The following is a 55296-nucleotide window of genomic DNA, read 5'->3' on the forward strand; positions in this document are numbered from 1 at the left end:
TGGACGCGATCGCCGGCCGTCCGGCGCAACCCGTTCTGCGGACTGACGAAACAGGCGCTAAGGCAAAGCTCGTGGCCTGAGGGCTACGGCCGAGCTCCCTAGGCCGTTATGGCAAAGCTGTGAAAAAGCTTGGCTATTCGCCGCCATACCGGCGGCGAAAATAACACCTCAGCTAGACCACAAACGCCGGAACCGACTTGGGGGGAAGCTGTTTTAGCGGCGTCACGCGACAGCTCTGCAAGCGCGACGCTGGTCAAGTAGTACGGATTATCCCGAAGATGTTCAGTTCCAAGCCCGTTCCGGGTCGGCCGTCGCAGCCTGCCAGCGACGACCGGACCTCCGACGACGGCCTGGTCCGTGCGTTCGCCGAGCCGCGCTCGTTTGCGCCCATGGAGACCCGCCAAGGCGGGATGGGCGAAATCGAGGCGCGCTGGCCTGCCGCGTGGGAGGACCTGGAGGCGGACGCATTCATTGAAGTCCACACCCCCCGGCACGAGCCCGAAGTCATGGGCGATCCGCGCCGGGCCCTGATCGTTATCCCGGCGCTGAACGAGGCCAAGGTCATCGCCCGGGTGATCGACCAGATCCTCGCCGACGAGGGTCTGGTCGATCCGCTCGTCCTGGTGGCCGACGGGGGTTCCACCGACGGGACTCGCGATATCGTCCGGCGCATCGCCGAGCGGGATCCTCGGGTGCGCCTGATGCCGAACCCCGGCAAGCTGCAGAGCGCAGGGGTCAACCTGGCGGCCCGGCTGCTGGGCGGCGACCGGCCCTGGCTGGTGCGCGTCGACGCCCACGCCGACTATCCCGCCAACTACGCCTCGACGCTGATCGAGGAAGCCCGCCGCACCCACGCCCACTCGGTGGTCGTGTCCATGGATACCCGCGGCGAGAACTGGTTCCAGCGCGCCGTGGCGGCCGCGCAGAACTCGGTGCTGGGCACCGGCGGCTCGGCGCACCGGCTGGCGACGCAGGGCCAGTGGGTCGACCATGGCCACCATGCGCTGTTCCACGCCGAAAGCTTCGAGAAGGTCGGCGGCTACGACGAGAGCTTCAGCCACAACGAGGACGCCGAGCTCGACTACCGCCTGAACCAGGCCGGCGGCCGCATCTGGCTCACCGACAAGGTGCGCATCGGCTACTACCCACGCTCGACGCCGAAGGCGCTGTGGAAGCAGTACTTCAGCTACGGCAAGGGCCGCGCCCGCACGGTGCTGAAGCACTTCACGCCGCTGAAGATCCGCCAGGCCGTGCCGCTGGCGATCGCCCCGGCCGTCGCTTCCCTGGCGCTGACGCCGTTCTTCTGGGCGTTCGCCCTTCCCGCGCTGCTGTGGGCGTTCGCCGCGCTTTCGCTCGGCGTCGTGGTGGGCGTGAAGCAGCGCGATGCGGCGGCCCTGGTCTCCGGGCCGGCGGCCATGATCATGCACCTGGCGTGGTCGGCCGGTTTCTGGGCGCAGCTCTTCACCTGGCGCGCCTCGCCGGGCGCCGGCGGCGGGATGATGTCGCCGCAGGCCGCGTCATGACGGCCGAGCGGCCGACGGTCTCCATCGTCACCGCCAACTACAACGGCGCGCGGCACCTGGCCGCCGCCGTTCGTTCCGTCCTGGCCCAGACGCTGAGGTCCTGGGAGCTGATCGTCGTCGACGACTGCTCGACCGACGACAGCCTGGCGGTGATCGAAGCCGCCGCCGGCGGCGACCCGCGCGTGCGGGTGATCGTGCAGGCCCGCAACGGGGGTCCGGCTGCGGCCCGCAACCGGGCGCTGGCGGAAGCCCGCGGCCGCTGGATCGCGGTGTTCGACTCCGACGACCTGATGGCCCCGGAGCGGCTGGCCAAGCTCGTGCGCCGTGGAGAGGCCGATCGCGCCGACGTGGTCGTCGACAACCTGTGCGTTTTCACCGACGGCTCGGACGAGCCCTGGAAGCCTTTCCTCGCCGGCCGCGACTACGGCCAGCCCCGCTGGATCTCGCTGGCCGACTACATCGGATCGGCGAAGATGTACTCGAGCCGGCCCGGCCTGGGCTACCTTAAGCCACTGTTCTTCGGCGAGGTCATGCAGGGCGTCCGCTACCGCGAGGACCTGAAGATCGGCGAGGACTACGAGCTGGTCCTGCGCCTGCTGGCCCGCGGCTGTCGGATGCGGCTGGAGCCGGAGCCCCTCTACCGCTACCGCAAGCATTCAGGCTCGATCTCGCATCGGATGCGGCGCGAGCACATCGAGCAGATGCTCGCCGCGGACGCCGCCCTGGAGGCGGAAATCGCCGCCCACGGGCCGGAGGTGCGGCGCGCCCAGGCGGCGCGGCGCAAGTCGCTGGAGAGCGCCATCGCCTATGACCGGGTGATCGAGCGGCTGAAGGCCAAGGACCTCGCCGGCGGCGTGGCCGCCAGCCTGGCCAAGCCGGACATCTGGCCGCTGCTCACCATGCCTGTGGCCGCGCGGGTGAAGCGGTTGGGCGAGCGCCTGAAGCCGCACCCCACCGCTGCCGCGGCCTAGGCCGCTACGGGCTTCGAGGCTTCCGCACCTTCCTTGTCGGCTTGCGCGTGGGCGAAGGCCTTCGCGTCTGCCAGCAACTGGCGCCGCGCGATCAGCCAGATCACGCAGAGGTAGGCGAGGCCGCCCAGGGCGACCATGGTGGCGAACTCAAGCCAGACCGGGGCCTGGGCGAGCAGGGTGCGCGCGCCGACCACCACCGCGGCCATCGCCGCGGAGCCGATCGCGGCGGGCCAGAACGCCAGCACGAGGCGCCGCCGGGACATCTTCAGGTCCCGGCCCAGCACGTGGATGTAGGTGCAGGCGACCGCGCCCATGGCCAGCGCCACCGCGGCCGAGACGATGTCGAGGCCGAAGCGGACGGTGGCGGCGACCGAAGAGATCACCACCACGCCCAGCAGGATCGACAGCCGCAGGCGCAGGCCGGACTTGCCGTGCCCCATGAGCGTGGTCGCCATGATCGAGCACATGCAGAAGAAGAAGCCGGCGGCGGCCAGGTGCTGCAGCGGGGTGATGGCGCCGTGCCACTTGTCGCCCAGCACCAGCGGCACGGCGAGGTCGGCGGTGAGGGCCAGGCCGCAGAACAGCGGCGCGAGCGCGGCCGATCCGATGCGCAGGGCCGCGACGGCGAGATCCTGCACCGCACGCGCCCCGGCGTCATGCGTGGCGCGGGCGATGGCCGTGAAGATGTAGAGGTAGAAGGGCCCGGAGATCAGCTGGTCCGGCACGCGGACGATCTGGTAGCCCATGGCGTAGTAGCCGACGAGGGTCGCCCCGAGGACCCCGCCGATGATCAGGCTGTCCAGGTTGCGGGAGACGAAGTCGGCGAGGATCGCACCGATGGTGTGCAGGCCGAAGGCGAGCAGGCCCTTGGCCTCCTCGAACTTGTAGTGCCAGGCGACCACCGTGCCGCCGGCCTGGCTCACCCAGACGAGCTTGCAGGCCCACAGCACCAGCTGCTGGGCCACCAGGCTCCAGGCCCCCCAGCCGGAGAGTGCGGCGGCCAGTGCGGCGATCGCGCTGGCGAAGGTGGAGATCAGGTCACCGGCCGCGAACACCGAGAACCGCCCGCCGCGGATGATCCTGCCGTTGGCGACGGTGGTCAGGCTGTTCATCAGCAGGATGGGCGACAACGCCACGATCAACCAAGGCAGGCGCGGCTGGTTGAGGATCGCCCCCATCGGCCAGGCGGCGGCGATGCAGAAGAGCATCAGGGCGAAGCCGATCGCGCCGGAGAGCCAGAAGACCGTCGCTTCCTGCTCCCTGGTCACGTCGCGCTGGCGTCCCAGGGCGTACCCCATGCCGCCGTCGGAGAGGACATTCGCCAGCAGGATGAAGGGCATGGCCAGGGCGACCATGCCGTACTCCGAGGGCCCGATGAGACGGGCCAGCAGCGGCAGCATGGCGAACTGAACCATCAGCCGGATGGCGCTCGCGCCGGTCAGCGCCAGCGCCCCCAGGGAGGTGCGGTGCAGCAGCGCCCTCCGCCCGGGTCCGGCTTGTTCGGCTGCGGTCACCGCTTGGCCTTGCGATCCCTGGGCTGCGCGGCGGTGTCGGCCCGCAGCAGGCGCATGGCGCCCGGCTCCGGCGCCCAGCGCGGGTTGGCCCAGCCCGGCGCCACGTCCTCCACAGGCCAGACCTGCACGACCCTCGGCGAGGTGTTGCGGTAGGCGGTGCGCACGATCTTCTTGGAATCCACCCGGCCGAACGCAGCGCCCAGCGAGGCGAAGCACAGGGCGGTGGAGAAGTAGAAGGGCGCGATGCCGATGGTCTCGATGGGCATGCGGCAGAGCTGGTAGAGCAGGAGGCTGATCCAGCAGACCAGCGCGAGGTTCGGCCGCTCCACGAAACGCTTCACCAGCGCCAGGATGCCGATGATCAGCACGATCGAGAGCAGGACCAGGCCCACGAGGCCGAGGGTCACCAGGATCTCGACGGCGGTGTTGTGGAAGGTGAAGCCGCCGCGGCTCTCGATGCCGAAGTAGCGCCACAGGCCCTCGGCGTCCACGTTCCCCTGCAGCCAGAAGGCGTAGTACCCGCGACCCAGCATGGGCTTCTCGTCGATGAGGTCGGCGGCGCGGTACCAGAGATAGGTGCGGCCGGTGAGCGTCGGGTCCTTGTCGAAGACGTTGGCGCCGATCTCGATCATGGTCTGGGCGACCCAGCGGTAGGAGAGCCCCACCGCCACCAGCACGGAGGCCAGCACGCCGGTCAGGAAGGCGCGAAGCGCCTTGCCCGCCGCCACCAGGATCAGCAGGCCGACCATGGCGCACACGCCGATGCCGAGGCCCAGGAGGGCCCCCGCCGAACGGGCGGCGGTGACGGCGTAGACCTCCAGCAGGAAGGCGGCGACGCCGAACACGGCCCACATCCAGGCGCGGCTGCGGATCGCCAAGGCGACAACCGCCATGGATACGATGGCCCCGGTGGATGCGATGTCGGCCAGCAGGTTCTTGCTCTCCGTGAGGCCGGAGAAGGCCTGGCCGCCGGCGCCGACGCCCACGCCCACATAGCCGCCGCCGAAGACCGAGATACCGGTGTAGGCGAAGAAGGCGAGCCCCAGCCCGCGGATCACCGCCTCCTGGTTGCGCGCCGACGAGATGAGCAGCCCGGCGATCACGGTGAGGCCGAGCTCGGCGGCGTACTTGAAGGTCTCCCGCGGCGCCTCGGACCAGACGACCGACATCATGGCCAGCAGCGGCACGGAGAACAGGAAGGCGCGCTTCAGCATGACGATCGTCAGCCGCTCGCGCCGGACGAAGAGGTAGAGGGGGACGAGGCCCGCGATGACCGCGGCTCCCATCGTGCCGATGTTCGCCATGAACAGCATCGGCAGGAAGAGCCCGAGGGCGAACAGGCCGTCGGGGTCGACCTTCAGGCCGAAGATGTTCCAGACCTGGCCGGGGACCTGGCCCTCGATCTCGTCGCGGACGACCTTCGCCGTGCGGGCGCGGCGCTGCTCGCGCCAGCTCATCGGGTGCGGCGAGGGGATGTCCCCGCCGCGGACGCGGCGACGCCGAAGGTGCGGGGCGGCGGTGTCCCAGGTGGTCATGAGCCGAACCGGTAGGCGCGGATGTAGTCGATCTGCATGCGCGCGGGGAAGGGAGTGGTGTGATCGGGCGCGCCGGCCCAGTCACCGCCGGTGGCGATGTTGGCCAGCATGTACATGGGTTTGTGCATGTCGGCAGGCGTCGGCATGCGCTTCACCTCGCGGCCGTCCACGAACCAGATCACCTGGTCGCGGCTCCAGCTCACCGCGAAGGTGTGGAATTCGTCCGGCGTGACGCGCACCTCGGTCCCCTCGGCCTTGACGGCGTTGGAGTGCAGGGTGACGTAGACCTTCGACGGGTCGCCAACGCTCTCCATGACGTCGATCTCGGGCGGCCAGGAGAGGTCGGCCGGCAGCAGCCAGAAGGCCGGCCACACACCCTTGCCGCGCGGCAGCTTGGCCCGCATCTCGAAGTAGCCGTAGGTCTGACGGAAGGACGGCTGGGTGGTGATCATGCCGGAGATGTACTTGTAGCCGTCGAGCCGCTCGTGCAGCTCGGGCGGGGCGGGCTGCAAGGCGATCTCCAGCAGGCCTTGGCGCAGGCCGAAGGGGTTGAGCCCCAGCGGCCGGTCGTCGTCCGCGCGTCCGCGCCGGCGCCCGCGCATGTCGGGGTCCACGTAGAGCTGCAGCTCCTTGTTGGACTTCAGGGTCCGGACGTTGAAATCCTGGTCGTCGACGGGGCCCTCGCGCAGGGTTGTGCGCCAGATTCCGTTCCCGTTGCGGAACATCCGGAAGCTGTCGAAGTCGTCGGAGAAGGTGACCGTGATCGGCCGCCCGTCCGGGGTCTGCTTCAAGGGGCCGGTCGCCGCCGCGGCCTGGGACGGGCCGGGCGAGCAGGCGGCCAGCGCCAGCGTGACGCCCATGAGGGCCACGCCGGCGCGCCGCGAAGCGGAACTGAAGGTACGCATCACACCCACCTCAGGGTCAGGCGGCGGCGATGTAGTAGTTCTTGAAGTAGCCGTAGTAGTCGCTGGAGTCGCCGTACCCGTAGCGGGCCTGGCCCTTCACGTTGACCTTGGTCAGCAGGGCGCCGGCCACGTTGGCCCCGGACTCCTGGAGCATGTCGATCGCCGACTGCGCGGCGCGCAGCGGGGTCTTGTTCCACTGCACGAGGTAGAGCACGCGGTCGGCCTTGGCGGCCAGGATCCGGGCGTCGGCGACCCCGAGGATCGGCGGGGCGTCGAGGATCACGTAGTCGAAGCGCTCGGCCAGGGTCCGCAGGACCTCGTCGGTGTCCGGGTTGGAGAAGAGGTCGTAGGGCACGCTCTTGCCGGCGGCCGGCAGGATGAACATGCCGCTCTTCTCGTCGAACACCAGGGCCTCCTCGAGCGGGACCTTGTCCTGCACGACTTCCACCAGGCCGACGTCACGCGGGCCGAGCAGCTTGGAAGCGCCGCGCTGGCGCAGGTCGCAGTCCACCAGGACCACGCTGGAGCCCGAGAGCGCCAGGGTGCGGGCCAGGCAGAAGGAGGTCAGGCTCTTGCCTTCACGCGGCACCGCCGAGGTGAGCGCGATGATCTTGTTGTCCACGCCCGAGCCCGAGATCATCAGGAAGGCGCGCAGGTTGCGGAACGCCTCGGCGAAGCCGGAGAACGGGTGGCTGACCAGGTACTCGGCCGGGGCCGCCTCCGGACCGCGCAGGCCCTTCGGCTTGACCGAGCGGAAGTCGGGCAGCACGCCGGCGAACGGCACGCCCAGCTCGCGCTCGACGTCCAGGCGCGAGCGCAGGTGCTTGTCCCAGAACTCCGCGATCAGCATGGCCGCGCCGGCGGCGATCATGGCGGCCAGGAAGGCCAGGGCCGCGCCCAGCGTCATGTTCGGCGACGACGGGCCGGTGGGCACCGTGCCGGGCGAGTTGATCGTGGCGTCGGCCTGCTGGAGGCTGCCTTCGGCGGCGACTTCCTTGGCGCGGCCCAGATAGGCCTCGTAGATCGCCTTGGCGGCGTCGGCGCGCTGCTGCAGGCCCACCAGGCCGACCATGGCCTGGTTGTTCTGGGCGATGCCGCCCTGGGCGTTGCCGCGGCTGCCGAGCAGCGAGGACTCGCGGCCCGAGGCGGCCTGGGCTTCGGCGCGCAGGCTCGACAGGATGCGGTTGATCTCGATCTGGATCTGGGCGCGGATGTCGTTCAGCTGCGCCTGGGTGCGCTTCACTTCCGGATATTCGTCGGTGAAGTCGGTCTTCAGCTGGGCGAGCTTCACGGAGAGCTCGGCCTCGCGCTTACGCATCTCGCGCACCGTGTCGGAGCCGAGGGCTGCGCCCACGTCGGCGCCGGCGTTGCCGTTGCGCAGCTGCGCCTGCGCGGCGGCCAAGCGGGCGTACTTCTCGGCGCGTTCGGCGCGGGCGATGGCCAGCTGCTGGTTGAGGGTGGAGACTTCCTGCTCGGCCATGGTGGCGCCTTCGGCGCTCATCAGGCCGTGGGCGTTCTTGTAGGTCTGCACGCGGGCCTCGGCGACCTCGGCGTCACGGCGCATCTTCTCCAGGGAGAGGCCGAGCTCGCGGTTGGCGCGCATGACGCGGGCCAGCTTCTCGTCGAGCTGCCGCTTCAGGTACATGTCGAGGTAGGTGTTGGTGAGCAGGGCGGCCTTGCGGGGGTTCTCGGAGCTCACGCCCACCTGCACGACGTAGGTCAGGCCGGCGCGGCGCACCCAGGTGCGGCTCTGCAGCTGGTTGGCCACGTAGGTGACCAGGCGCGGGCTCGGGTTGTTGAACGGCTTGGCGGCCGGGGTCAGGCCGAACATGCCGGGTTTCATCCGGGCGTTGAACTCCGGGTCGTTCCAGAGCTGCAGCTTGCGCACCACCGCTTCCGCCACGGCGTGCGAGCGCAGGATCTCCACCTGGGTGTCGACCGCGCTGGTGTCCGGCGGCAGGCCGCCCTGGCGATCCGTCGGCGTAGCCAGGTTCTGGCCCTTCGGGTCGATCACCACCGACCCCACCGAGGTGTAGGTCGGCGTCTGCAGGGCGAAGGCGCCCAGCACCAGCAGGAACACCGCGGCGGCGACGCCGAGGCCCAGCTTGGCGCGCTGCAGCAGGATGCCGAACAGCTGACGCAGGTGCATCTTTTCTGGCTCGATCGGCCGGAAGGGCTGGCTCGGATGCGCCGGCAGTTCGTGCGTGATCGGGATCAGATTGTTCATGGGCGACCTGCGTCAAGACTGGGGGCAGGGCTGGGCGCCGGTCGGCCGAAACGGCCTCCGATCAAGTATCGCGCGTTGGACGCAAGGTCCGTGTGCATCGCGCGCTCCCAGAACAGGCCGGCTACGGCCCTACCCAAACTTCGGAAAATCTAGCGTTGCCAATAACCCCGACGCGTCCGGAGGGTTCCGGCGAAAGGTGACGCTTCCCGCGAGGTTTTCGAGAAGCGTCGCCTTTGTGATCACCAGGGGCGCAGCAGCATGCCCAGCAGACCGAAGCCGCCCTGGAAGTTGCTGAAGAAGGACTTGGCGCCGGAGGTGTCGACCACGACGATGTCGCTGCCATAGACCACCGGGTCCTCGGCCTTGCCGGAGCGGATGGCGGTCAGGTCGTAGAAGGCATGCTCCCGCTTGCCGCCGACCTGGCGGAAGATGGCGACCTTCTTGACGTTGGCGAGCTTGGGGTCCGGCCCGCGGGCGAGGGAGACCGCCTGCAGGAGCGTCGTCGGCCCGGTGAGGGGATAGACCCCCGGCTGCAGGACGGCGCCGTCGACGGTCACCCGCTGGCTCTGCGCCTCTTTCACGGTGACGATGACCTGCGGGTCCTTCATGTACTTCTTCTTCAGCGCCGTCACGAGGTCGGCGGAGAGCTCGTCGGGGGTGCGGCCGCCGGCCTGCACGGAACCGACCAAGGGCAGGAGGATCTTGCCGCCGGAATCCACCTGGACCGTGCGCTTCAGCTCCTCGATGCCGAAGACGTTGATCTCCAGCTGGTCCTGGGCCCCGATCCGGTATTCGGCGGATTCGGGCCGCAGCACGCCGGCTGAGTCGGGCGGGGGGAGGCTGGGGGCGGCGAGCGCAGGAGCGCCCGCGAGCGCGATGAACGCCGCCGCAGCGAGCGAGGGCAGATGCCTACGCATGGGTGTGTATCTCCAAGAATCGCGACCAAACGATTGCGGCAGGGCGGACTGCCGCGCGTCTTGAACCCCCAGGGAGGCGGCGTGTTCCCTACGGCAGCGCTTTAGTAGAGCTCGAGCTCCCGCAGGCCGGCGAGCCGAGCGACCACGCCGGCGTGCAGCGAGCCGCGCACCAGCCAGCGGCTGCGGCGGGTGGGAGACAGCGCCGAGGCCGCCGCGCCAGCCACGCAGGCGCCGGTCTTGGCCCCGGCAACGCCGATCTGCGCGAGGCGGGCTGCGCCCCGGCAGCGGCTCTCCAGCCGCGCGCCGTGGGTCTGGCCCGTGCGGAAGCTGCGCTTGAGCAGCCAACGCAAGGAGGCGCGGCCGGCGGGCACGGGCTCGTAGGCCAGGGCGTCGGGCGCGAAGCCGATCGCGCCGCCGGCGTCCGTGAGGCGGTAGAAGAAGTCGTCGTCCTCCCCCCCCTGGCGGCCGCGGGCGAGGTCGAAGCGCAGGCCCAGCGGCTCGATGGTGGAGCGCCGGATCAACACGTTCCCGGCATAGCCCTTGAGGATCTTGCCGTTCACCTCGACGGGGGCCGTGGAATGGAAGTCGCCGGCGGCGATCCACTCGGGCGCGTCGTCGCCGTAGACCGCCTTCACCGGCCCGAGCACCGCGTCCCAGCTGCCGCGATCGGCCTCCGCCAGCAGGGCGGCGAGCCAGCCCGGCGTGGCAGTCTCGTCATCGTCGATGAAGGCCAGGAAACGGCCTTGGGCCGCCTCGAGGCAGGCGTTGCGGGCCAGCGAGATGTTGCGCGCGGGCGCATGCACGTAGGCAAGGTCGAGGCCGTGGGCCTGCGCGACCGCGCGCACCGTCGCTTCGGCGGAGGGCTGCTCGTCGTTGTCGGCGACGATCACGCGCAGGCGCACACCCGCCGGCAGCTGCTGGCGGCCCAGCGAGGCCAGGGTCTCGGCCACGGCAGGCCTGCGGAAGGTGCAGACGCCGACGTCGACGTTAACCGTATCGGTCATGGGATGGGACGCCCGGGAAGAACCTTCACCGTGGCGGGAAATGGCTGGGCGGCGCGCCGGTTCCCCTCAGCGGGCGGATCCCGCTTCCGAGATCGTCAAGACACCGCCTGAAACCCGGAGGGAACGAGGCGCGACACGCCTGGACCCCGACCGTTCGCCGATCATCACCGACCGGATCGTGCCGCCGGTCCGCTCGATACGCCGGACAATCCCGACTCGAGCGCCGCGCGCATCCTGCACAGGCATCCCCGGCCAGAGGCCCGCCAGCCGCGCCCGGTCGGCCGCGCTCTGGTCGGCTGCCGCCCGCAGTCTCACGGAGAGCGCGCGGCGGTCGGCGTCGGCGGACTGGGCGTAGGCGGGGTCGGCGAGCAGGAGGCCGAGCATCGCTGAGGCGAGGGCGGTGGGCCGGCAGGGCACGGACGGACTGCTCCGATCCAGCCCCTTGGGCCGACAACCCACAAACCCCGGCTACCGGTTCCCGCAGGACTCAGGCGCCGAAGATCCACCCCGGCGGCAGGCTTCCCAGCTGGACGTTCTGCAGCATCATGCGGGCGGTCACTCCGGCGTCCCCGGAGACGTCTATCACCACGTCCGCGCCGCTCTGGTAGGCGCTGTAGCGCGTCCCCGGCAGCAGGAAGACGCGATCGCCTTCGCCGGCATTGAAGTCGCGGACCCAGTCCATGCCGGCCCCGTCGAAGGTGTGGAAGGTGTCTGCGCCCGCGCCGCCGGTGAGGGTGTCGTCCCCGCGGTCGCCGGAGATCCAGTCGTTGCCGGCTTGGCCCATCACGACGTCGTTGGCCTGGCCGCCGCGCATCACGTCGCCGCCGAGGCCGCCCTCGAGCCAGTCGTTGCCGAGGTTGCCCAGCACCACGTCGTCGCCGTCGTCGCCGAACAGGCGGTCGTCGTCCTTGCCGCCGACGACCCAGTCCGGGCCGCCGCCGCCGGAGACGGTGTCTCGGCCCATGTTGCCGTGCACGTCGTCGAAGCCCTCGCCGCCGCCGATCACGTCGTCGCCTTCTTCGCCGCGCAGGAAGTCGTCGAAACTGGAGCCGTGGATGGTGTCGTTGCCGAGGCCGGCTAGGATGGTGGTGGCGCCGGGCCCGGCCTGCAGCTGGTCGTCGCCGGCGGTGGGGCCGCCCAGCTTCGGCGGGGCCTGCGAGGCGCCCGCGACGGTGTAGAGGTGCTGCCCGCCGGAGGGATCGGTGGTGATCAGCTGGCCCTGGCCGTTGACGCCCAGGAGGTCGCCCGCGAGCTGGCGGGCGGGTCCGTACCAGCCGGGGATGTCGCCGCCGTAGGCGTACTCGTCATAGCCCCGGCCCATGGTCGCGCCGCCCGGCGCGTCCCAGCTGGCCGCGAAGCCGCCGAACTGGGTGGCGACGAAACGCACGTCGCCGGTGGCGGGCCCGAGCTCCTGCCGGGTGAAGGTGAACTTCACGGGATCGAACACGATGGCCCAGGCGGCTTTGCCGGCGCCGTCGGGCATGTAGTAGCCGAACGCCACCTTGCCGGTGGTGAGCCAGGTCCCCGTGCCGGTGAACTGGCTGACGCTGCCGGCCATCAGCGCTGTGGCCTTGCCGATCGCGGCCCCGTCGGAGACCGCGCCGAACACCGCGCCGGCCTCTTCCCAGATGACGAAGGTCTTGCCGGGCGGCGGCGCGGCGGGCTTCGAGCCGTAGATGGCGATGCCCGCGGAGGTGACCGGCTGGCCATTGTCGGCGAAGGCGGGTGGGGCATGGACCTGGCCGGAGGTCAACCCAGCATCGCGCAGGGTGGCCGCGGGCGTTTCGGGCGTCTCGCGCACCACCTGGGTGGAGCCGTCGGACAGCGCCCACGCCTTGACGTAGTCCACCTTCAGCGTGGCCGGGAACATGCTCGGGTCGGGGTTACCGCCCCAGCCGCCGACGGCCATGTTCAGGATCATGGCCATGGGCTCGGTCCAGTTGGCCGGGGTTGGGCCCTGCAGCACCGCGAAGCCGTCGTAGTAGAAGGTGACGGTGGTGGGCGTCCAAAGCAGCCCGTAGGTGTGGAAGCCGCCGGTCTCCAGCTTCAGGACGTTGTCGTAGAGCGTCTGGTCGCCGCCGAATGCGCGGCGGTAGTCGATGTGCGGGGTGGCCGCCAAGCCCTCGAAGATGTCGGCCTCGACCTTGGGCGTGAACGGGTGGGTCATCATCCAGAAGGCAGGCCAGGTGCCCACCGCGGTCGGCATCTCGGCGCGGATCTCGAAGTAGCCGTACTTCTGCTCGAACGAGCCCAGCGTGTTCAGCATCCCCGAGGAGTAGTCGCGGTTCCAGGCCGCGTATGAATCCTCCGGCGCGATGCGCTCGGCTTTGATGCTCAGCACGCCGTTCGAGATGGAGAACGGGTTGATGTCGAGGTCCGCCTCGCCGCGGCCCTGGAAGCCGGGCTTGGCGTAGACCTGCACCTCGCCGTTGGAGACCAGGGTGTAGGCCCATTGGTCCTTGAGGTTGCCGCCGAAGTCCGCGCGCCAGACGCCCGTCCCGAGCGACGGGTCCCACAGCTGCAGGCTGTTGAAGTCGTCCTGGAAGGTGACGGCGCCCAGCTTGGAGGTGTCCAGGGGCAGCAGGAACTGCCGGTCCGAGAAGGCGCCGACGGTCGTGCCTCGGAAGGTGAGGCTCTCGCCGTTGCCGAACCGCAGCACCACGTCGGAGCCGGACTGGCTCATGGCGCCGCGGATCTGGGCGGCGCTGTTGAAGCCATAGCCGTGCAGCTGCAGCTGGCTGTTGCCGTTCCAGTTGTAGATGACGTCGGAGCCTTCGCCGGCGCGGATCAGGAAGCTGGTGCGCTGGGTGGCGGAGCCCACCAGCACGTCGTCGCCGGCGGCGCCGTAGACCCACTGGCTGCCGTCCACGATGATCAGGTTGTCGAGCTCGTTGCCCCAGGCGTAGTTGAAGTCGCCGTGGACGATCAGGTTCTCCACGTTCGGCGCGAGCTTCAGGCTCAGCCAGCCGATCATGGTGTCCGTGCCGCCGCCGGCCGGCTCGCTGACGCGGTCGTTGGGGTGGGTGATCCAGAAGCGATTGCCGAAGCCGTTGCCGACCAGCAGGTCGCCGCCGCCTTCCCCGGAGACCGACGAGCCTGGCGCGTTCGGCGCGTTGACGGTTTCGTTGCCCGCCGAGCTGCCGACGATCCGAGCCTGCTCGGTCTCGGTTTCGGGCATGACGACGCCGCGCGAGTTTATGTAGGGCACTTAGCGACTCCAGAACCTAGCGGGCTGCACAACTCCGAAGCTGGGCCGATTGTTCTCCCGGGCCGGGTTCCGGAGCGTCATTTCGCAATTGCGAAAATGTGAGGCTTCGCGGCGCAACCGTAGGCGCGCGAGCGGGTTTGAAGCCCGTCAGTGTCCAGAGGGTTGAGTCATGCAGGAAGTCCGCTCGTTTGCGTATTCGCTCAGCCAACGCGAAGACGGCTGGAGCTGGAGCGTGTACGACGAGGACGGCGTGACCGTGGCGGGCGGCGCCCACCCGAGCCGCTCGGCGGCGCAGGCGGCCGTGGAGCGGACCCTGAGCGGCGCAGAAATCTCCTCGTCCAGCGCCTCTGCCGCCTAGCGGCGCTTCCCCTTAGCTCTCGAAGCTCGTGGCGCCGGTCATCGTCGGGCCGGCGCGCAGCCGGCGCACGGCGCGCTCGGCCAGGCCCCTGATCAGTCCGCCGCGGCCGATATCGGCCATGGCGAGCGAGAAGACGTAGGGCGCCAGGTGCGGCGTGGCCGCGAGCTCGCGGGCCGCGGCCCGGTAGCCGCGGGCGCGGCGGACGTCGATCAGCTCCCGCAGCTTCACCTTCGCCGCCAGATGGTTGCGGTGCGCCAGCAGCTCCAGGCGCCCGCGCAGGCCAAGCGGCAGGGCGGCGATCGCGCGGGTGCCGACAAGCAGGTTCTTCAGGTCTTGAAGGCTGTGCGTGCTGGAGAGGGAGGACCGCCGCTCCACGGCCACGTACCCATAGGCCTCCGTCAGCTTGAACTTGGCGCCGAGCGCCAGGGCGCTGGCGTAGAGCACGAAGTCCTCGCCGAGCCGCAGGCTCTCGTCGTAGCGGAGGCCGTTCGCCTCCAGGAAGGCGCGGCGGATGATCGGCTTCAGGAAACCTAGCTCGCAGCGAGGCCGCCCCGGCCGGCTGACGTTGCCGCGCACGAAGGTGGCGAAGTCGAGCTGGCCCGCGCGCGCGCCGCCGGCGCGGATCAGCGTGCCGAACGGCCGGTCGGGTTGGAACTCCGACACCCGCAGCAGGTCGTCGGCCACGAAGTCCCAATCGTCATCGGCGCGGGCGCGCAGCACGGCCAGCCGGCCGACGAGGAAGTAGTCGTCGGCGTCGAGCGGACAGACCCAGGGGGAGACGCTCTCGGCGAGGGCGCGGTTGCGCGCCGCGGCCGGACCGCCGCCGCTGGTGGGCTGCACCAGGATCTTCAGCCGGCCGGTGCCGTCGTCCACCGCGCGGGCGGCCTCTGCCGTGCCGTCGGTGGAGCCGTCATCGACGACGATCACCTCGGCGGCCTCCGGCTGCGCCAGCGCCGAGCGCACCGCGCGGCCAATGGTCCGCGCAGCGTTGAACGCAGGTATGATCACGCACACGTCCGGCGTGAACGTCATAGCCCAGCTCACAAACAGCCCAAGCGGCTCACGGCCGCCCGGCGCGTCAACCAAGCAGCACCGTAATAGTTGCAGAGCTAGTTGAAATGATCGGCTTAGCTGCGCCGGACCGGAACTGCGGCCGCCGCCCGGGCCTTCGACCAGAAGACGACCGTCAGCCCGGCCATCAGCGGCCAGGCCGCGGCGGCGAGGGTCATCGAGCCGTTGATCGCCCAGGCATTCATTCTTGGTCTCCCAGTCCAGCTGACCGAAAGCTCAGAACTGCGCCGCTGGCAAGCGCCATCCGCTGCCGGCAGACCGGCCAATCGCACAACAAAAGGTGAAATGTGCAGAAACCAGCAGCTTGACCATGGAACCTGAAACCGTGGCCGTTGGTTTGTCGGCAGCTTCGTAGGGACTGGGCCCTGCGAGCCAGCTTCCGAAGTTTCCGAATGTCAGAAATCACGTATGCCAACCATGCCGTGGGCAGGTCCCGCCCTCGCGCACCGCGCCTCACGTTCGACCAGTCCATGACCGAAGCCATGAACCTCATGGTTGCGGTCGTCGCGCTGATCGTCCTTGCGCCGGTCATGCTGTGGGTGGCGCTCGCCATCTATTTGCAGGACGGCGGGCCGATCGTCTTCGCCCACCGCCGGCTGGGCAAGGATGGACGCTACTTCCACTGCCTCAAGTTCCGCTCGATGGCGGTCGACGCCGAGCAGCGGCTGGCCGACCTGCTGGCCAGCGACCCCACCGCGCGTGCGGAATGGGAGAAGGACCACAAGCTGCGTAACGACCCGCGCGTGACGAAGCTGGGCGCCTTCCTGCGCAAGACCAGCCTCGACGAGCTGCCGCAGCTGTTCAACGTGCTGAAGGGCGAGATGAGCCTGGTCGGCCCGCGCCCGATCGTCGAGGCCGAGATCGCCAAGTACGGCCGCCGCTTCAAGCACTACTGCGCTGTGAAGCCCGGCATCACGGGCCTGTGGCAGGTGAGCGGCCGCAACGACACCACCTACCGCGCCCGCGTGGCCATGGACTGCATCTACGCCAAGCGCCGCAACCTCTTCATGGACGCCGGCATCGTGGCGGCCACCGTCCCGGCGGTGCTCCTGCGGCGCGGCTCCTACTAGGAGCCAGGCGCTTGCCATCCGATACGGCCCGCCGCGACCCGCGACGGGCCGTTCGCGTATCCCTCCGACCGCTCGCCCTTCTGCGGCGCATCGAAACCCGCGCGCTGCTGCTGCTGCTCGGCGCCGCGATCGGCGTCTGGGGCTTCTTCGAGGTTGGCGGCGAGGTGGCGGAGGGCGAGGCCGACGCCTTCGACCGCCGCATCCTGCTCTCCCTGCGCAACGTCGCCGATCCCAACGACCCCATCGGCCCGCGCACCTTCGAAGAGGCCATGCGCGACGTGACCGCGCTCGGCGGCTTCACGGTGCTGACCATCGTGACGGTCGTGGCCGCCGTGGCCTTCCTGATCCACGGCCGCCGTCGCCACGCCATCGTCCTGGTGGGGGCGGTGCTGCTGGCCCAGGCCTCGAGCGAGATCGCTAAGGCCATCTATGGCCGGCCGCGCCCGGACCTCGTGAGCCATGGCTCCTATGTCTATTCCGGCAGTTTCCCGAGCGGCCACTCGATGCTGTCGGCAGCCACCTACCTCACGCTGGCGATGCTGATCGCCTCGGTGGAGCCGACCCGCGGCGCCAAGCGGCTGTGCTTCGGCCTCGCGGTGCTGGTGACGCTCGCCACCGGCTTCTCGCGGGTCTACCTCGGCGTCCACTGGCCAAGCGACGTGCTGGGGGGCTGGTGCCTCGGCGCGGCGTGGAGCCTGGCGGCGTGGTTCGTGCTGCTGAGGCTCGGCTCCAGGCCGACCCATCCGCGGGGCTAGCCGCGGCCCTTCAGCGCCTTGGCCACCACGGGCGCGAGGCGCCTGGCGATCACCTGCGCGCCCCTGGCGTTGGGATGGATGCCGTCGCCTTGCATGAGCGCGGGGTTGCGGACCACGCCGGCCAGCAGGTCCGGGTACAACACCACTCCGTGCTCGCGGGCCAGGCTCGTGAAGATCGCGTTGAAGTCGCGGGCATAGCTGCGGCCCACCTGCGGCGGCGCGCCGATGCCGGCCAGAACCACACCGATCCGCCGCTGCTTCAGCCGGCGGATGATCCTGTCGAGGTTGGCCCGGGTGAGCTTCGGGTCCAGGCCGCGCAGCAGGTCGTTGCCGCCCAGCGCCACGACGCAGACCGCCGTCCCCGGCTGGACGCTGAAGTCGAGGCGCGCCAGGCCGGCGCCTGAGGTGTCGCCGGAGACCCCGGCGTTACGGACCACCGCCTGTACGCCCATCCGGCGCAGCTCCTCGGCCAACCGGACCGGCAGGGCGGAGCGGGCGGGCAGGCCATAGCCGGCAGTGATGGAATCCCCGAGGATGGTCACCACCGGTCCCGCGGCCGCCAGCGCGTGCGCGGGCAGGGCGGCCAGCGTCCCGGCGATCAGAGCGCGGCGGGAAAGCTGCAATGAAGGTGTCCTGGGCATGTCGCCGTCCTATCTAGGATGTCGTGTACTCAGCCTGAACATCGCGTCGAGGTCCCGTTGAACGAACCGCTGCTGATCCTCGACGACGTCTCGCTCACACTGCCGTCGGCGGCCGGGCCGGTGGAGATCCTCAAGGGTCTCAACGTGCAGGTGGCGGAGGGGGAGCGCGTGGCGATCGTCGGGCCCTCCGGCTCGGGCAAGTCCTCGCTCATCGCCGTGGCGGCGGGGCTGGAGCGGCCCAGCTCGGGCAGCGTGCAGCTCTTCGGCCGCAACCTGGCGAAGATGGACGAGGACGGGCGCGCCCGGCTGCGCCGCGGAAAGGTCAGCCTCGTCTTCCAGGCCTTCCACCTGCTCCCGAACATGACGGCGGAAGAGAACGTGGCCGCGCCGCTGGAGATCGCCGGCGCCCGCGACGCCACGGACCGGGCCCGGACATGGCTCGAGCGGGTCGGGCTCTCCGGCCGGACGCGGCATTATCCTCACCAGCTCTCCGGCGGCGAGCAGCAGCGGGTGGCGCTGGCCCGCGCGCTGGCGCCCCAGCCGCGGCTGCTGTTCGCCGACGAGCCCACCGGCAACCTCGACGCCGCCAACGCCGCCCACGTCGCGGGCCTCATGCTCGACCTCGTCGCTGAAACGGGCGCCGCCCTGGTGCTGGTCACCCACGACGAGGGGCTGGCTAAGCGCGTCGACGGGCAGGTGCGCCTCGGCGACGGGCGCGTGCTGGCGTGATCCCCCTGGGGTTCAGGTTCGCGGCCCGCGAGCTCCGGGCCGGTGTGCGGGGCTTCCGCATCTTCCTGGCTTGCCTGGCGCTGGGGGTGGCCGCGATCGCGGCGGCCAGCTCGACGGCCGAGGCCTTCCGGCGCGGCCTGGCCAGTGAGGCGCAGGCCATCCTCGGGGGCGATCTCGCCATCTCGGTCCAGCAGCGGCGCTTCAGCCATGAGGAACGCGTCGTGTTCGCGGGGGCAGGGCGGGTGGCCTGGGCCGTCGCCGCCCGCGGCATGGCGGAAGCCCTTTCCGGCGAGCGGCGCGCGGTCGAGTTGCGGGGCGTTGGGCCTAACTATCCGCTCGCCGGCAAGGTGGTGCTGCGCGGCGCGCCGTCCCTGGCCGCCGCACTGGCCAGGCGCGGCGACGCCTATGGCGCGGCGGTCGAGGAGTCTCTCCTGGAACGGCTGGGGCTCAGGCTGGGTGACAGGTTCCTGGTGGGCAACGTCCCTATGGTCGCCACGGCCGTGCTCGTCGAGGAACCCGATCGGTTGTCCCGCGGCTTCGCTCTCGGCCCCCGCGTGCTGACCCGCATCGAGGCGGTGGAGCAGGGCGGCTTCCTCTCTCCGGGGCTGCCGTTCGGCGAGACCGTCCGGCTCGTGCTGCCGCCGGGTGGCGATCCCAACAAGGCCGTCGGCGAGATCCGCAACCAGCTGCAGGACAAGCGCTTCCGCGTGCGCACCCGCGCCCAGGCGGCCGCCGGGCTGGAGCGGGGCATCGACCAGCTGGAGTACTTCCTGGGCTTCATCGGCCTGGCCTCGCTGGTGGCCGGCGGACTTGGCGTGTTCGGCGCCGTCAGCGCCTACCTCGAGGCGCGCAAGCCGGTGATCGCCACCCTGAAGGCGCTGGGGGCGGAAGGCGCTTTGGTGCGCGACATGTACCTGATCCAGATCGGCGTGCTGGCCGGCCTCGGCATCCTGCTCGGGCTGGTGGTCGGCGGCGCGGCGCCCCTCCTGCTAGGCGCGATCGTCGGCGACGAGCTGCCGGTGCCGGCGCTTTTCGCCCTCTATCCGTGGCCGCTGGCCAAGGCCGCCGCGTTCGGCCTGCTGTCCGCCGCCGCGTTCTCGCTGGCCCCGCTCGGCCGCGCCCGGGCGACGCCCCCGGCCAGCCTGTTCCGCCGCGACCTGACCGGCCGGCTAAAGGGGGGACCGGAGATCGTCGGCGCGGCCCTGGCCGGCGCAGGCTTGGCCGGCCTGGCGCTCGCGACCGCGCCCACCCTGCTCACGGCGGGCGCAATGATCGTGGGCGTCGCCGTGGCCTTCGCCCTGCTCTGGCTGATGGGCGCAGGCGCCGCGCGGCTCGCCGGGGGCCTGCGCACCGGCGCGCGCGGGCCGCTCCGCATCGGGCTGGCGAACCTGGCGGGGCCCGGCTCGGCCGCCAGGACCGCCGCGCCGGCGATCGGCCTTGGCGTCGCCTTGCTGGCGACAGTCGTGCTGATCCAGTCGAGCCTCCTTAAGGAGATCACGGTGGTGGCGGTGCGCAGCGCGCCCGCCCTGGTGTTCACCGAAGTGCCCGGCGACCGCACGGCGGAGTTCGACGCCACCGTGGCCCGCGCGTTCGGCGCGCGGCTCACGCCCGAGACCTATCTGCGTGCGCCCTACATCAACGGCCGGGTGATCGCGGTGAACGGGCGGCCGGTCGAACGTGCGCAGATCAAGCCCGATGTGCGGTGGGCCTACGACGCCTCAGTCACCATGTCGGCGATCGGCGCGCAGCCTCCGGCGGCTCAGATCACCGCCGGCCGCTGGTGGCGGGCAGACTACCGCGGGCCGCCGCTGGTGGCCATGGATGTGGACGTGGCGCGCGGCGCGGGACTGAAGCTCGGCGACACGGTGACCGTCTCCGTGCTCGGCCGCGATGTCACCGCGAGGATCGCCGTCCTGCGGCGGGTGGAGTTCGGCAGCTTCGGGGCCAGTTTCCCGCTGGTGTTCACGCCCTCGGCATTCGAGGGCGCGGGGTTCCGCCACGTGGCCATCGCCAAGGCCAGCAAGGCGCAGGAGCAGGTGGTGCTCCGCGCGCTCGGCCGCGACTTCGCGGAGGTGGACGTGATCTCCGTGCGCGAGCAGCTGGAGGCTGCGACCGAGCTCTTCGACCGTCTGGCGCTGGCGATCCGCGGCGCAGCGGGCGTGGCTGCGCTCGCGGGTCTCCTGGTGCTTGCCGGCGCCATCGCCGCCCGCGCCCGCGCCCGGACGCGGGAGGCGGCCACCCTGAAGGTGCTGGGCGCTTCGCGTGCTCAGATTCTGGCGGCCTATGTGCTGGAGTATGGCCTGGTGGGCGTGGTGGCCGGGCTGGCCGGCGTCGGGCTAGGTTATGTCGCGGCCTGGCCGGTGGTGGTGAAGGTGCTCGAGGTCCACTGGGGCGTCGACTGGAGCGGCATCGGCGCACTGCTCGGCGGCACGGCGGTGGTGGCCGCCGCCGGGGGATTGCTCGCCGCCTTCCACGCCCTGGCCAAACGCCCCGCGCCGGCGCTGCGGGCGGACTAGGCGAAGCCCGAAAGGTCGGGCGTGCGGCCGTTCCAGCCGGACACCTCCTCGAAGGTCGCGGCGAGCGCCACGACCGTGGCTTCCTCGCGGGGCCGGCCGAGGATCTGCAGGCCGGCGGGCAGGCCCTGGCCCGTGAGGCCGCACGGCACGCTGATGCCCGGCAGGTCGAGGTAGTTGCCGGCCCGGGTCAGCCGGCTGAGCGGGGAGGTGGTCTCGTCCACCGCCTCGATTGGCGGCGCCGGGATCGGGCAGGTCGGCGAGAGCAGAGCGTCGTAGGGCGTCATCCAGGCATGGAACGCCGCCTGGTGTTCGGCGCGGCTGGCGTGGGCTTCGGCGAGCTGGTCGTCGGAGAGGTCGCGGCCGACTTCGAAGCGGCGGACGATCCAGGGGTCCATGACCTCGCGGTGAGTCTCAATGCGCTCGCGCCAGATGCGCCAGCCTTCGCCGGCCATCAGCATGCCGTTGGGGGCGAAGGACTGGTCCAGGGCCGCGACGGGCTTGACCATCTCGACCGCAAGGCCGCTCTCGCGCAGGCGCTCTATGGACTCCAGATAGAGCTTGCCGACCTCGCTATCGACGTCGCCGAGGTGCTCCAGGGGGATCGCGGCGAGGCGCATGGCGGCGACCTCGGTGGCGAGGGCGGCCTCGGGGTCGAAGGTGCGGGTGGCGGTCTCGCCGTCGGGGCCGGAGATGACGCCCAGGGCGCGCGCGGCGACGGCGACCGAGCGCGCGAGGACGCCCACGGTGTCCAGCGCCGGGCTGAGGGGGTGGACGCCCTTCAGGCTCACCAGGCCGCGGCCGGGCTTGAGGCCGACGACACCGCAGACGGCCGAGGGGATGCGGACGCTGCCGCCGGTGTCGGAGCCCAGGGCCACGTCGCAGAGACCTGCGGCGACGGCGACGGCGGAGCCGGAGGAGGAGCCACCGGGCGCGCGGTGGAGGTGGGCGTCCCAGGGGTTCCAGGGCGCACCGACCGCCCGGTTGGTGCCCCAGCCGCCGTAGGCCAGCTCCACGGTGTGGGTCTTGCCGACGGCGCTCCAGCCGGCCTGCAGCAGGCGCTCCACCACGACGGCGTGCCGCTCCGGGCTCTCGGACAGGGGCACGCGGGCCCCGCCGCCGGTGGGGACGCCGGCGACGTCGAACAGGTCCTTGATCGCGAACACAGGCCCGCCGGACGTCGCGCCCGTCATCGGAGGGTCGAAGACGCGCACGAAGGCCTTAAGCCTAGGGTCATAGCGGCGGATGCGCGCGAGCGCTTCGTCGGGAGTCATGGTCGCCTTATCGCCGAAACCAGGTGACGGCGCAGCCTCGTCGTGGCTTTCCTTGCGCCCGCCATGACCCAGTCGCTGCCCGACCAGCTCCGATCGACCGTCCGCTTCCTCGGCCGGATACTGGGCGACGTGATCCGCGCCGAGGACGGCCAGGCGGTGTTCGACCAAATCGAGGAGATCCGTCGCGCCTCGGTGGGCTTCCACAAGGAGGGCACCGACAAGGCGAGCAAGGCGCTCGCCCAGAAGCTCGGCAAGCTCAGCCTGACCGAGACGGTGCGCTTCGCTCATTCCTTCGCCTGCTTCCTGCAGATCACCAACATCGCCGAGGACCAGATCCAGCGCCGCCGCGGGCGGGCCGGGGACGCGCGGCCGGACACCCTGGCCGGCGCGCTCCGGGCCCTGATCGCGGAGGGGGTGTCGCCGGACCTGGTGCGCGAGCTCCTGTCTGAAGCCCTGATGGCCCCGGTGATCACCGCCCACCCGTCGGAGGTGCGCCGCAAGAGCGTGCTGGACCGGCAGGGGGCGATCGCCGGGCAACTGGACGCCTTCGACCACGCCCGGTCCGACGGCGACCGCGCGGCGATCGAGAGGGAGCTGCTGCGGCAGGTGTCGATCTTCTGGCGCACGCGGCTGCTGCGGAATGTGAAGATCGGCGTCGCCGACGAGATCGAGAACGCGGTCTCCTATTTCGAGCGCAGCTTCCTGGCGGAGATCCCGCGCCTGTACGCGCACTGGGGCGAGGTGCTCGACGCGCCCGACCTGCCGAGCTTCCTCTCGGTCGGCTCCTGGGTCGGCGGCGACCGCGACGGCAATCCGTTCGTGACCGCCGAGGTGATGCGCCAGGCCCTGGCGCGGCAGTCACGGGCGGCGCTGCGGATGTACCTCGACCGCATTCATGCGCTCGGCGCGGAGCTCTCCATGTCGGCCGGCCTCGTGGAGGTGACGCCGCAGCTGCAGGCGCTGGCCGACGGCTCGCCGGACCCGTCGCCGCACCGCGCCGACGAGCCGTACCGCCGCGCGCTGACCGGCATCTACGCGCGCCTTGCCGCCGCCTATCCGCAGCTCACGGGCGAGGAGCCTGCGCGGCCGTCGTTCCCGGCGCAGCCCTACGAGGGGCCCGAGGCCCTGAAGGCCGACCTGCAGGTCGTGCTGGACTCGCTGCTCACCAAGCACGGCCCGGCCTTCGGCCAGGGGCCACTGCCGGAGCTGATCCGCGCCGTCGACGTGTTCGGCTTCCACCTGGCCACCCTGGACCTGCGCCAGAACTCCGCCGTGCACGAGCGGGTGGCCGCGGAGCTGCTGAAGGGCGCGGGCGTCGCCGACGACTACGAGAAGCTCGACGAGGCGGCCCGCTGCAAGCTGCTGGTCTCCGAGCTGTCCCACGGCCGGGTCCTGCGCTCCCCCTTCGCGGCCTATTCCGACGAGACGCAGCGCGAACTGGCCGTGCTCGAGGCGGCCGCCGAGGTGAAGCGCCTCTACGGCCGCGCTGCGATCCGGGCCTATATCGTTTCCAACACCCAGTCGGTGTCGGATCTGCTGGAGGTTTACCTGCTGCTCAAGGAGGTGGGGCTGTTCCGGCCCGGCGCCCCGCCGCGCACTGAAGTTTTCGCCGAGCCGCTGTTCGAGACCATCGAGGACCTGCGCCAGGCGCCCAAGACCATGGCCCGCTACCTGGGCATCCCGCTGGTGCGCGACCTGCTGGCCGATCACGGCCTGCAGGAGGTGATGATCGGCTATTCGGACTCGAACAAGGACGGCAGCTACCTCACCTCCACCTGGGAGCTGCACAAGACCTCGCGGGCGCTGTGTTCCGTCGTGGGGGGAGAGGGGCTCCGCCTCCAGCTCTTCCACGGCCGGGGCGGCGCGGTGGGCCGGGGCGGCGGCTCCAGCTTCGACGCCCTCCTGGCCCAGCCGCAGGGGACGGTGAACGGGCGCATCCGCATCACCGAACAGGGCGAGGTCGTCGCCAACAAGTACGCCGACCCGGAGCTTGCCCGACAGAGCCTGGAGACGCTCACCGCCGGTGTCGTGCTGGCCTCGCTGCGCAAGGCCGCCAGCGCCGAGGTGGCGCCGGCCCATTCCAAGGCCATGGACGCGCTCGCCCGCGAGGCCATGGCCGCCTACCGCGCGCTGGTCTACGAGACCCCGGGGTTCGCCGACTACTTCTTTGCCGCCACCCCGATCACCGAGATCGCCGACCTGAACATCGGCTCGCGCCCCACCTCGCGGCAGGCGACGCGGACCATCCAGGGCCTGCGGGCGATCCCGTGGGTGTTCTCCTGGTCGCAGTCGCGGGCCATGGTGCCCGGCTGGTACGGCTTCGGCTCGGCGGTGAGGAATTCCGGCATCCCGCTGTCGCAGCTGGCGGACCTGCACGAGAGCTGGCCGTTCTTCGCCACGACGCTCGCCAACATGGAGATGGTGCTGGCGAAGGCCGACCTGGGCGTCGCGCGCCGCTACGCCGGCCTGGTGGAGGATCGCAAGCTGGCGGAGCACGTGTTCGGCGAGATCTGCGCGGAGTGGGAGCGGACCCACGAGGCGCTACTCGCCATCACCGGGCAGTCGGCCTTGCTGGAGAAGCACCCGGACCTCGCCGCCGTGATCCGCTCGCGGCTCCCCTACATCGACCCACTGAACCACCTGCAGATCGAGCTGATCCGCAGGCGGCGCGCCGGCGACGAGCACGAGGCCGTCCGCGAAGGCATCCACCTGACCATCAACGGCGTGGCCGCGGGCCTGAGGAACACCGGCTAGGCATGTCCGAGAACCTGTACGAGCTGCTGGCCGGCCGCTTCCCGGCCGATCGGACCCAGCCCTGCTTCCTGCTGAGCGACGGCGCCTCGGTGAGCTACGGGGAGCTGGAGGACAGGGTCGCCCGCGTGGCCCGGCGCCTGGTGGCCGAGGGCGTGCAGCCGGGCGACCGCGTGGCGCTCCAGGCGGAGAAGAGCGTGGCGGGCGTGGTGGTCTATCTCGCGACGCTGAAGGCGGGTGCGGTCTTCCTGCCGCTGAACGCCGCCTATACGCCGAGCGAAGTCGAATACTTCCTGCAGGACGCCGAGCCCGCCGTCTTCATCCAGGACCCCGAGGCGTACCTGGCGGACGCGACCTCCGCGCCGCTCGTCGATCCCGTCGCGCGCGCAGCCTCCGACCTCGCCTCGATCATCTACACCTCGGGGACCACGGGGCGCTCAAAGGGGGCGATGCTCAGCCACGGCAATCTGGCGGCGAACGCGCTGGCGCTGCACGAGGCCTGGGGATTCACCCCGGACGACGTGCTGCTGCACGCCCTGCCGATCTTTCACGTGCACGGCCTGTTCGTGGCCATGCACTGCGCCTTCCTGTCGGGGGCGCCGATGGTCTGGCTGCCGAAGTTCGGCGACGCCGAGGTGCTGCCGGGCCTGGAGCGCTCGACCGTGATGATGGGCGTGCCGACCTTCTACACGCGCCTGCTGGCCAACCCCGGATTCACGCGCGAAGTGGCGGAGGGCGTGCGCCTGTTCATCTGCGGATCCGCGCCCCTGCTGCCGTCCACCTTCGAGGAATTCGAGCAGCGCACGGGCCAGCGCATCCTGGAACGCTACGGCATGAGCGAGGCGGTGATCATCACCACCAACCCGCTGCACGGCGCGCGCATCGCCGGCTCCGTCGGCTATCCACTGCCCGGGGTGGAGCTCAGGGTGGGCGACGGCGAGGTGATCCAGATCCGGGGGCCCAGCGTCTTCTCCGGCTACTGGCGCAATCCGCAGAAGACCGCCGAGGAGTTCACCGCCGACGGCTTCTTCATCACCGGCGACGTGGGCCGCCAGGACCCGGACGGGCGGGTCTGGATCTCAGGCCGCGCCAAGGACCTGATCATTTCCGGCGGCTACAACGTCTATCCGAAGGAGGTCGAGCTGGTGCTCGACGAGCTGCCGGGCGTCACCGAGAGCGCCGTGATCGGCGTGCCCCACCCCGACTTTGGCGAAGGCGTCGTGGCGGTCGTCACGGGGCACGGCGACGAGGCGGCCCTGATCGCGCAGGCGCGGCGCCAGCTCGCCGCCTACAAGGCCCCCAAGCGGGTGCTGTTCGTGGACGAACTGCCCCGCAACGCCATGGGCAAGGTGCAGAAGAACCTGCTGCGCGAGCGCTACGGCGGGCTGTTCGGCTGAGGATCGCCGTCGACGGTGAAGAGCTCGCCCCCGACGTCCTGCAGGAGGACCTCGACCTCGTATCCCTGGCCGCGGGCCTGCTCGGCCAGCCGCTGGGCGGCCTCCAGAGCGCTCTGGCGCGAGCCGTAGCGGCTGTAGCGCGCGCCGGGCGCCAGCAGCGTCCAGCGCCCGCCGTACCAGATCACCGCCAGCTGCAGGTTCATTCCACCCTCGGGTATCGAGCAGCTCAGCTCGACACGGGCAGACGGAGCGGCGCAACCAAGATTGTTAAGATGCGGACTTGCGGAGAGCCAAGGCAGGGCGCCGATAGTCGGAGATGCTGGACAGCATGTCCGGCTGCAGCAGGATCGCCACGCCGCTCCGAAGCTCGATCAGCCGCTCGCGGCGCAGCTGCTGCAGGGTGCGGTTCACGTGGACGATGGAGAGACCCAGCACGTCCGCGAGGATCTCCTGGGTGAGCGGCAGCGGAAAGCGCTGCGCGTCGCCGAAGCCGGCGATCTCGAGGCGGTGCTGCAGCTCCAGCAGGAAGTGGGCGACGCGCTCGTAGGCGGTCTGGCGGCCTAGGCGCACCACGTGGTCCAGCAGCAACGCGTGCTCGAGGCGCGCGGCCTGCTCGATGGCCTGCTTCAACCCCGGCGCGCGGCCCGCGGCGACAGCCTCCATCACCGGCTCGGCGTCCACCGTCTCCACCGCAGTCAGGGCGACGATGCCAGCCAGCGCCGGCGGGCCCGGGCGCTCGCCTAGTCCGAGGCCGTCGCCCGGCAGCAGGAAACCGAAGATCTGTCGGCGGCCGTCGGGCATCACCCGCTGGCGGCAGGCCCAGCCGGAAACCACGAACCGCGGGCGACGCGGCGGATAGCCCTCGGCGACCAGCTCCTCGCCCGGTGCGTGGCGTTCGCGCCGCTCGACCATGGTCCGGAGCAGCGCCAGTTCGTCTTCGCTGAGGGGGGCCAGGGTGCGCAGCCGACGCATCACCGGGTCCATCGGGCGCGGCGCGAGCCGTGGCGTGAAGCGGGCAGTCATCCGGCAGTCCCCCAGTTACGCGGCGGCGTCCACGGCGCGCACTCCGTGAAACTGCCAGAGGTGAATTTGGTTCCCGCCCGCCACTGGTTGCTCAACCCGCGCTTGCGGCTGCAAGTCACCACAAGAATGCCGCGCCGGCGAGGACTCTGCAAGAGCAGCAGTAAATGTCGGGCGCACGACACATTGTCATTTGTTGAGTTTTACGGTTTCCCCTCAGCAAGGGCGAAGACTTGCGAAATACACATTGAGCACTGGATGGAACCGCGTCCAGAGTTTCCCCGTTGAGCCGGTCCAGGATCGAATGAGGACGGGATGCGCGACCACGCCAGCTTCGGCTATCGCATCAGGCAGACGGGGGAGGGCTGGACGTGGGCCACGCTCGACCCCGCCGGCCGGGTGCAAGCGCGGGGACGCGCGCCCAGCAAAGCCGTCGCGGCTGCGCTGGTGATCCGCGCGATCGCGCGCTCAGCCGTTCCGGACGAGGCCCAGACCGCCGCCTGAGGCGAGCGCGCGGAGCAGGGCCGAGATCTTCGACTCCGTCTCACGACGCTCCGCTGCGGGATCGCTGTCGGCGACGATCCCCGCGCCGGCCCGCGCTTCGACGCCCCAGCCGGCGTCGTCCTGCACGAACGCAGCCGTCCGTATGAGGACGTTGGAGTCCAGGCTCCCGTCGACCCCCAGGTGGAACATGGCCCCGAAGAAGGGGCCGCGCGGCGCCTCCAACTCGGCGATGACCTTCATGGCCTGGACCTTGGGCGCGCCGGTGATCGAGCCCGGCGGGAAGGCCGCGCGCAGCAGGTCGGCGGCCGTGCGGCCGCCCGCAAGGCGGCCGGTGACCGTCGAGACCAGGTGGTGGACGTTGGCGAAGCTCGCGAGCCGGAAGAGCTCCGGGGTTCGCACGGAGCCGGGCGTGCAGACCCGCGCCAGGTCGTTGCGCATCAGGTCCACGATCATCAGGTTCTCGGCGCGGTCCTTCTCGGACGCCGACAGGGCCGCGGCGTAGGCGCGGTCCTCCTGGGCGCAGCGGCCGCGCGGGGCGGTGCCCTTGATCGGCTGGGTCTCCACGAGCAGCGCCTCGCCCTCGCGGCGCACCTGCAGGAAGCGCTCGGGCGAGTTGGACACCACGGCGTGGCCCGGCAGGCGCAGGTAGCTGGCGAAGGGCGCCGGGCTGGCGGCGACGAGAGCGGCCAGGAGGTCGACGGGCTGCGCGCCCGCGGCGAGCCGGCCGCGCCAGCGCCGGGCGATGTTGGCCTGGAAGATCTCGCCCGCGCAGATCCGCTCCACCACCTCGGCGACCGCGCGCTCGTAGGCGCCGGGATCGTCCGGCTCCAGCTGCGCGTGAGGCAGGCGAGGGCGGCGCGCCGGCCGGTCCAGCCAGGGGAGCGCCGCTTCGGCCCTGGGCCCGACGGCCAGGAGGCGCCTGCGGTGGTGGTCGAAGGCGAGGACGGCGGGGTAGCGGGCGCAGGCGAGGTCCGGCCAGCCGTCGAGGCGGCGCAGGCCCAGGTTCTCCACTCGATCGCCGAGATCGTAGCTTGCCAGGCCGGCGACGCCGCCCTGGAACGGGGGGCCTTCCGGGTGGACCTCGCCGGCTGGGCCGGCGAGGGCGGCGAGCGCGTCGAAGGGGTCGCGCGGATCGTCGGCGGCGAGGCTGAGCGTCGCGTCGGGCTCGGCCGCGACGTAGGACCAGCGGGCGTCGGCGCCGCCCGAGAGGAAGGCCACGGCCCAGGGCTCGTCGCCGAGCCCGAGGAGGATGTCGAGGGGCTCGCGCCAGGGGCGTTCGATGAGGGAGGCCGCGGTCACGGCGTGGCCATAGCACTTGTTCTTCCCTCCCTTAATGGGGAGGGACAGCTCGCCGGAGGCGAGCCGGGCGGGGAAGTGTGGCCAGGCGCGGAGTCGGAGCTCGATCGTGACTCCCCACCCTGGCCGCTTCGCGGCCGTCCCTCCCCATCAAGGGAGGGAAACGGTGGGCACGCGGTACTCGGCCAGGAGCGCGCGGATCTCCGGCGCGCGGCGCTCCAGCACCTCGTCCAGGCGCTCGCGCAGCTCGGTGTCCTCGCGGCGGACGCCCATGGAGACGTCGAACACCATCGGCCACTGCGGGCCGTCCAGCCACGGCCGCACCGGCGTCAGGGTCAGGGGGTGCTGCGCCTTGCCGGCGAAGTAGCCGGCGAGCGGGCCCCAGGCGACCGCCACGTCCACCTCGCCTCGGTCCACGGCCTCGACGATGGCGGCCGGCGGGTTGGGCTTGGAATAGTCGCCGTAGAGCATGTAGCCGCGGACGTTCTGGACGATGCCGCGCCTCGCCAGCGCGTGGGTCGGCGGGGTGTTGGAGCTGTCGTCGCCGATCATCTGGACGCCGATGGTCAGGCGCCTCAGGTCCGGGTCGTCGAGGGAGTCGATGGCGATCCTGCGGTCCGCGCGCGTCACGAAGACATAGGTGGAGCGGTAGTAGGGCCGGGTGGTCGCCAGCATCTCCACCTGGGTCGCCACCCCCGGCCACAGATCGCAGCGGTCGTCGCGCAGGGTGTTGCGGACGTAGCCGCGCCGCTGCGCCCACCAGGTGTACTCGACGGGCCGGCCGAGGTCCCTGGCGACCAGGGCGACCAGCCGGTTCTCGAAGCCCTCGCCGGCCTGGTTCGAGAACGGCAGGTTGTTGGGGTCGGCGCAGACCCGCAGCGGCTTCGGCTTGGGCGCGCAGGCCGTCAGCGCCAGGAGGAGGATGAGCGCAGCCCTCATCGCCCCGCCACCACGCCCCAGGGCCGGCCGCCGAGCTTCACCATCTTTACCGTGCGGCCGCTCTTCAGGTCGACGATGGCCAGGTCGCGTGAGAGGCCGCTGGCGGCGTAGAGCCGGGTCTCGTCCGGGGAGAGCGCAAGGCCCCAGTTGCGCGAGCCGGTCGTGAACCAGCGGGTGACCTTCAGCGCGCGGGTGTCGATCTCGGCCGCACGGTTGCCGCGCCCGCCGGCCACGTAGAGCCGGTCGCCGCCCCGGGTGATCGCCATGTGCACGGCCTGGACGCCGCCCTGCACGCCCGGGCCCTGGCGCAGGTCGATGGAGTTGATGGGCTTGCGCGTCGCCACGTCGAACAGGCTGAGCGTGGCGCCGACCTCGGCGCTGACCCACAGGCGCGCGCCGTCGGGGGAGAAGCGGGCGTCGCGGGGGCGGGCGCCGACGAGCACGCTGTCGAGCAGCTCGCCGGTCGCGGCGTCGATGAAGTGGGTGAGGCTCACGGCCTCGGAGGTGCAGATGACCAGCCGGCCATCGGGGCTCACGGCCATGCCCTCCGGCTCGCCGCCGACCTCGGTCTGGCGCACGACGCGGCCGGTGGCGACGTCGAGGAAGCTCACCTTCGCCTCGTCCTCGTTGGCGACGTAGAGGGTCTTGCCGTCGGGGCTGACGGCGAACCGCTCCGGGTCCGATCCGCCCGGCAGGTAGCCCCGCACGCGCCGCGTCTTCGTGTCGATGGAGGCGATGCGGTTGTCGTTGCTGACGGCCACGTAGAGCGTGGCGCCGTCGGGGGAGAGCTCCAGGCCGCGCGGCCGGTTTCCGACCGGGATCTTCGCGATCTCGGTTCCGCGTGCGCCGTCGATCACGTGGACGACGCCGGTCTGCTCGTTGGAGACGTAGACGGTGTGCGGGCTTGGGGGCGCTCCGCCCTGGCAGGCGCCGAGGAGCGCCGCAGCCGCCGCGATCAGCCAGCGGCGCATCCCCTAGTGCGGCAGCGAGAAGACGTAGAGCACGCCGCCCGCGGTGGTCTTCTGCTTCAGGTCTGCGACCGCGCCCATGTAGCCCAGGGCGGCGGTGGGGTCGCGGGGGTCGAGGTTGTTGGTGACGACCACGCCGGGCCAGCCGCCGACGCCGGCGAGGATCGCCACGTACTGATGGCCGTCGGGCCCGCGGTAGGTGACCGGCTGGCCGATGATCCCGGAGGCCGCCTTGAACTGCCACAGCGCTTGCCCGCTACGGGCGTCCACGGCTTTGAACCACCCGTCCATGGTCCCGTAGAAGACCACGTCGCCTGCGGTGGCGAGCGCGCCGGACCACAGCGGCAGGTCTTCCTTGATGGTCCACACCGCAGCGCGGCGCACGGGGTCCCAGGCGGTGAAGACGCCGCGGTGGCCGCCGGGGCCGGGCTTCATCCGCACCTCGGCGCCGACATACGGGGTGCCGGCGATGTAGTTGGCCTGCAGGTTCTGCCAGTCCATGCAGACGTTGACGTGGGGGATGTAGATCAGCCCCGTGCGCGGCGAGAAGGCCGAGGGATTCCAGTCCTTGGCGCCGGAGGCCGTGGGGCAGATGTCGCGCACCACCTGGCCCATGCGCGGGACCTTCTCCGGATTGACCTTCAGCTTGCCGGTCTTCAGGTCCACGCCGAAGCTGGAGTTCACGTAGGAGAACGGGTCGGCGGAGAGCACCTCGCCCGTCGCGCGGTCCAGCAGGTAGAGGTAGCCGTTGCGCTCGGGCCGGGCGATCACCTTGCGCACGCGGCCGCCGACCGGGACTTCCAGCAGCAGGTTCTCGTTAATGCCGTCGTAGTCGTGCACGTCGTGCGGCGAGAACTGGTAGAACCACCGGGCCTGGCCGGTGTCCGCGTCGCGGGCGAAGAGGCCGCTGGTCCACTTGTTGTCGCCCGGCCGCTGCTCGGCGTTCCAGGGGCCCGGGTTGGCGGTGCCGTAGAAGATCAGGTTGAGCTCGGGGTCGTAGGAGATCCAGCCCCAGGTGGTGCCGCCGCCGAGCTTCCAGGCCTCCGGCGGCCAGGAGGTGACGCCCAGATCCTTGCCGCGGTCCATGGCGTAGTGCGGCCGAAACTCCGAGCCGATCAGCACGTCCTTGTCGGGCCCCGTGTGGAAGGCCTTCCAGGCGACCTTGCCGGTCGAGGCATCGAGCGCCGCGAGCCAGCCGCGGACCCCGAACTCCCCGCCGGAGTTGCCGACCAGCACCTTACCCTTCACCACCAGCGGGGCCATGGTGATGGTCTCGCCGCGGTTGATGTCGCCGAGCTTGGTCTTCCAGGCCTCCTGGCCGGTCTGGGCGTCGAGCGCGATCGTGTAGCCGTCGAGGGTGTTGATGATGACCTTGCCGTCCCAGTAGACGGCGCCGCGGTTGACCACGTCGCAGCAGGCGACGCCCTGGCTGGCGGGCGCGGGGCGGGGGGAATACTTCCACTTCACCGGCGCGCCGTCGCGGGCGAGGTCCAGGGCGTAGAGGTCGTTGGGGTAGGGGGTGACCACGTACATGGTGTCGCCCACCACGATCGGCGCGGCCTCGTGGCCCTTGTTGACGCCGGTCGAGAAGGTGAAGGCCACCTTCAGGTTGGCGACGTTGGCGGCGGTGATCTCCGACAGTCCCGAGAAGCGGGTGGAGGCGTAGTCCTTGGCCGGCATGGCCCACTGGCCGTCCTCCGCCGGGATCAGCGCCGTGGCGCCCGTGGAGCCCTTCAGAGCGGGGACCTGGCGCGCGGCGGCGGGGGCGGGCGGCTTGCGGTCGCAGGCGGTCACGGCCAGCGTGGCGGCCAGGCTTGCTGCGAGCACCGATAGCGACGCGCGAAATCGTGCCATTCGTCTGGTGACCCTGGCGTTTCCCCAAGCTTCAACTCACAAGCGGGGCATTAGGATCATCTGGCGAGGAGACGGGTATGGACCTTGAGCTGAAGGGCAAGCGGGTGGTGGTGACCGGCGGCACCCGCGGAATCGGCCGAGCGATCGCGGAAGCCTTCGCGGACGAGGGGGCGGTGGTCGCCGTCTGCGCGCGGAACATCGAGCAGGTCGACGAGACGGTGGGCGTCCTCCTCGACAAGTCCGGCTTCGCCTTCGGTCAGGCCGTGGATATCGCCGACGGCCCCAGGCTGAAGGGCTTCGTGCAGGCCGCGGCCGAAGCGATGGGCGGGCTCGACATCCTGGTCTCCAACGCCAGCGCGCTCGTCAACGGCAACACCGAGGAGACCTGGAAGGCGATGTTCGACGTGGACATCATGGGCGCCGTCCGCAGCTTCGAGGTGGCCCGGCCGCATCTCGAGAAGGCGGCGCAGGCGAACGGCGACGCCTGTTTCCTGATCGTCTCCTCGATCTCGGCGGCGGAGACGGACCGGCCGGACGCCTATGGCGCCATGAAGGCCGCGCAGATCCACTTCGCCAAGGGCGTCGCCCGCGAAAATGCGCCCAGGAAGATCCGCTGCAACGTGGTGGCGCCGGGCACGGTGTTCTTCGAGGGCGGGGTCTGGGGCAATGTGAAGGAAAGCGCGCCAGGCTTTTTCGAGCAGATGATCAAGCGCAACCCGACCGGGCGGATGGCGACGCCGCAGGAGATCGCGGCGGCGGCGGTGTTCCTGGCCAGCCCCCGCTCGGCCTTCACCACGGGCATCAACATGGTCGTCGACGGGGCGATCAGCCGGCGGGCGAACTTCTAGGCCGTTACGTTGTCGAACAGCCCGGCCTGGTAGTCGCGGATCGCGTCGACGATCTCGTCGCGGGTGTTCATGACGAAGGGGCCGTGGGCGACCACCGGCTCGTTGAGCGGCTCGGCGTGGCCGAAGACCACGAAGGCGTCCTCGGACCCGACGATCTCGAGCATGTCGCCCTCGAGGTCGAGCTCGACCAGGTTCCACGGCGGCGCGGCCTTGCCGTTCACCTCCACGTGGCCGCGGACGACGTAGAGGAAGACGTTGCGCCCGGCGAGCGAGCCGAAGCCGACGCGGCCGTTCTTCTGCAGGGCGATGGTGGTCATGAAGACGCCGGTCAGGGAGGAGATGGGCCCGGTCTGGCCGCCCCAGGTCCCGGAGATCAGGTTCACCGTCGCCTTGCCCTTGTCGGCGTTGATCTCGGGGATCTCGGCCTTCTGGACACCGGTGTAGCGCGGCTGCGTCATCTTCAGGCGGCTCGGCAGGTTGACCCACAGCTGCAGGATCTCCATCGGCCCGCCGTCGCGCTTGAACTCCTCCGGCGAGACCTCCGCGTGGATCAGGCCGGAGCCTGCGGTCATCCACTGTACGCCGCCTTGGCGGATGACGCTCTCGTGGCCGGCGGAGTCGCGGTGGGCGAGCTCGCCCTCCAGGATGAAGGTCACCGTCTCGAAGCCGCGGTGCGGGTGCGGCCCGAACGGCAGGCCCTGGTTGCCCGGCGGATAGGTCTGCGGCCCGTGGTGGTTGAGGAACAGGAAGGGGTCGACCTGCTGCACCCGCGGCCCCGGCACCGGGCGGCGGGTGACGAGGTCGGCGATGTCGTCGCGCTGGGCGGCGTGCTGGGCGGTGACGGACTTGGGAGGCATGTCGCTCATATAGCGCGCGGGCGGCGAAAAGGATGGCTTGCGCGCGCGGCGCGAGCGCGCGAGACGGCGGCCATGGACCAGCCGCTCTTCTTCGACCTGCGCAGCACCCACAACCCGCACCGCTGGTACATGCCGCTGACTCCGGCCGTGTGCGTCGGCCCGCCCGGCAACCTGTTCATGTTCGGCGGCGTGGGCCTGGCTTCGGCGATCGCGGCCATGGAGCGGACCTGCGGCCGGCCGGCGATCTGGGCCACGGCGCAGTACCTGTCCTACGCGCGGCCGCCGTCGGTGGTGGACATCGACGTCTGGGTGCCGGCGCAGGGCAAGTACAACAGCCAGGCGCGCGTCATCGGCCACGTGGACGACAAGGAGATCTTCACGGTCAACGCCGCCCTGGGCGCGCGCCCCAGCGACCTCTCCCAGCAGTGGATCGCCATGCCCGACGTGCCGAAGCCCGAGGACTGCGACCCCGCCGAGCACTGGCGCGGCGACAGCGAGGGGCTGCACAGCCGGATCGAGGTGCGGGTGGTGAAGGGCCGCTACGGCAGGGCGCGTGACGGCGCCCCGGAGGAGGACGGCCGCTCCATGCTGTGGATCCGGCCGCGCGAGCGCTTCGCCATCGACGCCTCCATGCTGGCGGTGATGGCCGACTTCGTACCCTCAGGCATCGGGAATGCGCTGGGCAAGAACGCCGGCGGCAACAGCCTCGACAACACCATCCGCATCCGCCGGATCGTGCCGACCGAGTGGGTGCTCTGCGACATCCGCATCCACGGCGTCCACGGCGGCTTCGGCCATGGCGCCATGCGCCTCTTCGCCCAAGACGGCGAGCTGATGGCGACTGCGAGCCAGTCGGTGATTGTGCGGGTGCGGGAGGGCCGCGACGAGCGCTAGATCCGGCGCGGGATCACCACAGGCAGGCTCTCGTAGCCCTTCACGAAGCTGGAATAGACCCGCTTCGGCTCGGCCGTGACCACGATCTCCGGGAAGCGCTTGAGGATCTCCTCCCAGATGATGGTCAGCTGCAGCTCGGCCAGCCGGTTGCCGACGCAGCGGTGGATGCCGAAGCCGAAGGAGATGTGCTGGCGCGGCCGCTCGCGGTCGATGATGTAGGCGTTCGGGTTCTCGATCACCTCGTCATCGCGGTTGCCCGAGACGTACCACATGACCACCTTGTCGCTCTTGCGGATGGTCTTGCCGCCGAACTCGATGTCCCGGAGCGCGCGGCGGCGCATATGGGCCAGCGGCGTCTGCCAGCGGATGGTTTCCGAGACCATCGAGGGGATCAGCTCGGGGCGCTTCCTGAGCTTGTCGTACTGGTCGGGGTTCTGGTTCAGCGCGTAGATCGAGCCGGAGATGGTGTTGCGGGTGGTGTCGTTGCCGCCGACGGTCAGCAGCACGACGTTCCCGAAGTACTCGCGCGGCTCCATGTTCCGGGTCGCCTCGCCGTGCGCCAGCATGGAGATCAGGTCGCCGGTCGGCTCAGCGTTCACCCGCTCGTTCCAGAGCTTGGTGAAATAGGCGTGGTAGTCGACGAAGATCTGCATCTTCTGCTCGAGCGACTCCACCAGCCCGCCGGGCATGGGCGCGGCGGTGACCACGTCAGACCAGTAGATCAGCTGACGGCGGTCCTCCTGCGGCATGCCGAACAGGGTGGCGAGCGTCATGCCCGTCAGTTCCTTGGACACCTTGTCGACCCAGTCGAACTCCTCGCCGATCGGCAGGCTGTCGAGGATCATCGCCGCGCGCTCGCGGATCAGCGGCGCCATCACCTGCAGGCTGGTGGGGGAGACGGCGGGGCTGACGGTCTTGCGCTGCACGTCGTGGCGCGGCGGGTCCATGGCGATGAACATCGGCAGGGGACCGTCGCCCTGCGTCTGCTCGGCGATGGTGATGCCGCCCTCGGACGAGAACACCTGGTGGTTGGTGTCCACCGCCATGATGTCGTTGTACTTGGTGATCGACCAGTACGGGCCGAACTCGTGCTCGGCCGTGTAGTGGACCGGGTCCTCCTTGCGGAGCCGGTCGAAGATGGGCCAGTGGGCGTCGGCCTGGAAGAGCGCCGGCTGGGCCGGGTTCAGCTGCTCCAGCGGCAGGGACCAGGCGTCCGCCTCGGCCTGCGCCTTGATGTCCGCGAGCGCGCCGTCGGCCATGGTGGATCCTCCTGATCTATACAGCGCTTAGACGCTGCGTGACGGCAGCGTCAACTTTGAGGCCGCTGTGCGCGCGATTTCGTGATGGCCGCGCCGACCACCGCGATGCGCTCGGCGTCCGTGTAGGCGGGGTTCTCCAGCTCTTCCCCGAAGACGTCCGGGTCGAGCTCGCGGTAGGCCAATGCGCAGCCGGCCTCCGCCGCCAGGGCCCGCAGCGCCTCGCGCAGCTCGTCGCGGCCGCCATCCAGGATCGCGCTGCCGGTGTAGAGCAGGAAGCGGCCGCCCGGCGCCAGCTTGCCCACGGCCTGGCGCGCCCAGTCCAGCGACACCTGCGCCCCGTGCATCCCGCCCCCGTGGCGGTAGTCGCGTGACTTCTCGTCGACGATGTAGGGCGGATTGGCGAGGATCAGGTCGGCGCCCTCGGGAGCCCCCTCCAGGTCCGCCGCCTCCACCGCGATCAGCGGCTGGCCGGCGTGGGCGGCATTGATGCGGGCGAGCCGCAGCGCCTTAGGGTTGACATCGGTGAGGATCAGCTCGCGCACCGTGCGTCCCTGCGCGGCCGTCAGCGCGCCCACGCCGGCGCCGCCGCCAACGTCCACCACCTGGCCCAGCCACTTCCGCGTGCCGACCTGGGCCGAGATGAAATCGGCGAAGCGGTAGCTGTCGGGGCCGAGGAACACCGAGTCCTCGTCGTCGGTCGGGTAGGCCGAGTGCAGGAACAGCAGCCCGTGCAGGCGCGAGACGCGCAGCGCGCTCTTCCAGAGCTCGCCCTCACAGGAGAGCGCGCCGGCGCCCACCAGCAGGCCGAACAGCTCGCGATCGAGGAGGTCCGCAGTGAACGGGCAGCTCCAGCCGAGCACGTCGCGTAGATCGCGCGCCACCTGCTTCTCCGGGCGCTTCAGCACCCGCGAATGGCTGAGGGGTGTCGGGGTGACGAAGTCGTAGCCGTCGGCCTCGAGCCGCCTGAGCAGGCTGAGCAGGGCCTCGTCCTCGCGGGAAAATGCAGCGGGAGTCATGGACCTTCCATCCCGCGACTTGGCCGCCTGCGCAACGCTCCGCCTCACGGCGGCGTTTCCCGCCCGGAGGAGGACCTGCCCTTGGCCCTGCGTTGGCCCGAACGTCTGTGGATCGTGCGGCACGGCGAGAGCGCCGGCAATGTCGCGCGCGACCTGGCCGATGCGGCCGGCATCGGCCGGATCGCCATCGACGAGCGCGACGTGGACGTGCCGCTCTCGGCGCTGGGCGAGACCCAGGCCTGCGCGCTCGGCCACTGGTTCGCCCAGATGCCGGAGCACGAGCGGCCTCAGACGGTGCTCACCAGCCCCTACCTCCGGGCGCTGCGGACCGCCGACATCATCCGCGACTGCGGCGGGTTCTCCCCGGAGGCGAGGCGGCCCACGCCGGACGAGCGGCTGCGGGAGAAGGAGTTCGGGGTCCTGGACCGGCTCACCACCCACGGCATCCGCGAACTGCATCCCGAACAGGCGGAGTTCCGCAAGCTGCTGGGGAAGTTCTACCACCGGCCGCCGGGCGGGGAGAGCTGGTGCGACGTGATCCTTAGGCTGCGCAGCGCGCTCGACACGCTCTCGCTGCACCACGCCGGCGAGCGGGTGCTGATCGTCAGCCACCAGGTGGTGGTGCTCTGCCTGCGCTACCTGCTGGAGTGTCTCACCGAGGAGGAGATCCTGGCCATCGACAAGGCCGGCAACGTCGCCAACTGCTCGGTCACCGAGTACCGGTTCGACCCGTCCCAGGGGCAGAACGGCGAGCTGAAGCTGCACCGCTACAACTTCACCGCCCCGCTCGAGCACGAAGGCGCGCCGGTGACCACCCAGCCCGACGCCGCCATCGCCGCCCGATGAGCGGAGAGACCCTGGTCACCGATGCGCTGCTGGCGGGCTGGCGGCCGCCCGTCATTTCCGACGACAGCGACAAGGACAGCCGCGGCCGGGTGATGGTGCTCGCGAGCGGCGCCGGAGTGGCTGGCGCGACCCTGCTGACGGCGACCGCGGCGCTTCGGGCCGGGGCCGGCAAGCTGAGGATCGCTGCGCCCCGCAGTCTGGCCACGCACCTCGCGCTCGCCATGCCGGAGGCGCGGGTGTTCCCGGCGGTGGAGACTCCCGACGGCGAGCTCGCGCCCGAGGCGGCAGACGCGCTCGCCGACGTGCTCAGGAGCTGCGACGCCCTGGTGGTCGGTCCCGGCATGCTGGACGAAGGCTCCGCCGGCGAGCTGGCGTTGCGGATTATCGAGGGAAAGGGCCCGGCCATGGTGGTCGACGCCGCCGCCATGCGCGGCCTGGCTGAGGCGCCCGAGAGGGCGCGCAGGCTGGCCGGCCGAATGGTGCTGACCCCGCACGCCGGCGAGATGGCGAGCCTCGCCGGCTGCTCGAAGGAGGACGTCGCCGCCGATCCACTGGGGGTCGCCCGCAAGGCGGCCGCCGAGCTCAAGGCGGTGATCGCGCTGAAGGGCCCCACGACACTCGTCGTCAGCCCGGACGGCGCGGCCTGGCGACACGACGGCGGCCTGGCGGGCCTGGCCACCTCCGGCTCCGGCGACGTGCTGGCCGGGGTGATCGCAGGTCTGCTCGCCCGCGGCTGCGCGCCCGCCCAGGCGGCGGTGTGGGGCGTCGTCGCCCACGCCCGCGCCGGCAAGCGGCTGTCTGAGCGCGTGGCGCGCATCGGCTTCCTGGCCCGGGAGCTGGTCGACGAGATTGCGCCGGTGCTCGGCGAGCTGGAGGCGCCCCGCTAGCCAGCGGCGCCAGCCGGTGTATGAAGCCGGCCATGACCCGACCCCTGCCTCTCCTGGCCGCCGCGGCGGCCCTCCTCGCGGCCTGCGCCAGCCCGGCTCCGCCGCCCCCTCCGCCCACCGCCCAGGTTGCGCCGCCGCCGGCCGCGCCGGCCCGGCCGAAGCCCCAGTACGGAACCTTCGGGTTCGACGTCACCGGGATGGACCGCGCCGTCGCCGCGGGCGACGACTTCTTCGCCTTCGCCAACGGCGAGTGGGTGCGGCGAACGGAGATCCCCGCTGACCGCTCCAACCTGACCAGCTTCGCGGTGATCGCAGAGACGGCGGCTCAGCGCACCCGCGCGATCATCGAGGATCCCGGCAACCGCACCGCGCCGGAAGGATCCGAAGCCCGCAAGATCGGCGACTACTACGCCAGCTTCATGGACGAGGCGGCCATCGAGGCCGCCGGCGCCGCGCCGCTGAAGCCGGAACTCGACCGGATCAACGCCATCCGCAACCGCCGCGACCTGTCGCGCGAGCTGGGCGCCTCGATCCGCGCCGACGTGGACGCGCTGAACGCCACCGACTTCTACACCGAGCGGCTGTTCGGCCTGTGGGTCGCCGAGGACCTCAACGACACCACCAAGTACCGGCCCTACCTGATGCAGGGCGGCCTCAGCCTGCCGGACCGCGAGTACTACCTGGGCGACAGCGCGCGCTTCCAGGAGATCCGGGGCAAGTACAGGGCCCACGTCGCCAACATGCTGCGGCTGGCCGGCTACACGGACGTGGACGCCCGCGCCGCGCGCATCCTCGCGCTGGAGACCGCCATCGCCCGCGCCCACTGGACAGTGGACCAGACGGCGGACGTCTCCAAGGCCAACACGGTCTGGACGCGGCAGGAGCTGGCCCGCAAGGCGCCCGGCATCGACTGGGAGGCCTTCCTCGCCGCCGCGGGCCTCGCGGAACAGCCGCGCTTCGGCGCCTGGCAGGACAGCGCCATCGCCGGCATCGCCAAGCTGGTCGGGAACCAGCCCCTGCAGGCCTGGCGCGACTACATGGCCTTCCACACCATCGAGCGCGGCGCGCCCTACCTTTCCAAGGCCTTCGCCGACGAGCACTTCGCCTTCAACGGCCAGGCGCTTTCCGGCACGCCGCAGCAGCGCGAGCGCTGGAAGCGCGGCGTCGACAACACCTCGGCGGCGCTCGGCGAGGCGGTGGGGAAGCTCTATGTGGCGCGCCACTTCCCGGCCGAGCGGAAGGCGCAGGTGAAGGAGATGGCCGACAACGTCCTGGCCGCCTTCGCGCAGCGTATCGACCGCATCGACTGGATGAGCCCGCAGACCAAGGCCGAGGCGAAGAAGAAGCTCGCGAACTTCCGGGTCTATGTCGGCTACCCCGACCGCTGGCGGGACTATTCCGGGCTGCAGATCGTCCGCGGCGACGCCTACGGCAACTGGCATCGCGGCGAACTCTTCGAGTACCGCCGCAACCTGGCCAAGCTGGGCGGGCCCGTGGACCGCGAGGAGTGGTTCATGACGCCCCAGACGGTGAACGCCCTCTTCGCCCCGTCGCAGAACTCGATCATCTTCCCGGCCGCCATCCTGGAACCCACCTTCTTCGATCCGAACGCGGACGCGGCGGTGAACTACGGCGCCATCGGCGGGGTGATCGGGCACGAGGTTAGCCACGGGTTCGACGACCTCGGCGCCCAGTTCGACGCCGACGGCAACCTTAGGAACTGGTGGACGCCGCAGGACCTGGCGCAGTTCAAGGCCCGGACCAAGAAGCTGGCCGAGCAGTACAGCGCCTACCAGGTCTTCCCGGACCTGAAGCTGAACGGCGAGCAGGTGCTTGGCGAGAACATCGCCGATGTGGCGGGTCTCGCCACCGCCTACGACGCCTGGAAGATCTCGCTCAAGGGCCAGGCGCCGCAGACCCTCGACGGCTTCACCGGCGACCAGCGGTTCTTTCTGGGCTGGGCGCAGAACTACCGGGCCAAGTACCGCGAGGCGGCGCTCAGGCGGGCGGTCCTGACCGGCGTCCACTCGCCGGGCATGTACCGGGCGCTGACCGTGCGCAACCTCGACGCCTGGTACCCGGCGTTCGGGGTGCAGCCGGGGCAGACGCTCTACCTGGCGCCCGCCGACCGGGTGCGCATCTGGTAGCGGCGATCCGGATCGACGATCCCGACGACCCCCGCGTCCAGCCCTACCGGGCGGTGCGGGAACGGGACCTCGTCGGACGGTCCGGGCTGTTCGTCGCCGAGGGGCGAGTGGTGCTGGAGAAGCTGGTGGCGGGCGGGCGCCACCCGCTGCGCTCCGTGTTGGTGGCCGAGCACCGGCTGGTGGGGCTCGAGGACGTGCTCGCGCCCCTGGCGGACGGCGTGTTGGTCTACGCCGCGGGCCAGGCGGTGATGGACGTCATCGCCGGCTTCCCGATCCACCGCGGGATCCTGGCGGTCGGCGCGCGAGCGGAGCCTTCCCCGGGATCTCTGCTGGCGGCGCTGCCGGAGCGCGCGCTGGTGGTGGGGCTGTCGGCCATCGCCAACCACGACAACATGGGCGGCATCTTCCGCAACGCCGCAGCCTTTGGCGCCGACGCGGTGCTGCTGGACGCCGCCTGCTGCGACCCGCTCTACCGCAAGGCCATCCGCGTCTCGGTCGGGGCGGCGCTGACGACGCCCTTCGCCAGGCTGGGAGCAGGACAGGATGTCGCAGGGGCCCTGGCGGGCGCCGGGTTCCAGGTCCTGGCGCTCTCGCCACGCGGCGAGATCGAGCTCGACGAGGTGCGGCCGAGCCCTCGAACGGCTGTCATCTTCGGCGCGGAAGGCCCTGGATTAGCTGGAGAATTGCTGACACGGACGACTGCGGTACGCATCGCGATGGCGGGCGGCTTCGATTCGCTCAACGTGGCGACCACCAGTGGCATCGTCCTTCACCGCCTGGCGCGCCTACGCGCGGGCTGAAAGGCGCTCTTAACCCTGATCGGCGAACTTCGTGCGATGGGGAAACGGCGATCACCGCCTTCAGGAAGGCCGAACGCGCACGCCAGCACGCCGGGCGACGTGCGGCCGGCGAAGCCGCTGGGCCTGGAGCAGTCCGATGCGGTGTTCGACCGCGCGGTCAGGCTCGCCTGCGCCCTGTTTGGCGACGTGAAGGCGCAGGTGAACCTCATCGAGGGCGATGGACCGGCCTGGCGCAGCCACGACCCCGAATGCCACCTGCCGAGGGACGCCCCCGCCAGCCGCATCGTGCAGGCCGAAGGCAAGCTCCTTTGGGTGGCGGACGCCCGCAAGGACCCTCGGTTGAAGGATCGCGACACGGTCACGGGGCCGCCGCACCTGCGCTTCTTCGCCGGGGCTCCCATCCGGCTGGAGGACGGCTCGATCCCCGGCGTGCTCGTGGTGGGGTCGACCAAGGTCAGGCCGTACGACGCGGATCTCGCCGCCGGTCTGCAGGACCTGGCCGACTTCCTCGCCGACGAGTGGCTGCGCATCCATGCCAAGAAGGCCCGCGACGCTTCCGCGCGCGAGCAGGAGGTGGTCCAGCGCATTCTCAATGACGTGATCGATTCCGCGCCGGTTTCGATGGCCGTCACCGACGCCTCCTTCCGGGTGATGTCCGCCAGCCGCCGCTGGATCGCGAGCTTCCCACTGAACGAGGGCGACTTCGTCGGCCGCAGCCTGTTCGACCTGGAGAGCGGCTTCTTCGAGCAGTGGCGGCCGGTGCTGGAAAGCTGCCTCGCCGGCGAGACCTTCAAGGCCTCCCGCGTGCCGGTGGAGACCCCCGACGGCGTGCGCTGGTTCGAAGCCGAGGTGCTGCCCTGGCACGCCCCGGACGGCGCGATCGGCGGCCTCATCATCACCTCGCACAATATCACCGAGCTGGTGCAGGCTCTGGAGCGCTTCGAGCGCACCCAGGAGCGGCTGATGCTCGCGCTCGAGATCGCCGATCTGCACGTCTGGGAGCTCGACTACGTCCGCGGCGAGCTCATCAAGGTGGGCGCCGAGGACACCTTCTTCACCGAGCCGAAGACCTACGAGGACCTGACGCGGGACATCTGGGGGAGCATCCATCCGCTGGACCGCCCCGCGGTGCAGAACCTCTGGCAACGCCACGTGAGCGAAGGCACGCCATACCGCCCCGAATACCGGGTCCACCGCCTGGACGGGAAGGAGGTCTGGGCTGCCGGCGCCGTCCGGTTCATGACCGACGCCGAGGGCCAGCCGATCCGCCTCGTGGGCGCGATGCAGAACATCACCGAGCGCAAGCGCCAGGAGCGGGCGCTGCTGAAGGCGAAGGAGGAGGCGGAGGCCGCCAACCGGGCCAAGAGCGCCTTCCTGGCCACCATGAGCCATGAGATCCGCACGCCGCTGAACGGCGTGCTCGGCATGGCGCAAGCCATGGCCATGGGCGACCTGAGCGCGGTGCAGCGCGAGAGGCTCGACATCATCCGCCAGTCCGGCGAGGCGCTGCTGGCCATCCTGAACGACGTGCTGGACCTTTCGAAGATCGAGGCCGGCAAGCTGGAGCTGGAACAGGCCGAGTTCGACATCGAGGAGCTTGCCCGCGGCGCCCACGCCACCTTCTCGGCGGTGGCCGAGGCCAAGGGGCTGGAGTTCGCGCTGGAGATCCAGCCGGCGGCTCGCGGGGCCTACCTGGGCGACAGCGTGCGGGTGCGCCAGATCCTCTACAACCTGGTGTCCAATGCGCTGAAGTTCACCGAGGCCGGCGAGGTGCGGGTCACGGTCGGCCGCAAGGCCGAGGCGCTGCGGATCGTGGTCGCTGACACCGGCATCGGCATACCGCCGCAGAAGCTCGCGACGCTGTTCCAGAAGTTCGAGCAGGGCGATGCGTCCACCACCCGCCGGTACGGCGGCACCGGCCTCGGCCTCGCCATCTGCCGCGACCTCGCCAGCCTGATGAAGGGCGCGATCACCGCCGAGAGCACGCCGGGCCAGGGGACCACCTTCACCGTCGTGCTGCCGATCCCGCGGACCGCCGCGCGGCGCGCGCCGCCCCAGCGGCCGGCGCCGGAGCCGGCCAACGCAACGCGCCCGCTGCGCGTGCTGGCGGCGGAAGACAACGAGATGAACCAGCTGGTGCTGAAGACCCTGCTGAGCCAGGTGGGCATCGAGCCGGTCATGGTGCGCACCGGCAAGGAGGCTGTCGCGGCCTGGGAAGCCGAGCCCTGGGACGTCATCCTGATGGACGTCCAGATGCCGGAGATGGACGGCCCCAGCGCGACGGCGGTGATCCGCACCCGCGAGGCCATGGAGGGCCGGGCGCGCACGCCCATCGTGGCGCTGACCGCCAACGCCATGCCGCATCACATCAAGGAATACGCCGACGCCGGAATGGACGACTTCGTCGCAAAGCCGATCGAGGCCGCGCGCCTGTTCGCGGCGCTGCAGGCAGCCGCCGAGGCGCCGAGGCCCGCCGCGGCAAAGCCGAAGCGCGCGAAGCGCTAGGCGCCGAACGTGATCGCCGAGACCACCACGTCCATGACGGTGTCCCGGAAGGCGACGCGGCCGGGCTCGCCCGCGCCCGCGCCGGCCGCCACGAACAGCGGCGCCAGGTGCTCCTCCCGCGGGTGTGCTTCGCGGGCGTAGGGGGCATCGCTCCAACGGCGGATCGCCTCGTCGCGGCACGCCGGATCCGCCATCGCGTCGGAGAGCCAGGCGTCGAACTCGGCCGACCTGGCGGTGAACGCCGGCGAGAAGCCGCGCATGTTGTGCCAGCTCATCCCCGAGCCCACGATCAGCACGCCTTCGTCACGCAGCGGCGCCAGCGCCTGGCCGGCGGCCAGGTGAGCCTGCGGGTCCAGGTCCTGCCGCAGCGAGAGCTGGACCACGGGGATGTCCGCGTCCGGCGTCACCAGTTTCAGCGGCACGAAGACGCCGTGGTCGTAGCCGCGGGTCGTGGCCTCGGCGGTGGGGAAACCCGCTTGGCCGAGCAGCTCCCGCACCCGCCTGGCGAGCGCCGGTGAGCCGGGCGCGTCGAAGGTCAGCCGGTAGGTGTGCTCGGGGAAGCCGTAGTAATCGAAGATCAGCTCCGGACGCTCGCCGGAGCCGACGGTGAACTGCGGCTCCTCCCAGTGGCCGGAGACCACCAGGATCGCCTTCGGCCGCTCGGGGAGCGAGTCGACCAGACCCTTCAGCCAGGCCGCAGTCTTCTCCCAGGTGTCGGCGGGACCGCGGGTCCACTCCATGAAGAAGCAGGGGCCCGCGCCGTGGGGGATGAACAGGGTGGGAAGGGTCATGGTCTTACTCGACTACGCTTGAACTAGGCGGCCTTTCGGTCGGCCGCCGGGGCCGTGTGGGTATCGATCCAGGCCGCGAAGGTCTGGCCGAAGCCGCGCAGGAACTCGGTGGTGGACTCGTTCACCAGCTCGCCGGCCTCGTCGAAGAGGCTGAGCGAATTGCCGATGTAGGTCTCCGGCTGGTTCAGCGTCGGCATGTTCAGGAACACCAGCGACTGGCGCAGGTGGTGATAGGCGCCGAAGCCGCCGAGCGCGCCCATGGACGTGGAGACCACCGCCGCGGGCTTGCCGTTCCAGACGCTCTGGCCGTAGGGGCGCGAGCCGACATCGACGGCGTTCTTCAGCGCGCCCGGCACCGAGCGGTTGTACTCGGGCGTCACGAACAGCACGGCGTCGGCCCAGGCGATCTCGCCGCGGAAGCGGGTCCAGGCTTCCGGAGGCGTGGCCTCCAGGTCCTGGTCGAAGTGCGGCAGGTCGCCGATCTCGACGAAGGCGAACTTCAGGTTCGAGGGAGCGAGGGCCGCGATGGCCTTGGCGACCTTGCGGCTGGCGCTGTCGGCGCGGAGCGAGCCTACGACGACGGCGACGGTGCGGGGTTGCGACATGGGATGTCTCCGTAAGTTGAGAGGTTGGATCAGGCGTGGGCGGGGACGGAGGCCGGGCGGCGGTTGTCCAGGGCGAAGGCGCCTGGGCCGGCGGCGGCCAGGTAGAGGAAGGCGAAGCTGAACAGGATGGCCGCGTCGCCGCCGTTCAGGACGGGGTAGGCGCTGGCGGGGGCGTGGAACGCCCAGTAGGCAATGGCCATCTGGCCGGAGGCGATGAAGGCCGCCGGGCGGGTGAACAGGCCCAGCACGATCAGCGCGCCGGTGACGATCTCGATGACGCCGCCGATGCCGAACAGCGTGAAGAGCTCCTGCTGCCCGGGCTGGGCGCCTTCCGGGAAGCCGGCCACCTTGACAAGGCCGTGGGCGAGGAACAGCAGGCCGGCCACGATCCGAAGGGCCGCCAACGCGTGGGGCGAGAACCGGTCGGCCTGGGCGAATTGAGGCATGACGATCTCCGTTTGGGTCTCACCCGACGCCACGGTGGCCTCGGGATGGAGCGAAGATGGTCGCGGCCAGGACTGTTGATAATCCGGCCGAAATGCACAATGTTGATGCCGGAACGGAAATAATGCCATGGACCGGCTGGAAGAGATCAACGCCTTCGTCAGCGTCGCCGAGGCCAAGAGCTTCACCCACGGCGCCAAGCGGCTGGGGGTGTCCTCGGCGCAGGCCTCGAAGCTGGTGGCCCGGCTGGAGAACCGGCTGGGCTCGCGGCTGCTGAACCGCACCACCCGCGACGTCTCGCTCACCGACACCGGCCGCGCCTACCTGGAGCGGGCGCGCATCCTGCTCGAGGAGTTCGAGGCCCTGGAGAGCTCGGTGCGTGACGTGGACGGCTGCCCTCGCGGCGTCCTGAAGATCTCCGCCCCCGTCTCCTTCGGCGCCCACCAGCTGACGCCGGCCCTGCTGGAGTTCGCCGAGGCCCATCCGGAGATCAGCCTGGACGTCTCCTCCACCGACCGGATGGTCAACCTGGTGGAGGAGGGGTTCGACGTCGCCGTGCGTATCGGGCGGCTGTCGGACTCATCGCTGGTGGCCCGCAAGCTCGCCGACGTGCGGCTGGTGACCTGCGCCTCGCCCGAGTACCTGGAGCGGCACGGCGCGCCGAAGACGCTGGCCGACCTCGCGGGCCACGAGGCGATCATCGACACCAACGGCCCCGATCCGGCGATCTGGCGGTTCGGCTCCCGGAGCGAAACCCAGGACGTCCGCGTCAACGGCCGGCTACGGTTCGGCGGGGCGGAGGCCTGCGTGGCGGCGGCCCGGGCCGGCTTCGGCATCACCCGCACGCCCGCCTTCGCCGCGGCCGAGGATCTCCGGGCTGGGCGGCTGCAGGCGGTGCTCTGCAACTTCGAGAGCGAGCTGATCCACGTCCACGCGGTCTACCCGCACGCCCGCCACCTGGCGCCGAAGGTGCGCTTCTTCGTGGACTTCCTCGCCAAGCGCTACGCCGGCGAGCCGGAGTGGCACAGGGGCTGGCGCTAGGCCTTCTTCCCCGCCCTCCGGGCCATCAGGTAGGCGTTCATGGCGTGCGAGGGCTCGGCGGTGGTCCAGGCCTCCTCGAACGCCTCGATGCCCGCCTGGATGGAGGCGCTCATCGGCAGCTCTTCCCAGCGCTGCATGAGCTGCTTCTGCAGCTGCACGGCGCGCGGCTCGGCGTCGATCAGGCTGTCCAGCAGGTCCTCGACCGCGGCGTCCAGCAGGGCGGGATCGTGGACCTCCTCCACCAGGCCCCACTCGTAGGCCACCTCGGCGTCGAACAGCTCGCCGGTGTAGAGGATGCGGCGCGCGCGGCCCCAGCCGATCAGCGACGGCAGCAGGGCGGCCTCCACGACCGAGGGCAGCCCCAGCTTCACCTCCGGCATGCCGAACAGCGCCGTCTCCGAAGCGATCCGCAGGTCGCAGGCAGCCGCGATCTCAAGACCCGCGCCCAGGCAATAGCCGTTGATCCGCGCGATGACCGGAGCCGGCAGGGCGCGGATCGCCTTGCAGACCCGGTGCACCAGCTCGATGAAGGCGCGCGCCTCGTCGGGACTGGCGATCGCCGCCATCTCCTCGATGTTGGCGCCGCCACTGAACGCCTTGTCGCCGGCGCCGGTCAGCACGACCGCGCGCAGGTGCAGGTCGGCGGCCAGGCCTTTGAACAGGTCCGTGAGCTGGCGCATCAGGTCCGACGACAGGCTGTTGAGCTTTTCCTGCCGGTCGATCGCGACGAACGCCACCCGTCCGCGGCCGCGGTCCTCGTAGCGCACCTTGACGTGGGAGATCATTGTTCAGTTGGCCCTTCCGTGGTTCCATTGAGCCACCCTGGGAGGGAGATGACCATGGCCGACGGCAACATCACGAAGGACATCCTCTACGACGCCGTGGCGCCCGACGACTTCGAGTCCATGCTCGAGCTCGATCGCTACAACGCCCGATCGACGGCGTTCGACAAGATCATCTCGGCCACCCACGACCATTTCTGGGACCCGCTGGACCCGAAGTACATCGACTTCTCCGAGCCCTGGGACATGGAGAACGAGCCGCTGATGCCGGACGACCAGATCATGGTCCTGGGCATCCCGTACGTGCGCGACCACCTGGAGAAGACCGGCCAGAAGGCCAGGTTCATCAACGAGATGGTGCTTTGGCAGTTCTCCTCCATCCTGCACGGGGAGCAGGGCGCGCTCAACCTGTCGGCCAGCCTCTGCCACGTGCTGAAGGACCAGGGGGCGCAGGAGTACGCCGCGAACCAGACCCGCGAAGAAGCGCGTCACGTCACCGCCTTCGCCCGCTACATCAAAGCCCGCTGGGGCCGCCCGCGGCCGTGCGGGGCGATGCTGCAGCAGCTGCTCGTGGACATCATCGCAGCGCCCGAGGTCTACAAGAAGATCATCGGCATGCAGATGCTGGTGGAGGGCCTGGCCATGGGCGCCTTCGCCACCGGCTTCAGGTTCAACCGCGACCCGCTCGCCCGCAAGCTCTTCCAGCTGGTGATGACGGACGAGGCCTTCCACCACAAGTTCGGGAAGATCTGGGCCGACCGCACCATCCCCAAGATGACCCAGGAGGAGCGCGATATCGTCGAGGACTGGGCGGCGCACTGCTTCCAGGCCCTGCTCTTCAACCTCGGCAACCCGCAGCAGCAGGCGCAGGTGTTCATCGACTTCGGCCTCGATCCCGAGCGGGTGCTCGCCGAGTTCCGCGAGATCATCCAGAGTGACGAGGCCCGCCGCGAGCGGCTGAAGACCCAAAGCAACATCTTCCGCGTCCTGATCAAGACCCTGCTCAACGCCGGCCTGATCACCGACCGCACCAAGGCCTTCTACGGCGCCTATGTCGACATGGACGAGCTGAAGGGCGAGGGCGACAAGATGGTCGGCGACGACATCGCCGAGGAGGGCATCAAGTACCTCCAGGAGATCAACTTCCGGGACCGCGCGAAGCCGGTCAGCATCGCGGCGGAGTGATCACGCCGCCTCGGCCGCCCCGGTCATGGCGTCGCGCATCATGGTGAGCGCGATCTCCAGGGCGCGCAGGCGCACCTCCGCGCGGCCGATGTCGCCGTAGCGCATCATCTGGTGCCGCGTGGGCCCGCCCTTGGCCGCGCAGCCGAAGTGGACGAGGCCTGCCAGGCCTTCCTCCTTGTGCTCGGCATAGCCGGTGATCGAGACGGCCACGTCGGCGCGCGAGTGGGCGATGGCGCCCTCGGCCATGGCGCGGGCCGCACGCTCTGACACGGCGCCGTCGTTGTCGAGGATCTCCATGGAGACCCCCAGCAGCTCGTGCTTGGCCTCGTTGGTGTAGGTGACGAAGCCGCGCTCGAAGGCGTGGCTCATGCCGGGGATGTCGGTGAGCAGGCTGGCCAGCAGGCCGCCGGTGCAGCTCTCGGCGGTGGCCAGCATCATGTCACCGTCGCACGCCTGGGCGAGGACCTGCTGCGCCAGTTCGTCAATATGCGGCGGCAGGGCGGGATCGAGCGCTTCGGCCATTCTGCGATCCCGCCCCCGTACGCCCTAGTGCATGGCGCGGCTCTTGCCGCCGCCCATTTGGCCCATCAACTCTTCCTTGCGCGCGGCCAGCTGCTGGCCGATCGTCTTCAGGTCCATCTCGGACTTCTCGACCTCGGGGAAGTACTCCTTCTCCTCCTCCTCGACGTGGTGCTCGACCATCTCCTTGAGCACCTTCACCTTGGCAGAGAAGTACTGGTCGGAGGGTTGCATCTTCTCGATCTGGGCGATGAGGTCCTTGGCGGATTGGTGCTCGACTTCGGCCTCGTTGACCGTGTCCTCGTCCTTCACGAACTCGCGCGACGCCGGATAGAAGATCTCCTCCTCGATCTGGGTGTGGATGCGCAGCTCCATGCAGATCTGCTGGGCCAGCTCCATCTTCTGGTTGTCGTCCTTCGACTTCTCGAACTCGCGGAACATCTTCTCCACCGCGCGGTGGTCGCGCTTCAGCAGGGCGACGGCTTCGGTGCGGGTGCGGGTGCTCGTGGAGGTCTTCTTCGCCGTCGACTTGGAGGCGGAGGAGGAGGAGGACTTCTTCGTGGAGGCGCTCTTCGACGATGCCGACTTCGAGCTCTTGCTCTTCGAGGTGCTGGACTGTGTGGCCGTAGCCATGGTGCGCTCTCCGGGTTGTAGGGCGGGTCGGCCAGAGAACCCTTTCAAAAGGCGCCGGTTCCTCTTGATTTTCCCCCGGCTTGCGTCTGGTTAGCGGGATGGCGGGGGCTCCGGAGGTCACGGTGGCGGGTGCGGGCGCACTGGGGCTTGCGGCCGCGGTGGCGCTGGCCGACGCCGGCTGCGCAGTCACCGTCTGCGATCCCGCACCGGCAGCCGCCAACGCCTCCGGCGTCGCCGCCGGCATGTTGGCCCCGGCCTTCGAAGCGGCGCTCGATCCGCAGACGGCGGGCTGCCTCGACGTCCTGCTCGCCGCCCGCGACCTGTGGCCGGCGCTGGAGGCCCGTACGGGCGTCTCCGTGGACCGCTCCGGGGCGGTCGCCGTGGGGTCGGAGGGCTGGCTGGCCGCGGTGCGCAACGCCTTCGGCGGCCTGGGCCTGCACCTGGCGGACGTCCCGCGCGCCGCGCTCGACGATCTCACGCCGGGGCTGTCGCCGGTGTTCGCCCGCGGGCTGATGACCCGCGAGGACTGGCGCCTCGAACCCCTGTCGGCCCTGGCTGCGCTGCGCCGCGCTGCGGAGGCGTCCGGGGTCGTCTTCCGAACCGGGCCCGCGCGGCCTGGTGACGCCTGGCTGGTGATCGCCACCGGCGCCTCGCAGGACCTCGCCGACGTCGCCTCGGCGCTGAAGCATCTCACGCCGATAAAGGGCCACATCCTGCGCGCCGCCACAGGCGCCGCCGGCCGGGTTGCCCTCCGCGGGGAGGGGGCGTACGCCGTGGCCGCCGACGGTGGCCTGGCGATCGGCGCCACCATGGAGGCCGGCGTCGCCGATCCCACGGTGGAACCTGCCCAGGAAACGCCGCTGCGCAAGGCGGGCGCGAAGCTCTTCCCGGCTGTCGCCGAGGCGCCCGTGACGCTCCTGGCGGGCGTGCGCGCCGCGACCCCCGACGGCCTGCCGATGGTGGGGCTCGCGGGCGAGAAGACGGTGCTGGCGGTGGGCGCGCGGCGCAACGGCTGGCTGCTGGCCCCGCTGGCGGCCAGGATCGTCGCCGCTTGCGTCACGGGCCGCGATCCTGGCCCCTATGCGGCCAGGCTCGATCCGCGCCGGTTCGGGGAGGCCGCATGACGGCGTTTGGCTTCACGCAGGAGCAGGAACAGATCCGCGAGAGCGTGCTGCGCCTCTGCGCCGGCTTCCCGCCGGAGTACTGGCGCCGCTGCGACGAGACCGGCGACTTCCCGGAAGCGTTCGTCGCCGCCATGGCCAAGGCCGGCTGGCTCGGCGCGGCCATGCCCACGGAGCTGGGCGGCTCCGGCTTGGGCCTCACCGAGGCCGCCATCGCCATGCAGGCCGTCGCCGAGAGCGGCGCGGGCTTCACGGGCGCCAGCGCGCTGCACCTCAACATCTTCGGCCCCATGCCGCTGGCGAAGTTCGGAACCGACGAGCAGAAGCGCCGCCTGATCCCGCGCCTGATCTCGGGCGAGGACCGCATGTGCTTCGGGGTCACCGAGCCCGACGCCGGCCTCGACACCACCAGCCTCACCACCCGCGCGGACCGGACCAACGACGGCTACGTCATCCGCGGCCGGAAGATGTGGACCACGATGGCGCAGCGGGCGACGAAGATGCTGATCCTGGCCCGCACCACGCCCAAGGCCGACGTGACGCGGCCCACAGACGGCATCAGCCTGTTCTACGTCGATTTCGACAGCGAGAAGATCCAGGCCACCCCGATCCCGAAGATGGGCCGCAAGGCGGTGGAATCGAACGCCGTCTTCATCGACGACCTGCAGGTCCCGGCCGACGCCCTGGTCGGCGAGGAGGGCAGGGGGTTCTACTACCTGCTGGAGGGCCTCAACCCCGAGCGCGTGCTGATCGGCGCCGAGGCCGTGGGCCTGGGCCGCGCGGCCCTCAAGCGCGCGGCGGCCTATGCCCGGGAGCGCGTGGTCTTCGGCCGCCCCATCGGCCAGAACCAGGGCGTCGCCCATCCGCTGGCGAGGTCGTGGGCCGAGCTCGAGGCCGCCAACCTCATGGCGTTCAAGGCCGCAGCCCTGCACGACGCCGGCCAGGACTGCGGCGCCGAGGCCAACGCGGCCAAGTACCTGGGCGGAGAGGCGGGCTTCCGCGCCTGCGAGGCCGCGGTGATGGCCCACGGGGGCATGGGCTACGCCAAGGAGTTCGACGTCGAGCGCTACCTGCGGGAGTCCATGATCGCCCGCCTGGCGCCCGTCAGCCGCGAGATGATCCTCAACTACATCGCCGAACGCGTGCTGGGGCTGCCGAAGAGCTACTGAGCCGCCGTCAGGTCGGGACGTAGGTCAGCCTGATCACGTCCTCCCCCATCGGCTCGTGTGCCGCGAGCCGCAGCGTCGGCCGGGGTCCGGCGAAGTATGGCGTGCCGTGGCCGAGCACCACGGGGTGCAGGTAGATCCGGTACTCGTCGATGAGGCCGAGCTCGCCCAGGCTGCGCGCCAGGTCGGGTCCGCCCACCTCGATCTCGCCGTCGCGTTCGGCCTTCAGCCCGCGGATCGCTGTCTCGAGGTCATCGCCGAGCAGGGTGGCGTTCGGCCCCACCGACTTCAGGGAGCGCGACACCACCCACTTCGGCTGGCGCCGCCACGCGTCGGCGAACTCGCGTCTCGGAGCGTCCCAGCCGGCGTCGTCCTCGTCCCAATAGCGCATGATCTCGTACAGACGCCGGCCATACACGCTGCCCGTCTGCTCGCGCGCCTGCTCGATGAAGTGCCGGAAGAGCCCGGGGCCCGGCGCGAACCCCATGTGATCCACGTACCCGTCCAGGGACTGGTTCATTCCAAAGACGAGCTTGGCCATGCAGGTGCCTACCAGTTCACCGGCTCGCGGTGAACACCGCCAGCTGATCGGCGAAAGCCCGCTCGAAAGCTGGCCGGGCCTCGCCGCGGGCGACGTAGGCCATAAGGTTCGGATAGGCGTCCAGCACGCCGTGGCCGTCCAGCCGGCGCAGCACGGTGACCATCAAGAGGTCCCCGGCGCTGAACTCCCCGTCCAGCCACGCCGCATCGCCCAGCCGCCGCGAGAGGTCGGCCAGCCGGGTGTTGACCCGTTCGTCGAGCATGACCTGGCGCTCCGCGTACCAGGGCTTCTTCGTCTCCAGGATCATGGCGGCCTCCCGCTCCACGATCGGCGGCTCCACCGTGTTCAGCGCCGCGAACATCCACATCACCGCCCGCGTGCGGCCGTCGTCGTCGGCGGGGAACAGCCCCGCATGGCGCTCGGCGATGTGGAAGATGATCGCCGCGGACTCGAAGAGCACGAGGTCGCCCTCCTCGTAGGTCGGGATCTGCCCGAACGGCTGCAGCGCCCGATGCGCCGGCGCCTTCATCGCCTCGAATGAGACCAGCCGCACGTCGTAGGGCTGGCCCACCTCCTCCAGCGCCCAGCGCACCCGCATGTCGCGCGCCTGTCCCTCGCCCTCGTCGGGCGAGCTCTCGAAGGCGGTGATGGTGGGCTTCATCGGACGGCTCCCTGCGAGGTTGCCCCTGTAAGACGACCCCGAGGTCGGCTCGCCGACAAGATCACGGCTTCGGACAGGGCCCGCCCTGGCGCTGCGCCAGCCGTCCGGCCGCCGCGGCGCTGAACTCCGCGCGCAGGGCGGCCATCTGGCCGGGCCCTGGCGGCTCGTCGCCGCGCAGGGTGGCGTCGGTCACCTCCGACTGGATGTAGCGGGCGATGACGGCGCCGCACGCCTGGGTCACGGCCGCGACAGCTGCATCGCGCGGTGTGGCGCCCGGCGCGCTGTCGGCGTGGGCGTGCACGCAGTCCATGGCGATGGCGCGCCGCGCCGCCTGGCGCGCGGCCGGCCCCGGGACGGCGCGGCCCGCCATGCTGTCGCGCATATGCCGTTCCAGCAGCGCGTCGATGGCCTCCGGGCCAGGGGTCGCCCTCAGCGGCGCGGGCGGGCACCCGGCCGGCGCGGCCTCGCGGGAGCAGCCCGCCACGGCCACGGCGGCGCAGACGGCGACGAGCAGACCGCGCATGAAAGCGCTCCTCAGCGCCCCGCCGCGGCCGCAGGCGGCGCGACATAGGCGCTCTCGATCCCCCGCTTCGCCGCCAGCGGGGTGCCGATGTCGAGGTAGACATTGCTCGCCTGGGTGTACCTGGGCCACTCGATCAGCCCGGGCACGCTGGGGTTACCCGTCTTGGCGAACTGCGCCCAGATCCTCGAGGCCTGGTCGGCCACCCGCATGTCCTGCTCGTCGTGCGCCGGCGTCTTCTGCGAGCAGCCGCCGCCGCGGGCCAGGAACAGGGTGGTGGGCGA

52 protein-coding genes (2 of these 52 cut by a window edge) are annotated in these 55296 nt (G+C 70.8%); 22 read left to right on the top strand and 30 right to left on the bottom strand.

The genetic code is table 11. From position 1 onward, the window contains the following. From VIL76_RS07845 to VIL76_RS07855, 3 genes are all read left to right on the top strand, one after another. Nucleotides 1–80, top strand: partial view of a glycosyl transferase family 1 gene (locus VIL76_RS07845; protein ID WP_332044447.1) — the final stretch only. The gene continues 1105 nt to the left of window position 1, outside the view; 80 of the gene's 1185 nt are visible here — the last part of the coding sequence; the start codon falls outside the window, past its left edge; the stop codon is at nt 78–80. A gap of 198 nt (nt 81–278) precedes the next feature. Beyond that, on the top strand, nt 279–1523 hold the full coding sequence (locus VIL76_RS07850; protein ID WP_332044448.1) for a glycosyltransferase family 2 protein: 1245 nt from the start codon (nt 279–281) through the stop codon (nt 1521–1523). Continuing rightward, the gene (locus VIL76_RS07855; RefSeq protein WP_332044449.1) at nt 1520–2494 is read left to right on the top strand and encodes a glycosyltransferase family 2 protein; all 975 of its coding nucleotides are present in this window, start codon (nt 1520–1522) and stop codon (nt 2492–2494) included. Before VIL76_RS07850 ends, VIL76_RS07855 begins: the two co-directional genes overlap by 4 nt. Here the strand turns inward: VIL76_RS07855 and VIL76_RS07860 are convergent. The 7 genes from VIL76_RS07860 to VIL76_RS07890 form a co-directional block, all read right to left on the bottom strand. Further along, nucleotides 2491–4008: a lipopolysaccharide biosynthesis protein gene (locus VIL76_RS07860; RefSeq protein ID WP_332044450.1), complete on the bottom strand. Its 1518-nt coding sequence runs from the start codon at nt 4006–4008 to the stop codon at nt 2491–2493. The genes VIL76_RS07855 and VIL76_RS07860 overlap by 4 nt on opposite strands. Continuing rightward, nucleotides 4005–5543 carry an O-antigen ligase family protein gene (locus VIL76_RS07865; RefSeq protein WP_332044451.1) on the bottom strand — a complete coding sequence of 513 codons (1539 nt, stop codon included), beginning with the start codon at nt 5541–5543 and terminating at the stop codon, nt 4005–4007. Before VIL76_RS07865 ends, VIL76_RS07860 begins: the two co-directional genes overlap by 4 nt. Further along, nucleotides 5540–6448, bottom strand: coding sequence for a glycoside hydrolase family 16 protein (locus tag VIL76_RS07870; RefSeq protein WP_332044452.1), 909 nt, complete (start codon nt 6446–6448; stop codon nt 5540–5542). Before VIL76_RS07870 ends, VIL76_RS07865 begins: the two co-directional genes overlap by 4 nt. A 16-nt stretch (nt 6449–6464) precedes the next feature. Continuing rightward, on the bottom strand, nt 6465–8675 hold the full coding sequence (locus tag VIL76_RS07875; RefSeq protein WP_332044453.1) for a GumC family protein: 2211 nt from the start codon (nt 8673–8675) through the stop codon (nt 6465–6467). Between the two features lie 239 nt (nt 8676–8914). Continuing rightward, nucleotides 8915–9592: a polysaccharide biosynthesis/export family protein gene (locus VIL76_RS07880; protein WP_332044454.1), complete on the bottom strand. Its 678-nt coding sequence runs from the start codon at nt 9590–9592 to the stop codon at nt 8915–8917. A gap of 101 nt (nt 9593–9693) precedes the next feature. Next, complete coding sequence (locus VIL76_RS07885) at nt 9694–10596, bottom strand: glycosyltransferase family 2 protein (RefSeq protein WP_332044455.1); 903 nt, start codon at nt 10594–10596, stop codon at nt 9694–9696. A gap of 487 nt (nt 10597–11083) precedes the next feature. Further along, a complete protein-coding gene (locus tag VIL76_RS07890) occupies nt 11084–13804 on the bottom strand; it encodes a family 16 glycosylhydrolase (RefSeq protein WP_332044456.1) in 2721 nt (906 codons plus the stop codon). A gap of 169 nt (nt 13805–13973) precedes the next feature. On the opposite strand from VIL76_RS07890, the gene VIL76_RS07895 reads away from it, so the two are divergent. Next, a complete protein-coding gene (locus tag VIL76_RS07895; RefSeq protein ID WP_332044457.1) occupies nt 13974–14162 on the top strand; it encodes a hypothetical protein in 189 nt (62 codons plus the stop codon). 12 nt (nt 14163–14174) lie between these two features. Here VIL76_RS07895 and VIL76_RS07900 read toward each other — a convergent pair whose 3' ends face one another. Then, the gene (locus tag VIL76_RS07900) at nt 14175–15194 is read right to left on the bottom strand and encodes a glycosyltransferase family 2 protein (protein ID WP_332044458.1); all 1020 of its coding nucleotides are present in this window, start codon (nt 15192–15194) and stop codon (nt 14175–14177) included. Nucleotides 15195–15289: 95 nt separating this feature from the next. Next, nucleotides 15290–15418 (bottom strand): hypothetical protein, encoded by a 129-nt coding sequence (locus VIL76_RS07905; protein WP_332044459.1) that lies wholly within the window; start codon nt 15416–15418, stop codon nt 15290–15292. A 285-nt stretch (nt 15419–15703) separates the two neighbouring features. Here VIL76_RS07905 and VIL76_RS07910 point away from each other — a divergent pair, with 285 nt between their 5' ends. Next, nucleotides 15704–16303, top strand: a complete 600-nt coding sequence (locus tag VIL76_RS07910) for a sugar transferase (RefSeq protein WP_332044460.1) — start codon at nt 15704–15706, stop codon at nt 16301–16303. Between the two features lie 11 nt (nt 16304–16314). After that, nucleotides 16315–17058 carry a phosphatase PAP2 family protein gene (locus tag VIL76_RS07915; protein ID WP_332044461.1) on the top strand — a complete coding sequence of 248 codons (744 nt, stop codon included), beginning with the start codon at nt 16315–16317 and terminating at the stop codon, nt 17056–17058. Here VIL76_RS07915 and VIL76_RS07920 read toward each other — a convergent pair. Further along, nucleotides 17055–17699 (bottom strand): arylesterase, encoded by a 645-nt coding sequence (locus tag VIL76_RS07920; RefSeq protein WP_332044462.1) that lies wholly within the window; start codon nt 17697–17699, stop codon nt 17055–17057. The genes VIL76_RS07915 and VIL76_RS07920 overlap by 4 nt on opposite strands. Before the next feature lie 57 nt (nt 17700–17756). On the opposite strand from VIL76_RS07920, the gene VIL76_RS07925 reads away from it, so the two are divergent. Together VIL76_RS07925 and VIL76_RS07930 are read left to right on the top strand one after the other, a co-directional pair. Beyond that, nucleotides 17757–18428, top strand: coding sequence for an ABC transporter ATP-binding protein (locus tag VIL76_RS07925; protein WP_332044463.1), 672 nt, complete (start codon nt 17757–17759; stop codon nt 18426–18428). Then, entirely contained in the window at nt 18425–20944 is a 2520-nt protein-coding gene (locus VIL76_RS07930) for an ABC transporter permease (RefSeq protein ID WP_332044464.1), read from the top strand. Before VIL76_RS07925 ends, VIL76_RS07930 begins: the two co-directional genes overlap by 4 nt. Here VIL76_RS07930 and VIL76_RS07935 read toward each other — a convergent pair. Next, nucleotides 20941–22215 (bottom strand): amidase, encoded by a 1275-nt coding sequence (locus tag VIL76_RS07935; protein WP_332044465.1) that lies wholly within the window; start codon nt 22213–22215, stop codon nt 20941–20943. The two genes, VIL76_RS07930 and VIL76_RS07935, sit on opposite strands and share 4 nt — an antisense overlap. Nucleotides 22216–22278: 63 nt before the next feature. Here VIL76_RS07935 and ppc point away from each other — a divergent pair, with 63 nt between their 5' ends. Together ppc and VIL76_RS07945 are read left to right on the top strand one after the other, a co-directional pair. Further along, complete coding sequence (gene ppc / locus VIL76_RS07940; RefSeq protein WP_332044466.1) at nt 22279–24969, top strand: phosphoenolpyruvate carboxylase; 2691 nt, start codon at nt 22279–22281, stop codon at nt 24967–24969. A gap of 2 nt (nt 24970–24971) precedes the next feature. Then, the gene (locus tag VIL76_RS07945) at nt 24972–26363 is read left to right on the top strand and encodes an AMP-binding protein (protein ID WP_332044467.1); all 1392 of its coding nucleotides are present in this window, start codon (nt 24972–24974) and stop codon (nt 26361–26363) included. On the opposite strand, the gene VIL76_RS07950 is transcribed toward VIL76_RS07945, so the two are convergent. Further along, nucleotides 26342–26566, bottom strand: a complete 225-nt coding sequence (locus tag VIL76_RS07950; RefSeq protein WP_332044468.1) for a hypothetical protein — start codon at nt 26564–26566, stop codon at nt 26342–26344. The two genes, VIL76_RS07945 and VIL76_RS07950, sit on opposite strands and share 22 nt — an antisense overlap. Before the next feature lie 64 nt (nt 26567–26630). Continuing rightward, the gene (locus VIL76_RS07955; RefSeq protein ID WP_332044469.1) at nt 26631–27386 is read right to left on the bottom strand and encodes a Crp/Fnr family transcriptional regulator; all 756 of its coding nucleotides are present in this window, start codon (nt 27384–27386) and stop codon (nt 26631–26633) included. A gap of 312 nt (nt 27387–27698) precedes the next feature. On the opposite strand from VIL76_RS07955, the gene VIL76_RS07960 reads away from it, so the two are divergent. Then, nucleotides 27699–27887, top strand: a complete 189-nt coding sequence (locus tag VIL76_RS07960; protein ID WP_332044470.1) for a hypothetical protein — start codon at nt 27699–27701, stop codon at nt 27885–27887. On the opposite strand, the gene VIL76_RS07965 is transcribed toward VIL76_RS07960, so the two are convergent. The 4 genes from VIL76_RS07965 to VIL76_RS07980 all read right to left on the bottom strand — a co-directional run bounded on the left by VIL76_RS07965 (nt 27852) and on the right by VIL76_RS07980 (nt 32944). After that, the gene (locus VIL76_RS07965) at nt 27852–29186 is read right to left on the bottom strand and encodes an anthranilate synthase component I family protein (RefSeq protein WP_332044471.1); all 1335 of its coding nucleotides are present in this window, start codon (nt 29184–29186) and stop codon (nt 27852–27854) included. The genes VIL76_RS07960 and VIL76_RS07965 overlap by 36 nt on opposite strands. A 147-nt stretch (nt 29187–29333) precedes the next feature. Continuing rightward, nucleotides 29334–30122 (bottom strand): substrate-binding domain-containing protein, encoded by a 789-nt coding sequence (locus tag VIL76_RS07970; RefSeq protein ID WP_332044472.1) that lies wholly within the window; start codon nt 30120–30122, stop codon nt 29334–29336. After that, entirely contained in the window at nt 30119–31093 is a 975-nt protein-coding gene (locus tag VIL76_RS07975; protein ID WP_332044473.1) for a PQQ-dependent catabolism-associated beta-propeller protein, read from the bottom strand. Before VIL76_RS07975 ends, VIL76_RS07970 begins: the two co-directional genes overlap by 4 nt. Before the next feature lie 3 nt (nt 31094–31096). After that, entirely contained in the window at nt 31097–32944 is a 1848-nt protein-coding gene (locus tag VIL76_RS07980; RefSeq protein WP_332044474.1) for a methanol/ethanol family PQQ-dependent dehydrogenase, read from the bottom strand. A gap of 77 nt (nt 32945–33021) precedes the next feature. On the opposite strand from VIL76_RS07980, the gene VIL76_RS07985 reads away from it, so the two are divergent. Beyond that, nucleotides 33022–33792 carry an SDR family oxidoreductase gene (locus tag VIL76_RS07985; RefSeq protein ID WP_332044475.1) on the top strand — a complete coding sequence of 257 codons (771 nt, stop codon included), beginning with the start codon at nt 33022–33024 and terminating at the stop codon, nt 33790–33792. Here VIL76_RS07985 and VIL76_RS07990 read toward each other — a convergent pair. Further along, nucleotides 33789–34649 (bottom strand): pirin family protein, encoded by an 861-nt coding sequence (locus VIL76_RS07990; RefSeq protein ID WP_332044476.1) that lies wholly within the window; start codon nt 34647–34649, stop codon nt 33789–33791. The two genes, VIL76_RS07985 and VIL76_RS07990, sit on opposite strands and share 4 nt — an antisense overlap. Nucleotides 34650–34721: 72 nt before the next feature. On the opposite strand from VIL76_RS07990, the gene VIL76_RS07995 reads away from it, so the two are divergent. Further along, complete coding sequence (locus tag VIL76_RS07995; RefSeq protein WP_332044477.1) at nt 34722–35543, top strand: acyl-CoA thioesterase; 822 nt, start codon at nt 34722–34724, stop codon at nt 35541–35543. On the opposite strand, the gene VIL76_RS08000 is transcribed toward VIL76_RS07995, so the two are convergent. Together VIL76_RS08000 and VIL76_RS08005 are read right to left on the bottom strand one after the other, a co-directional pair. Next, entirely contained in the window at nt 35540–36802 is a 1263-nt protein-coding gene (locus tag VIL76_RS08000; RefSeq protein ID WP_332044478.1) for a cytochrome P450, read from the bottom strand. The two genes, VIL76_RS07995 and VIL76_RS08000, sit on opposite strands and share 4 nt — an antisense overlap. A gap of 50 nt (nt 36803–36852) precedes the next feature. Beyond that, nucleotides 36853–37818: a methyltransferase gene (locus VIL76_RS08005; protein ID WP_332044479.1), complete on the bottom strand. Its 966-nt coding sequence runs from the start codon at nt 37816–37818 to the stop codon at nt 36853–36855. A gap of 81 nt (nt 37819–37899) precedes the next feature. On the opposite strand from VIL76_RS08005, the gene VIL76_RS08010 reads away from it, so the two are divergent. From VIL76_RS08010 to VIL76_RS08030, 5 genes are all read left to right on the top strand, one after another. Then, entirely contained in the window at nt 37900–38664 is a 765-nt protein-coding gene (locus VIL76_RS08010; RefSeq protein ID WP_332044480.1) for a histidine phosphatase family protein, read from the top strand. After that, on the top strand, nt 38661–39551 hold the full coding sequence (locus tag VIL76_RS08015) for an NAD(P)H-hydrate dehydratase (protein ID WP_332044481.1): 891 nt from the start codon (nt 38661–38663) through the stop codon (nt 39549–39551). The genes VIL76_RS08010 and VIL76_RS08015 overlap by 4 nt, the downstream gene beginning before the upstream one ends. A 32-nt stretch (nt 39552–39583) precedes the next feature. Continuing rightward, nucleotides 39584–41698, top strand: a complete 2115-nt coding sequence (locus tag VIL76_RS08020; RefSeq protein WP_332044482.1) for a M13 family metallopeptidase — start codon at nt 39584–39586, stop codon at nt 41696–41698. Continuing rightward, complete coding sequence (locus VIL76_RS08025) at nt 41692–42498, top strand: RNA methyltransferase (protein WP_332044550.1); 807 nt, start codon at nt 41692–41694, stop codon at nt 42496–42498. Before VIL76_RS08020 ends, VIL76_RS08025 begins: the two co-directional genes overlap by 7 nt. A 99-nt stretch (nt 42499–42597) precedes the next feature. Further along, a complete protein-coding gene (locus VIL76_RS08030; RefSeq protein ID WP_332044483.1) occupies nt 42598–45003 on the top strand; it encodes an ATP-binding protein in 2406 nt (801 codons plus the stop codon). Here VIL76_RS08030 and VIL76_RS08035 read toward each other — a convergent pair. From VIL76_RS08035 to VIL76_RS08045, 3 genes are read right to left on the bottom strand one after another with little or no spacing between them, the layout of a single operon-like run. Further along, nucleotides 45000–45794: a class III extradiol ring-cleavage dioxygenase gene (locus VIL76_RS08035; RefSeq protein ID WP_332044484.1), complete on the bottom strand. Its 795-nt coding sequence runs from the start codon at nt 45792–45794 to the stop codon at nt 45000–45002. The two genes, VIL76_RS08030 and VIL76_RS08035, sit on opposite strands and share 4 nt — an antisense overlap. Nucleotides 45795–45817: 23 nt before the next feature. Continuing rightward, on the bottom strand, nt 45818–46399 hold the full coding sequence (locus VIL76_RS08040; protein WP_332044485.1) for an NAD(P)H-dependent oxidoreductase: 582 nt from the start codon (nt 46397–46399) through the stop codon (nt 45818–45820). Nucleotides 46400–46428: 29 nt separating this feature from the next. After that, nucleotides 46429–46845, bottom strand: a complete 417-nt coding sequence (locus tag VIL76_RS08045) for a DoxX family protein (RefSeq protein WP_332044486.1) — start codon at nt 46843–46845, stop codon at nt 46429–46431. 127 nt (nt 46846–46972) lie between these two features. Between VIL76_RS08045 and VIL76_RS08050 the strand changes: the two genes are divergently transcribed. After that, nucleotides 46973–47884 carry a LysR family transcriptional regulator gene (locus tag VIL76_RS08050; protein WP_332044487.1) on the top strand — a complete coding sequence of 304 codons (912 nt, stop codon included), beginning with the start codon at nt 46973–46975 and terminating at the stop codon, nt 47882–47884. Here VIL76_RS08050 and VIL76_RS08055 read toward each other — a convergent pair. Beyond that, nucleotides 47881–48669 carry an enoyl-CoA hydratase gene (locus tag VIL76_RS08055; protein ID WP_332044488.1) on the bottom strand — a complete coding sequence of 263 codons (789 nt, stop codon included), beginning with the start codon at nt 48667–48669 and terminating at the stop codon, nt 47881–47883. The two genes, VIL76_RS08050 and VIL76_RS08055, sit on opposite strands and share 4 nt — an antisense overlap. 54 nt (nt 48670–48723) lie before the next feature. On the opposite strand from VIL76_RS08055, the gene VIL76_RS08060 reads away from it, so the two are divergent. After that, nucleotides 48724–49851, top strand: coding sequence for a ferritin-like domain-containing protein (locus VIL76_RS08060; RefSeq protein WP_332044489.1), 1128 nt, complete (start codon nt 48724–48726; stop codon nt 49849–49851). Here the strand turns inward: VIL76_RS08060 and VIL76_RS08065 are convergent, their stop codons facing one another. Continuing rightward, on the bottom strand, nt 49852–50373 hold the full coding sequence (locus tag VIL76_RS08065; RefSeq protein WP_332044490.1) for a CinA family protein: 522 nt from the start codon (nt 50371–50373) through the stop codon (nt 49852–49854). 24 nt (nt 50374–50397) lie between these two features. Then, nucleotides 50398–51003, bottom strand: coding sequence for a hemerythrin domain-containing protein (locus VIL76_RS08070; RefSeq protein ID WP_332044491.1), 606 nt, complete (start codon nt 51001–51003; stop codon nt 50398–50400). 98 nt (nt 51004–51101) lie between these two features. Here VIL76_RS08070 and VIL76_RS08075 point away from each other — a divergent pair, with 98 nt between their 5' ends. Next, nucleotides 51102–52127, top strand: a complete 1026-nt coding sequence (locus VIL76_RS08075) for an NAD(P)/FAD-dependent oxidoreductase (RefSeq protein ID WP_332044492.1) — start codon at nt 51102–51104, stop codon at nt 52125–52127. Next, nucleotides 52124–53293: an acyl-CoA dehydrogenase family protein gene (locus VIL76_RS08080; RefSeq protein WP_332044493.1), complete on the top strand. Its 1170-nt coding sequence runs from the start codon at nt 52124–52126 to the stop codon at nt 53291–53293. Before VIL76_RS08075 ends, VIL76_RS08080 begins: the two co-directional genes overlap by 4 nt. A 7-nt stretch (nt 53294–53300) precedes the next feature. Here VIL76_RS08080 and VIL76_RS08085 read toward each other — a convergent pair whose 3' ends face one another. The 4 genes from VIL76_RS08085 to VIL76_RS08100 all read right to left on the bottom strand — a co-directional run. Continuing rightward, entirely contained in the window at nt 53301–53831 is a 531-nt protein-coding gene (locus VIL76_RS08085; RefSeq protein WP_332044494.1) for a dihydrofolate reductase family protein, read from the bottom strand. Between the two features lie 16 nt (nt 53832–53847). After that, nucleotides 53848–54492 (bottom strand): glutathione S-transferase family protein, encoded by a 645-nt coding sequence (locus VIL76_RS08090; RefSeq protein ID WP_332044495.1) that lies wholly within the window; start codon nt 54490–54492, stop codon nt 53848–53850. 61 nt (nt 54493–54553) lie between these two features. Continuing rightward, nucleotides 54554–55015, bottom strand: coding sequence for a hypothetical protein (locus tag VIL76_RS08095; protein ID WP_332044496.1), 462 nt, complete (start codon nt 55013–55015; stop codon nt 54554–54556). 11 nt (nt 55016–55026) lie between these two features. Next, nucleotides 55027–55296, bottom strand: partial view of a carboxylesterase/lipase family protein gene (locus tag VIL76_RS08100; RefSeq protein ID WP_332044497.1) — the end only. Its footprint extends 1191 nt past the window's final position; the window shows 270 of its 1461 coding nt (coding positions 1192–1461); its start codon lies beyond the right edge, outside the window; the stop codon is at nt 55027–55029.

Source organism: Phenylobacterium sp. (assembly GCF_036563285.1).
GTDB lineage: Bacteria > Pseudomonadota > Alphaproteobacteria > Caulobacterales > Caulobacteraceae > Phenylobacterium.

Coding starts and splice junctions, on each gene's coding strand:
- VIL76_RS07850 (WP_332044448.1), top strand. CDS start 279: ATGTTCAGTTCCAAGCCCGTTCCGGGTCGGCCGTCGCAGCCTGCCAGC.
- VIL76_RS07855 (WP_332044449.1), top strand. CDS start 1,520: ATGACGGCCGAGCGGCCGACGGTCTCCATCGTCACCGCCAACTACAAC.
- VIL76_RS07865 (WP_332044451.1), bottom strand. CDS start 5,543: ATGACCACCTGGGACACCGCCGCCCCGCACCTTCGGCGTCGCCGCGTC.
- VIL76_RS07870 (WP_332044452.1), bottom strand. CDS start 6,448: ATGCGTACCTTCAGTTCCGCTTCGCGGCGCGCCGGCGTGGCCCTCATG.
- VIL76_RS07875 (WP_332044453.1), bottom strand. CDS start 8,675: ATGAACAATCTGATCCCGATCACGCACGAACTGCCGGCGCATCCGAGC.
- VIL76_RS07880 (WP_332044454.1), bottom strand. CDS start 9,592: ATGCGTAGGCATCTGCCCTCGCTCGCTGCGGCGGCGTTCATCGCGCTC.
- VIL76_RS07885 (WP_332044455.1), bottom strand. CDS start 10,596: ATGACCGATACGGTTAACGTCGACGTCGGCGTCTGCACCTTCCGCAGG.
- VIL76_RS07895 (WP_332044457.1), top strand. CDS start 13,974: ATGCAGGAAGTCCGCTCGTTTGCGTATTCGCTCAGCCAACGCGAAGAC.
- VIL76_RS07900 (WP_332044458.1), bottom strand. CDS start 15,194: ATGACGTTCACGCCGGACGTGTGCGTGATCATACCTGCGTTCAACGCT.
- VIL76_RS07905 (WP_332044459.1), bottom strand. CDS start 15,418: ATGAATGCCTGGGCGATCAACGGCTCGATGACCCTCGCCGCCGCGGCC.
- VIL76_RS07910 (WP_332044460.1), top strand. CDS start 15,704: ATGACCGAAGCCATGAACCTCATGGTTGCGGTCGTCGCGCTGATCGTC.
- VIL76_RS07920 (WP_332044462.1), bottom strand. CDS start 17,699: ATGCCCAGGACACCTTCATTGCAGCTTTCCCGCCGCGCTCTGATCGCC.
- VIL76_RS07935 (WP_332044465.1), bottom strand. CDS start 22,215: ATGACTCCCGACGAAGCGCTCGCGCGCATCCGCCGCTATGACCCTAGG.
- ppc (WP_332044466.1), top strand. CDS start 22,279: ATGACCCAGTCGCTGCCCGACCAGCTCCGATCGACCGTCCGCTTCCTC.
- VIL76_RS07945 (WP_332044467.1), top strand. CDS start 24,972: ATGTCCGAGAACCTGTACGAGCTGCTGGCCGGCCGCTTCCCGGCCGAT.
- VIL76_RS07950 (WP_332044468.1), bottom strand. CDS start 26,566: ATGAACCTGCAGCTGGCGGTGATCTGGTACGGCGGGCGCTGGACGCTG.
- VIL76_RS07955 (WP_332044469.1), bottom strand. CDS start 27,386: ATGACTGCCCGCTTCACGCCACGGCTCGCGCCGCGCCCGATGGACCCG.
- VIL76_RS07960 (WP_332044470.1), top strand. CDS start 27,699: ATGCGCGACCACGCCAGCTTCGGCTATCGCATCAGGCAGACGGGGGAG.
- VIL76_RS07970 (WP_332044472.1), bottom strand. CDS start 30,122: ATGAGGGCTGCGCTCATCCTCCTCCTGGCGCTGACGGCCTGCGCGCCC.
- VIL76_RS07975 (WP_332044473.1), bottom strand. CDS start 31,093: ATGCGCCGCTGGCTGATCGCGGCGGCTGCGGCGCTCCTCGGCGCCTGC.
- VIL76_RS07980 (WP_332044474.1), bottom strand. CDS start 32,944: ATGGCACGATTTCGCGCGTCGCTATCGGTGCTCGCAGCAAGCCTGGCC.
- VIL76_RS07985 (WP_332044475.1), top strand. CDS start 33,022: ATGGACCTTGAGCTGAAGGGCAAGCGGGTGGTGGTGACCGGCGGCACC.
- VIL76_RS07990 (WP_332044476.1), bottom strand. CDS start 34,649: ATGCCTCCCAAGTCCGTCACCGCCCAGCACGCCGCCCAGCGCGACGAC.
- VIL76_RS07995 (WP_332044477.1), top strand. CDS start 34,722: ATGGACCAGCCGCTCTTCTTCGACCTGCGCAGCACCCACAACCCGCAC.
- VIL76_RS08000 (WP_332044478.1), bottom strand. CDS start 36,802: ATGGCCGACGGCGCGCTCGCGGACATCAAGGCGCAGGCCGAGGCGGAC.
- VIL76_RS08005 (WP_332044479.1), bottom strand. CDS start 37,818: ATGACTCCCGCTGCATTTTCCCGCGAGGACGAGGCCCTGCTCAGCCTG.
- VIL76_RS08015 (WP_332044481.1), top strand. CDS start 38,661: ATGAGCGGAGAGACCCTGGTCACCGATGCGCTGCTGGCGGGCTGGCGG.
- VIL76_RS08020 (WP_332044482.1), top strand. CDS start 39,584: ATGACCCGACCCCTGCCTCTCCTGGCCGCCGCGGCGGCCCTCCTCGCG.
- VIL76_RS08035 (WP_332044484.1), bottom strand. CDS start 45,794: ATGACCCTTCCCACCCTGTTCATCCCCCACGGCGCGGGCCCCTGCTTC.
- VIL76_RS08040 (WP_332044485.1), bottom strand. CDS start 46,399: ATGTCGCAACCCCGCACCGTCGCCGTCGTCGTAGGCTCGCTCCGCGCC.
- VIL76_RS08045 (WP_332044486.1), bottom strand. CDS start 46,845: ATGCCTCAATTCGCCCAGGCCGACCGGTTCTCGCCCCACGCGTTGGCG.
- VIL76_RS08050 (WP_332044487.1), top strand. CDS start 46,973: ATGGACCGGCTGGAAGAGATCAACGCCTTCGTCAGCGTCGCCGAGGCC.
- VIL76_RS08055 (WP_332044488.1), bottom strand. CDS start 48,669: ATGATCTCCCACGTCAAGGTGCGCTACGAGGACCGCGGCCGCGGACGG.
- VIL76_RS08060 (WP_332044489.1), top strand. CDS start 48,724: ATGGCCGACGGCAACATCACGAAGGACATCCTCTACGACGCCGTGGCG.
- VIL76_RS08065 (WP_332044490.1), bottom strand. CDS start 50,373: ATGGCCGAAGCGCTCGATCCCGCCCTGCCGCCGCATATTGACGAACTG.
- VIL76_RS08070 (WP_332044491.1), bottom strand. CDS start 51,003: ATGGCTACGGCCACACAGTCCAGCACCTCGAAGAGCAAGAGCTCGAAG.
- VIL76_RS08075 (WP_332044492.1), top strand. CDS start 51,102: ATGGCGGGGGCTCCGGAGGTCACGGTGGCGGGTGCGGGCGCACTGGGG.
- VIL76_RS08080 (WP_332044493.1), top strand. CDS start 52,124: ATGACGGCGTTTGGCTTCACGCAGGAGCAGGAACAGATCCGCGAGAGC.
- VIL76_RS08085 (WP_332044494.1), bottom strand. CDS start 53,831: ATGGCCAAGCTCGTCTTTGGAATGAACCAGTCCCTGGACGGGTACGTG.
- VIL76_RS08090 (WP_332044495.1), bottom strand. CDS start 54,492: ATGAAGCCCACCATCACCGCCTTCGAGAGCTCGCCCGACGAGGGCGAG.
- VIL76_RS08095 (WP_332044496.1), bottom strand. CDS start 55,015: ATGCGCGGTCTGCTCGTCGCCGTCTGCGCCGCCGTGGCCGTGGCGGGC.